Source organism: Compostimonas suwonensis (assembly GCF_002797855.1).
GTDB classification, from domain to species: domain Bacteria; phylum Actinomycetota; class Actinomycetes; order Actinomycetales; family Microbacteriaceae; genus Compostimonas; species Compostimonas suwonensis.
Map to the genome: position 1 here is coordinate 742548 of NZ_PGFB01000001.1, position 57671 is coordinate 800218.

Genomic DNA, 57671 nt, shown 5'->3' on the forward strand with positions numbered 1-57671 from the left:
CCGCCGACGGTCGACACGTAGACGTCGCGGTCGCTGAGCTTCAGGCCCACACGGCGTTCGAGCACGGCGAGGAGCATGGCGACGCGCGAGGGGTCGACGCCGTTGGTCACCCGGCGCGGATTGGGTGTGGACGAGGAGACGACGAGCGCCTGGATCTCGACGGGAAGGGCCCGGCGCCCCTCCATCGAGACGGTCGTGCAGGTGCCGGAGACCGAGTTGCGGAGCCGGCTGCGGAACAGGCCGCTCGGGTCGGGCACCTCGTGGATGCCGGCCTCGATCATCACGAAGCAGCCGACCTCGTCGGTCGGCCCGAACCGGTTCTTGAGCGCGCGCACGAAGCGCAGCGTCGACTGCCGGTCGCCCTCGAACTGGCAGACCACGTCGACGAGGTGCTCGAGCAGACGAGGGCCGGCGATCTGCCCGTCTTTGGTCACGTGCCCGACGAGGATCGTCGGCAGGTTGCGGTCTTTGGCCACGCGGATGAGCGTCGAGGCGACCTCGCGTACCTGGCTGGGCTGACCGGGCAGGCCGTCGGTGAGCGAGTTGCTCACGGTCTGCACCGAGTCGACGATGAGCAGCTGCGGCGTGACCGCGTCGATCTGCCCGAGAACGGCGGCGAGGTCGGTCTCGGCGGCCATGTAGAGCTCGGGGTGCAGCGATCCCGTGCGCTCCGCGCGCATCCGCACCTGGGACACCGACTCCTCGGCGCTCACATAGAGCACCCGGCGCCCGGATGCCGCTGCCTTCGCCGCGACGTCGAGCAGCAGTGTCGATTTGCCGACGCCCGGCTCACCGCTCAGCAGGATGGCGGCACCGGGCACGATGCCGCCGCCGAGCACGCGATCGAACTCGCCGATGCCGCTCGGCCAGAACGCGACATCCGCCGCCACGTGCTCGGTGATGGGGCGTGCCGCGCGCGACTCGGTGAGCTGCATGGCCGGTACCGAGCGCGAGATGCCGAGCTGCTCGCTCGCGTCGACGACGGTGCCCCACTCCTGGCACTCGCCGCAACGGCCGACCCACTTGATCGTGGACCAGCCGCACTCGGTGCACCGGAAGTTCGTAGGATTTCTCGCCATTCCCCGAGTGTACGGCGGGGTGCCGACACAGATCTGGCCCTACACAGAATCTGTGGGCACTGCGAGACTGTCCCCATGAACAGCAAAGAATTCGCGCTCGCATCCGAGCGCACGCTGGGGGTCACCGAGTTCGGCGAGCCCGACGGCGAGAACGTGGTCGTACTGTTCCACCCGGCTCCGGGGGCCTCGGTCTTCGACCCGGATCCGACGGTGACGGCCGAGCACGGCGTTCGCGTGATCGCGTTCGACCGGCCCGGCTACGGCACCTCCGAGCCCATGCCGCCGGATGCCTGGGCCACCGTCGCGCACGCCGCGGAGGACGCGGCCGAGTACCTCGCCTCCGAGGGGATCACCTCGGTCGGGGCGGTCGGCTGGTCGGCCGGCGGTCGGGTGGCGCTGGCGTTGGCGGCGCGTCATCCGCAGCTCGTGCGCTCGCTCGCGGTCGTCGCGACGCCCGCGCCCGACGCGGATGTCCCCTGGCACGGCGACGAGATCAACGCCATGCTCGCCGAGTTCGCCGAGCTGGGCCCGGAGGACGCGGTCGAGGCGATCGCCGCCTCGTTCTCGGCGCAGTTCGACGGCGATGAGATCCCCACGGAGGCCCTGTTCGGCATGATCGGCGCCACGGCGGTCGACGGCCCGGTGCTCGAAGACGCGGGCAGCTACGAGCGCCTCGCGATCATGCTGCGCTCCTCGGTGGCGCAGGGCCTCATCGGCATCGCGAGCGACATCGCCGGCTACGCGCTCGCCGACTGGGGTTTCGCGCTCGCCTCGGTGCGGGCCAAGGCGCTGCTGCTCTACGGCGGGGCGGATGCGGCGATCGGCGAGCCGCACGCCCGCTGGTACGAGAAGCGTGTGGCCGGGTCATCCGTCGAGATCGTGCCGGATGCCGGTCATCTCGTGCTCGTGCCGAGCTGGGGCCGGGTGCTCGCCCACGTGACCGCCTGAGCCTGCTCGGCGCCGCGCTGCCGCCCGAGCCCGCCCGGGCTCGCCCGCACTCTGCCGAGTTCTGAGCCGCCCCGCGGGTGTATTAGGATAGTCGGCGGTACCGTGTCCGAGCGGCCGAAGGTGCAACTCTCGAAAAGTTGTGTGGGTGAAAGCCCACCGTGGGTTCAAATCCCACCGGTACCGCCAGCAGTTCTCGAAACGCCCTCCTTCGGGAGGGCGTTTTGTGGTGATCGCGTCGTCGCGGCGCACTGTATTCGTCGCGGCGCATCATCGAACGTGCGCCGCGACGAAAAAGCTGCGCCGCGAGGATGTGCCGGTCACGCCGCTGCCGATAGGCTCCTGACACGACGAGGTGGTGGGGGCAGGAGCATGCGCACGACGATCGCTGCACAGGGTTCATCGGCACAGGAGTCGGCGGGGCTGAGCGCGGCAGAGGTCGCCAAGCGGGTCGCCGCCGGGCAGACCAACGAGTTCGTGGACGCCTCGAGCCGGAGTGCCTGGAGCATCATCCGCGCCAACGTGTTCACGCTCTTCAACGGGATCATCGCGGCCTGCTTCCTCGTGCTGCTGTTGCTGGGCCGCTGGCAGGACGCCCTGTTCGGCGTCAGCGCGGTGGCCAACACGATCATCGGCTCGGTGCAGGAGTTCCGCGCGAAGGCGGCGCTCGACAAGCTCGCGCTGCTGCACGCGCCGTCGGCCCGCGTCATCCGGGGCGGTGAGACGCAGGAGATCGCCGTCTCGGCGGTCGTGCTCGGCGACACGCTCTCGCTGCGGGCGGGCGACCAGGTGCCCGCCGATGCGGAGGTCGTGGCATCCGCTCGCCTGCAGCTCGACGAGTCGATGCTGACCGGGGAGTCGGATGCCGTGGACAAGACGGCGGGCGACGGCGTGCTCTCCGGGTCGATCGTCGTGAGCGGCGAGGGCACGACGATCGTGTCCCACGTGGGCGCCGACTCGTTCGCCAACCGGCTCTCGAGCGAGGCGAAGAAGTTCTCGCTCGTCGCGAGCGAGCTGCGGGCCTCCATCAACACCGTGCTGCGCTGGGTGACCTGGATCATCGGCCCCGTAGCCCTGCTCGTGCTGAACGCGCAGATGGTCGTCTTCGGCGGCTGGCCGGAGGCGATCGAGAGCGGGCAGTGGCGTCAGGCCGCAGTGAACACGATCGCCTCGGTCGTCGCGATGATCCCGCTGGGGCTCGTGCTCATGACGAGCATCGCCTTCGCCGTCGGCGCCGTGAAGCTCGCGCGCCAGCAGGTGCTCGTGCAGGAGCTTCCCGCGGTCGAGGGGCTCGCGCGCATCGACGTGATCTGCCTCGACAAGACCGGCACCCTCACCGAGGGCGACATCGTGTTCGACGCGACCCACCCCGTGGCTGCCGAGCCGCCGCGCGGCTGGCAGAACGTGCTCGCCTGGTACGGCTCCGAGCCGGACGCGAACGCCACGGCGCGCTGCCTCACGGCCGAGTTCCCCGCGAGTCCGGCGGACGGCCCGGATGCCCGGATCCCCTTCTCCTCGGCGCGCAAGTGGAGCGCCGTCTCGTTCGGCGGCGACGAGGCCGGCACCTGGGTGCTGGGCGGGCCCGAGATGGTGTTCCCCGCGCAGGCGGGCGCGGAGGCGCCGGACCCGGCGGATGCGGGAGAGCAGGCGGGCGCGGGCGGCGGCGACCCGCACGCACGGCTTCGTGCCCAGGCCGTCGAGCTCGCGGCATCCGGTCGTCGCACGCTCGTGCTCGCGCACGTGCCGGAGCGCCTGAACGCCGAGCACGTGGACGAGGAGCGGCTGCCCGGCGCGCCGTCGCCCGTCGCGCTACTGACGTTCCGCGAGAGCATCCGCCCCGATGCGCGGGAGACGCTCGCCTACTTCGCCGAGCAGGGCGTGACGGTCCGGGTGATCTCGGGCGACAACCCGCAGACCGTCGCGGCGATCGCCCGTGAGGTGGGCCTCGACGCCTCCGACGGGTTCGACGCCCGGCAGCTGCCCGCCGACCCGGCCGCGCTCGCCGAGGTCATCGAGGCCAACGTCGTGTTCGGACGGGTCACGCCGACCCAGAAGAAGGCCATCGTGGAGGCGCTCAAGGCGACCGGCCACACCGTCGCGATGACCGGCGACGGCGTCAACGACGCCCTCGCGATCAAGGAGGCCGACATCGGGATCGCGATGGAGTCGGGCTCGGCCGCGACGAAGGCGGTCGCGCGGATCGTGCTGCTCGACGGCAGGTTCTCGCACCTGCCGAGGGTCGTGGCCGAGGGGCGCCAGGTGATCGCGAACATCGAACGGGTGTCGATGCTGTTCCTCACGAAGACGGCCTACGCGACGGCGCTCGCGATCGTCTTCGGGGTCTTCCTGCTCGAGTTCCCGTTCCTGCCCCGCCAGCTGTCGGTCATCGACGGGCTGACGATCGGCATCCCCGCGTTCTTCCTGGCGCTCATGCCCAACACCCGCCGTTACATCCCCGGCTTCCTGAAGCGCTCGCTGAGCTTCGCGATCCCCGCCGGCATCGTGATCGCCGCGGCCCTCGCGCTCTACGCCTGGGCATCGACGAGCTCGGGCATCGGCGAGGACGAGCTGCGCACGGGCTCGACGCTCATCCTCACGATCGTGGGCCTCTGGGTGCTGACGGTGCTGTCGCGCCCGATCGACGGCTGGAAGATCCTCATCATCGGCGGCATGATGGTCGGCCTGATCCTGGTCTACGCGGTGCCGATCGCCAGCACCTTCCTGGTCTTCGTCGACCCCTCGCTCACCACGGCTCTGCTCGTGCTCGTGACGTCGGTGCTCACGATCGCCGCGATCGAGGTCATCCGGTTCGTGCACCGCCGCTACGTGCGAAGAAACGTGCAACGCGCCCAGTCCACAGCACGCACACGATCCCAGCCGTGATCGCCAGGTCGACGACCCGGAACCAGGCGTCGTCGGCATCCGCGAACAGCACCACGAGGCCGAGCACGAACGAGATCGAGAAGAGCACCGTGAGCAGGATGCGGGCGTCCCGCCGCCCTCGCGTGAGCCCCGAGGCGAGCGACACGACGAACAGCCCGAGCAGCACGGTCGCCGCTCCGACGATCGTGACGATCTCGCGATCCCCCGTGTCGTCGATGTCGGGCACGTACCGCACGAAGATCAGCAGGATGCCGAGCACGATCTCCGCGATCCCGGCGATGTAGCTCAGCACCGTCGCGACGAGGAGCTCGGCGGGCGGCCTCGTTCGCGTCACGTCCTCTGCGCTGCGGGTCATGAGCGCATCCTATTCCCGGGTGCCGGCGGCTCGCACGCCTCAGGCCGCGGCGAGGCGCAGCGCGACGGCGGTCAGGAGGAGGGCGAGCCGCTCCGCAGCCTAGCCTTCCGTGCTCTCCGCCTTCTCGGTCTCGGCCGCTGTGCTCCCGGCCGCCGAGCTCCGCGGCTCGTCGCCCTCGTACTGCGCGATCAGGGCGTCGGCCGCTCCCTCGCCGATCACGAGGGTGGGAACGGTCGAGTTGAGCAGCACCTCGCGGCTCACCGAGCCCGAATAGAGACGGCTCCAGCTGTGGATGCCGCGGCATCCGATCACGATCATCGCCGGTCTCGGCTTGGCGTGCAGCAGGGCGCTCGCCGCCGGCTCGTTGACGCTCAGCGTCGTGGCCTGCAGCGTCGGGAAGGCGATCTCAAGCCGTGCGCGGGCCCGACTCACGACCTCGGCGTGCTCCGCGGCGATCTGGGCGAGGTGCGGGTCGTCGTACTCGATCGGGCGGCGCCAGACCGTGGGGGCGAACCACGCGTGCACGAGCTGCAGCGGCCAGTCGTGCTGCCGGGCCTCCCGCGCGGCGAAATACGCCGCGGCGAGCGAGGCGTCGGAACGGTCGAGCCCGGCGACGATGCCCGTGCCGCCGGCATCCCAGCCTTCGGGGATCACGGCGGTCGTTCCCAGGGCCGTTGTCGCCAGCCGCGTGCCCAGCGACCAGCCCCCGATGATGTGCTGCGACTCGACCACGGGCGTGCCGACGACCAGAAGAGCGGATGTCTCGGAGAGCCGGTGGAGCTCGCGCAACGGGTCGCCCGAGAGCACCTCCGTGCGCACCCGCACCCCCGGCGCATCGTCGGAGATCCGGGCCACCTCGTCGTCGAGCTCCCGGTGCGCGCGGGAACGATGGTCGTCGTCGAAGCCCGCGCCCTGGTGCTCGGACACCTCGAGGAAGCGGATGACGCGCACCTCGTCCCCGCGGTCGCGAGCTCGTTCCGCGGCCCAGTCGAGTGCGCTTCGTGATGACGGCGAGCCGTCCCAGACCGCGACGATCGTGTCGGACATCCGTGCCTCCTCGAGACGAAGCCCGGTGACGCCGCCGTCTTTCGAGTTGTCCTCGACGATGAGGCGCTCCGGGGTCATGCCGTTCCTGACTCTCAGGGTCTACCAAGCGGGTGGCATGCGCAAGGGCCGGGCGAGCGCGGACGGCCCGGCAGGCGTATCCTCGCCGATGTGGGAAGGCGCAGTGGATGAGCGAGCTCGACGAGATCTACACGGCCATCGTCGACGATCCGCAGAACGCCTGGGCGAAGGAGGCCGGCTACCGCCCGCTGTACGCGGCGGCGGAGTCGGCGAGGGTCGCCGTCATCGGCCAGGCGCCCGGGCGCAAGGCGCAGGAGAGCGGGATTCCGTGGAACGACGCGAGCGGGGTCACCCTGCGGTCGTGGCTGGGCGTGACCGACGAGCAGTTCTACGATCCGGGCCTGTTCGCGATCCTGCCGATGGACTTCTTCTACCCAGGCAAGGGCGCCGGCGGGGATCTGCCGCCGCGCAAGGATTTCGCGCCCACCTGGCATCCGCGCATCCTGGGGCGGCTGCCGGGGCTGCGGCTCACGATCCTCATCGGGGGCTACGCGCAGAAGTTCTACCTGGCCGGGCGGGCCGGCTCGAATCTGACGGAGACGGTTCGCGCGTATCGCGACTACCTGCCGCAGACGATCCCGCTTGTGCACCCGTCGCCGCTGAACTTCCGCTGGCAGGCGAAGAACCCGTGGTTCGCGAGCGATGTGGTGCCCGAGCTGAAACGGCTGGTGGGCGAGGCGCTGGCCTCGTGAGATGTCAGTCGCGCGCGAGCGGTTCGGGCGACGGCGGCTCGAGCACGTCGATGCCGGCCGCGACGGCGGCCTCGCGATACGACGCGGCGAGGCTCTCGACCGTCTCGTGGGCGTTCAGGCCGCTCGGGTTCGGGACCACCCAGAGCTGCGCGCCGCCGATGCTCTCGGGCTGGCGGCCCACGAGGGCCTTCGGGCGCGCGAAGGCGATGCGGTAGGCGGTGATGCCGAGCATCGCGACGGCCCTCGGGCGGATGCGGGCGACGCGCTCGGTGAGCGACAGCGCGCCCGCCGTGAGCTCGCTCGTGCTGAGCTCGTCGGCCCGGGCGGTCGCCCCGGCCACGAGGCTCGTGATGCCGATGCCCCGCTGCTCGAGCCGCGCGCGGTCGTCGGGCGAGAAGCCGGCGGACGCGTCGATCAGGCGGTCGACGATGCCGGCCCGGTACAGCGCCGGGTAGAACCGGTTGCCCCGCCGGCCGAAATGCGCCTGCACGGCGATCGTCTGCAGACCAGGGTTGATGCCGACGAAGAGCAGTCGCACCTCGGGCCCGAGCAGGTCGGGCAGGGTGCCGCCGCGGAACGCGTTCAACTCGGCGCGCGTGAATCCCACCCCTGAACTGTAGCCGCAGCCGAGACCCGCGGATGTCGCGGCGCACGTTGTTCGTCGCGGCGCACCGAAGACCGTGCGCCGCGACGAAGAGGGTGCGCCGCGAGGTTCAGGGCTAGCGGAAGACGCCGCCGAGCGCGATACCCTTCGTGACCTGGCGGTTGAAGATCAGGTAGGCGATGAGCACCGGCACCGTCGCGATGGTCAGGCCCGCGAAGATGGCGCCCGTGTTCGACTGGAACTCGCCCTGGAAGGCGAAGAGCCCGATCGGCACGGTGCGCGACTGCGCCTGCACGAGCATCACGATCGCGACCTGCGTCTCACCCCAGATGTTGAAGCCGTTGAGCATCGCGACCGCCACGAGGGGCCCGCGAGAGAGCGGGCTGACCACCGTGAAGAAGGTGCGCAGGGGCCCGAGGCCGTCGAGGGCCGCGGCCTCCCTGAGCTCGGGCGGGAAGCCCAGGTAGAACGACTGCAGGATGAGCACCGTGTTGGGCAGCACGAGGGCGACGTAGATGATCGCGAGTGCGGGAGGGTTGCTGAGCAGCCCGAGCAGGTTGACGGCCTGATAGTAGGGGATGAGCAGCAGCACGACGGGCGTGATCGTCGTGACGAGCAGGATCACCACGCCGATCCTGCGCACCCGGGCGCTGGCCAGCGACAGGAAGTACGCGGTGAAGCTTCCGAGCACGAGGCTGAGGGTGATCGCGATCGCCGCGACGACGACGGTGTTGATCAGGTAGAAGCCGAAGCCGCCACCGCCGGGCGGGCCGTTCCAGGCGTCGACGAAGTTCTGCGGCTTCCAGTCCACCCCGACGAGGCCGATCGGATCGGTGTAGATGGCGGTCGTCGACTTGAAGGCGAGCAGCACGATGAAGATGAAGGGGAGGACCGAGATCAGGGTCCAGAGGATCGCCCAGCCGTGGCCGACGATCGAGAGAGGTGATCGCGTCGTTCTGGACAATTTAGTCTCCTGTTGATTTCTGGCCGCGCAGCGTGAAGAGGCCGATGGCGAGCAGCACGACGCCGCCGAGGATGCTCATCGCGGCTGCGGGTCCGAAGTTTCCGAAAACGAAGGCCTGCTTGTACACCAGCACGGGCAGCACCTCGGTCGAGTTGCCGGGCCCTCCCTGCGTGATGCCCCAGACGAAGGTGAAGCCGTTGAACGCCCAGATCACGTTGAGCAGGGCCACGATGCCCAGGACCGGCCGGATGAGGGGGAGTGTGATGCGGAAGAACCGCCCGATGGTGGATACCCCGTCGAGCGCCGCCGCCTCGTTGACCGAGACCGGGATCTCCTCCATCGCGCCGAGCAGCAGCAGGAAGGCGAAGCCGACGCCGTGCCAGATGATCACGAAGGCGATCACGTAGATCGCGGCATCCGGCGAACTGAGCCAGGCGTGCGCGTCGCCGAGGCCGATGGCCCCGAGCATCTGGTTGACGAGCCCGGTTCTCGGCTGCACCGAGAGCGCCCAGAAGACCGACACGGCCGAGGCCGGCGCGATCGCGGGAAGGAACCAGAGCACGCGGTAGAACGAGCTGCCCCGGATGCGCGACGACACGAAGGCGGCGAGGACCAGGGCCACGGCGATGGTGCCGGCGGCGCCGATCGCCGCCAGCACCACCGAATGCCACAGCGCCGCGTAGAACGGCTCGTTGGTCAGGGCCGTGACGAAGTTGTCGAAGCCGACCCAGTCCATCTCGCCGACGCCCGACCACGACGACATGGCGATGCGGATGAGCGCGACGAGAGGTACCAGGAAGAAGACGAGGAGCACGATTCCCGCAGGAACCAACGCCCACCCGACCACTCGGGAGGTGTTGCGGTTCAGGCTCCCACGACCGCCGGGTCTGCGGGCGGTGCGCGTTGTGGGTGCTGGCCGGGTGGGCGCTGTTGTCATGACGTCGTCCTCAATCGATCATCCGCTTCGTCACGGATTGGTGGTCACTACTTCGACGAGAGAAATGCTTCGTAGTTCTTCTGCTGGTTCTCCGCCGTCTGGGCCGGAGTCTGCTGTCCGTTCAACTGCTTCTGGATCTCGGGGTCGATGAACCCCTGGCCCAGGGCGCCCGGAACGACGCTCGTCCAGCCGGTGCCGGCGCCGTCGGCGTCGATGGCGGCGAGGATCGAGTTCACGATCGGGGGGAGCACCTCTTGAAGCTTGTCCTCGGGCAGTCCGTTGATCGCGGGCAGCGAGCCGTTGGCTCCCACGTAGGCGAGCGAGGCCTCGGGCGTGTAGAAGAACTCGAGGAACTCCTTCGCCAGCTCGGGGTTCTTCGCGGTCTTGGGGATCACGAAGGTGCTGCCGGCATAGCGGGTGGGGAGGGTCGCGCCGTTGGCGCTGGGGAGTGTGAACCAGTCGTAGGAGTAGTCGACGGCGTTCGCCTCGAGGGCGGTGGTCGTTGTGGCGCCGCCCAGGATCATGCCGCAGGTGCTGGCCGAGAAGTTCGCCAGGGCCGTGTCGAAGTTCTGGCCGAGCACGCCCGCCTGGAAGAGGCCGTCGTCGTACCAGTCCTGGATCTGCTGCAGAGAGTCGACGAAGGGCTTCGAGGTAAAGTCGACGCCTTCCTCGGTCGCGGCCGAGTTGAAGGCGGCGAGCTCGTCGGGCGTGGCGAGGGCGGCGAGCTGCCCGTCGAGCAGCCAGCCGAGCTGGTAGTTGCTCGATCCTCCGATGCAGAGCGCGTCGTGTCCACCTGCCTTGAGCTTGTCGGCGATCGCGAAGAGCTCGTCGTCGGACTGCACGGCGTGGTCGGTCGGCGGCGTGATGCCGAGCTCGTCGAAGAGGTCGGCGTTGTAGTAGACGGTGTTGTAGATGGTCGACTCGAAGAGCGCCGAGTACGGCTTGCCGTCCGCCGTCGTCAGGGTGCTGACGACATCGGGCGAGTAGAGCTCGTTGAGGTTCGCGGCCTCCCAGACGTCGTCGAGGGGCAACAAGGCGTCGCCCTCGAGGAGCTGCTGGTAGGAGTTCGCGTTGATCGGCGCGACCCCGAGGTCGGGTGCGTCGGCCGCCGCGAGGGTCAGGGAGTTGGTGGTCGCCTTCTGATCCGAGGTGATGGTCTCGAGGTTGACCTTTTTATCGGGGTTGGCCTTCTCGAAGAGGTCGACCACCGCCTGCAGGCCGGGCAGCTTGCTGGTCTCGACCTGCACCCGGATCGATGACGCGTCGCCTGCCGCGTCGCCGCCGCTCGCGCATCCGCTGACCGTGAGCACGAGGCCGGCGCTTGCCACGACTGCTGTGAGAGTCACGGCCCGACGACGACTGGTGCCTCCGAAAATATGGATCATCTTGTCACTCCTTCGTAACGGCTAAAAAAATGTTTATTTGGTAACTTACTCGAAACTAGTATGCATTATTCCACAAGAAAGTCGTTGACGGGCTTCTGGAGTTTGCCTAGCCTGTTCGTGAGCAAACGTTTTATCACTTGGGTCCGAGTGGCCGCACAGAAACGAGAACATCAATGGCGATCAGCCTCCCCGACCCCTCCTCGCACGGCCTGTGGTTCGAGAGCCCGGCCCGCAGCTGGACGGAGGCGCTGCCCCTCGGGAGCGGTCTCATGGGGGCGATGGTGTTCGGCGGGGTCGCGGAGGAGCGCATCCAGATCAACGACACGACGGGCTGGTCGGGCGGGCCCGCCACCGAGCTCTCGGGGCGGGTTCCCTCCGCCGAGGTCGCGCAGGCCGGCATCGCCCGCAGCCGGGAGGCCGTCGCCCGCGGCGACTGGATCGAGGCCGACGAGGCGCTCAGGGCCGTGCAGCACGGCTACCCGCAGTCGTTCCTGCCCTTCACCGACCTGATCGTGCGGTTCTCCACGGCCGGGCGCCCGCGCGGCGAGGCCCGCGAGTACCGCCGGAGCCTCGACCTCAGCACCGCGACCCACACGGTCACCTCCGTCGCCGACGACGTGACCGTGCGGATGGTCGTGCGATTGAGCCATGTGCGCAAGGTGCTGCTCGCCGTCATCGACGTCGAGGGCCCCGAGGGCGTCGACGTCGAGCTCGAGCTCGTCTGCCCGCTGCTCGTGCGGGAGCGGCGCGCGGCATCCGACGGTCAGGACGTGCTCGTGCGGCTGCCCGACGACGTCGCCCCCGACAAGCTCGTGACCGACGAGCCCGTGCGCTACGGAGACGGCGAGCAGACCGCGCTCGACGGCGCGGTGTCGCTGCGCTGGACCCATGACGGACACGGCGACGGCCTGAGCGCCGCCCGGGTGCGGCACGCCGAGATCGTGCTCTCGACCGAGACGAACTTCGTCGCGCCCGGTGCCGCCCTGAGCGGCGACGCCGAGACGGCGCTGACTCGCGCGCGCGGGCGGGTGACCGAGGCCGTCGCCGCGGGTGCCGAGGTCGTGGCCGCCGAACAGGAGGCCGACCACGGACTGCTCTACGCGCGCAGCGCCCTCGAGACGGGCGCGGCCCCGGATGCCGGGGTCCCCACCGATCGGCGCCTCGTCGCCGCCTACTCGTCACCGGCATCCGTCGCCTCCGATCCCGGGCTCGTCGGCCTGCTGTTCAACTTCGGCCGCTATCTGCTCATCTGCAGCTCGCGCGAAGGCGGACTGCCCGCGAACCTGCAGGGCATCTGGAACGACAAGATGCAGCCCCCGTGGAGCTCCGACTACACGACCAACATCAACCTCGAGATGAACTACTGGCTCGCCGAGCAGACCGATCTGCCGGAGTGCCTCCCCCCGCTCTTCGAGTTCACGAAGGCGCTCGCGATCTCGGGCACCGAGACGGCCTCGCGGGTCTTCGGGGCGCCCGGCTGGGTGGCCTTCCACTGCAGCGACGCCTGGGGCTACACGCAGTCGGTCGGCGACGGCACCCACGACCCCTCGTGGGCCTTCTCGCCGTTCACGGGGCCGTGGCTGCTGCAGCACGTGCGCGAGCGCATCCGCTTCGGCGGCGACGTCGAGCTCGCCCGCTCGATGTGGCCCGTCATCCGCTCGGCCGGGGAGTTCCACCTGCACCTCCTCGTGGAGGAGCCGGACGGCACCCTCGGCACGAGCCCGTCGACCTCGCCCGAGAACCACTTCACGGCGCCCGACGGCCGGCGCGGCGCGACAGCGGGCTCGTCGACGATGGACGTGACCCTCACCCGCGATCTGTTCCGGCTGGTCGGCGAGGTCGCCCAGCTCATCGGCGTGGCGGGCGACGACCCGGTCGTGCGCGCGGCCACGGCGGCAGCCCGGCGGCTACCCGACCCGCAGATCGGCGCCGACGGGATGATCCGGGAGTGGACCGACGACACCCTGCGAGCCGACCCTGACCACCGGCACACCGCGCACCTCTACTTCGTGCACCCGGGCGACGGGCCGACGACGCCCGAGCTCGCGGAGGCCGCCCAGCGCAGCCTCGAGGGCCGCGGCGACGAGTCGACCGGCTGGTCGCTCGTCTGGAAGATGGCCATGCAGGCGCGTCTCGGCCGCCCCGACCGGGTCAGCAGCCTGCTGCGCCTGCTCTTCCGCGATGCGACCGTCTATCGCGGCCCGTACGTCGGGGGCATCTACCCCAACCTGTTCACGGCGCACCCTCCGTTCCAGATCGACGCGAACTTCGGCTTCGTGGCGGCCATCGCCGAGGGGCTCCTCCAGAGCCACGCGGGGGTCGTCGAGATCATGAAGGGTGTTCCCGAGGAGCTGCCGAGCGGCACGGTCACGGGTCTCGTGGCCCGGCCGGGCATCGTCGTCGACCTCGAGTGGGCCCACGGCGAGCTCGTCTCGGCGACCCTGCGTGCCCGTGCGCACGGTGCGGGCACCCACCTCGTGCGCTACGCCGGCCGCCTGATCGAGGTCGAGCTCGCCGCCGACACCCCGGTGCGCCTGGATGCCGCGGCCTTCGCCGTCCCGGTGCCCGCGCTCTGAGGCGCCCCGCCCAACCGGCCCGCCCCTCCGCTCGACCGCTCGGCCTCCCGGCCTGATCGACCGCCAGACCCGCCAGACCCAAGGAGTACTCCCGTGACATCCCCCACCAACCTGCCCGACGGCACCGTGCTGTTCGGTGCGGCGTACTACCCGGAATACTTTCCGGCCGAACGGCGGGAGCGCGACCTCGGTCTCATGCGAGACGCGCACGTCACCGTCATCCGTGTCGGGGAGTCGGTGTGGTCGACCTGGGAGCCGAGCGACGGCGTCTTCGACACCGAGTGGCTGCGGCCCACCCTCGACGAGGCCCACCGTCTCGGCATCCGGGTGGTGCTCGGCACGCCGACGTACGCGATCCCGCCGTGGATGCAGGCGGCCCACCCCGAGCTGGCGGCCCAGTCGGCGACCGGGCGCCCGGTGCCCTGGGGCGGGCGGCAGGAGGTCGACTTCACGAGCCCCGTCTTCCTGCGCTACGCCGAGCGGATGATCCGCGCCGTGCTCGAGGCCTACGCCGACCACCCCGCCGTCATCGGCTTCCAGGTCGACAACGAGCCGGGCCTGTACCTCTTCCACAACGAGCCGGTCTTCCGCCGGTTCGTCGACGAGCTGCGCGCCGAGTACGGCACCGTCGATGCGCTCAACGAGGCGTGGGGGCTCGTCTACTGGTCGCATCGGCTCGCCGGCTTCGACGAGCTGTGGCGGCCGGACGGCAACACCCTCCCGCAGTACGACCTGGCCTGGAGACGCTTCCAGACCCGTCTCACGACGGAGTTCATCGCCTGGCAGGCGGACATCGTGCGCGAGTACTCGAGCGCCGCGCAGTTCGTGACCACGTGCCTCGCCTACTCCCGGCCGACCCTCGACGACGTCTCGATGATCCGCACCCTCGACGTCAACTCGGTCAACCTCTACTACGGCATGCAGGATCACCTCGACCTGAGCCTCGACCTCCCGCGCATCGCGCCCTGGACCTCCACGGGGGTCTGGGGTCTGCTGCAGGCCGCCGACCGCTCCTTCGGAACGGCGCAGAAGCGCTACCTCGTGACCGAGACGAACGCGCAGGCGATCGGGGCGAGCGACCAGAACTACCCGCCCTATCCCGGGCAGCTGCGTCAGAGCGCGCTCGCCCTCGTGTCGCGCGGCGCCGCGATGATCGAGTACTGGCACTGGAACACGATCCCCTACGGCACGGAGACGTTCTGGGGCGGCGTGCTGCCGCACAACGGCGAGCCCGGTCGCGTCTACGCGGAGGTGCAGCAGCTGGGCGCCGACCTCGACGTGCTCGGGCCGCACACGGAGGGCTACCGGCCCGACCACGACGTGACGTTCCTCTATTCGAACGCGAGCCGCTGGGCCTTCGACTTCTTCCCGCCCATCCCGGGTGCGCCGTCACGGGAGCACGGCGGCGCCTACGGCGTCATCTTCGCGGCGTTCTACCGCGGGGCGATCGCGAGCGGTGCGCAGGCGGCCATCGTGAACGACACCCAGCTGGCCGACTTCACGATCGAGCGGCTCGTCGCCGAGCACCCCGTGCTCGTCGTGCCGGCGCTGTACGTCTCGACCGATGCGACTCTCGGCATCCTGCGGGAGTACGCGCGAGCCGGCGGACACCTCGTGCTCGGGATGCGCACGGGCTACGCCGACGAGCAGGCGCGCTCGCGCACCGAGCGCCAGCCGGGCGGTCTCGCGGACGACGCCGCCGTCTGGTACGAGGAGTCGTCGAACCTCGTCGAAGCGGTGCCCCTGCTCTCCGAGGGGCTGCCCCCCGAGGGCGGGATCGCGCTGAGCGACGACGCGCGCGCGACGCTGTGGGCCGACGGCCTGCTCGTCGAGGGCGCTCAGATCGTGGCGGAGTACGACCATCACGCGCTCGGCCGCTTCGCCGCGCTCACCACGCAGCAGACCGGCTCCGGGCGCATCAGCTACGTCGGCACGATCCCGAACGTCGCGCTCGCCGCCGACCTCATCGGCTGGGCCGCGCCGTCGCGGGTCTCCGCCGGGTGGCAGACCGAGGGCGCCTCGGTGACCCTGCACTCGGGCACGAACGCGGGCGGCGATCGGCTGTGGTTCGTGCACAACTGGTCGGCTGCGGCGGCATCCGTCGTTCTTCCCCGGCGCATGGTCGAGGTCGCGCCCGAGCGGCGCGGCGAGGCCGGCTCCGTCGTCGAGCTCGCGGCCTGGGGTTGCCGGGTGTTCCGCGAGGAGGCCGTCGTCGCTCGTCGATGAGCCCGGCGTCCGGAACCTGCTGCTCTCCCCACTGCAGGAGACCCCACTGCAGGAGACCGCCACTGCAGGAGATCGTGACGGAGGGCGAAATCGCCCTCTTTTATCGGGGCTGACCTCGGTGGCTCCTGCATGCGGGTTACCGGGCGGGCGGTGGCTCCTGCATGTGGGTCGCCGGACGGGGCACGGCGCGCCGAGGTCGTGAGGCGCGGGCCGGCTACGGGGCCGAGGGGGCGTTGCGCACGATGATCTCGCGCGACACCGCCCAGGCCGAGTCGCCCTGACGCCTCTGGATGTGGTTGGCGAGGTCGACGTGCAGCTGCACGTCCTCGTCGTTGACCGGCTGCTCGAGCAGCTGGTGCAGGGCGCGCTCGCGGAGCGCCTCCTGGATGACGTTCGAGAGCCGCGCGAACATCGGGTTGCCGGATGCCAGCAGGATCAGGTCGTGGAACTCCGAGTCGTGCACCAGGAACTCGCGCTGGTCGCCGTGCACGCCGCTCGACCACAGTGCTCCGGCCGAGCTCATGATCTTGCCCGCGAGCTCGGCGGACGCCCGCTCGGCGGCGAGCCGGGCCGCCTCGGGCTCGATCGCGATGCGCACCTCGAGCAGCGCGCGCACCTGCTCCTGGCGGTCGGGCGACATCAGCCGCCAGCGGATCACCTGCGGGTCGAAGAAGTTCCACTCGGTCTGCGGGAGCACTTGGAAGCCGACCCGTTGACGGGCGCGGAACAGCCCCATCGAGGCCAGCACCCGGGTGGACTCGCGGATGATGCTGCGCGAGGCGCCCGTGGCCGTCTCGAGGTCGTCGATCGTCAGCACGGTGCCGGGTTCGAGCAGCCCGCCGCAGATCGCGATGCCGAGCTGGTCTTGAACCTGGGAGTAGGTGCTGCGCCCCCCTGCTCCGCCGTCGCCGGTCTTGCCTCTCGACACCAGCGTCAGGCCGGGAACCTGTTTCATTCGGCCTATCCTAAGGGCTTGAACTCGCGCAGAACGAGGTCTTCGCCCGGCGCCGTCGGAATCGTCACGATACCCGCAGAGAGGGTCTCCCGACGGGTGTCGCCGGTGAGCACGGCACCCGACTCCCAGGGGATGAGGATGCGCAGCTGCTCGCCGGCCTCGCTGTGGATCCGGATGTCGGAGACCACGCCCTCGGCGAGCTCGGCGGAGAGCAGGAACGCGCCGGGAGCGCGCAACGTGCTGAATCTCGCATGCGAGAGCCCCTCGCAGTTGGGGAAGAGCCGCACGGTGCCCGAGTAGCTCTGCAGCAGCAGCTCGTTGATCACGGCCGTGAGGGCGAAGTTCTCGACCCAGACGCCCTTCTTCTCCATGAACTCGAAGTCGGTCGCGTCGTTGTAGCGGCCGTGCACCTGCAGAGCCATGTCGGTGAAGGTGCCGTTGCCCAGCTCGCAGTACCGCAGCTGCCGCGTGAACCTCTCGAGGTCGAGGATGCCGAGACGCGCCGCCTGCAGGTTCGCGAAGACGAGCTCGTTGCCGCCTTCGAGCCGCTGCCGGCGGATCGAGCGGGTGAGCGTGTCGATGGTCTGCGGGTCGGACTCCCAGCTGTGCTGCTCGCCGGGGAAGACGGTCATGCCGGGGATGGGCACGTTGTAGACGGTGTCGGCGGGCTCGCCCGGGATCGAGACGAACACCGGGCCGTCGGGGGTCTGCGCGGTCGGATAGTCGGGAAGCGCCGCGAGGATCCTCTCGGCCTCCGTGCGCAGCTGCGCGTCCGCGCCGTCCAGGCCGAGCTCGTCGCAGCTGCGCGCGAAGGCGTCGAAGACGAAGCGGATGAGCGCGATGTCGAGCAGGCAGTCGGAGTTGCGGCTGAGCCCGGGGGCGAGCCCGTAGAGCTCCGGCGCGACGGTGGGGAAGATGTGGATGAGCCCGTCGGCTCGGCGTGTGGTCTGCGGACGGGAGAGGTAGTCGACGAGGAAGAGCACGACGTCGCGGATGAGCGGCAGCGCCCGATCGCGCAGGTAGTCGAGGTCGCGGGTGTACTGGAAGTGCCACCACAGCGACTGCACGGTCCACGGGCTCTCGCTCAACTCCCACGCCCACACGGGGTTCGGGTAGGGGTTGACCGTCATGGGCGCGTTGTAGGCCGAGTGCGGGTAGGCGGCGCCGCGCATGCCGTAGTAGTCGCCGGCCCAGCCGCGGGCGACGGGGGCGAGGCGTTCGACGAGGTCGACATAGGGGAGGTGCTGCTCGACGCGGTTGCTCGCGAAGCTGCCCCAGTAGGTCTGCTGGGCGTTGTAGTTCATGTGGTAGTCGCCGTGCCAGGCGGCGCCGATGTCGCGGAAGATCCAGTTGCCGAAGAGCCCGGGGGCCGACGAGCCCTCCCGCACGGCGCAGTGCGCGAAGTAGGTGTTGCGGTACCAGACGCTCTCGAGGTAGTCGTCGGAGAGCTCGATGTGCGAGCGCCCCCAATAGGCGTCCCATTCGCGCTCGCTGCGCTGTCGCGCGTCGCTCCACAGCTCGGGCCCGGGAGCCGGCCGGGCGGAGGGGGCCGAGGCGCCGGGCACGACCGCGCCGTGGCCATAGGAGTGGCGGAACTCGAGCACGGCCCAGAACGGCTCGCCCGGCTCGATCCGCTCGAGGTACCGCTCGCCGAAAGCCGGCTCCACCTCGTTGCCGTACCAGTCGCGGCGCGGCGAGCGGGCCAGCCGGGTGCTCGCGGCGAGGCGCGCGTCGATGGCGCCGTCGGCCTCGGCGCCGGGTCCGAGCGCCGGCAGGGTCTCGGTGAATCCCAGCGCGTTCGCGCCCAGCTCGAGCTCGGTGACGGAGTCCCGCATCGGCACGTCGCCCGGGCGGGGCAGGATGAACGTGGTCGGCCCTCCGGCGGCATCCGACTGCTCGGGCGCGGGGCCGTCGGGGTCGGCCATCATCCGCACACGCGTGAACGGCGCGGCGGCGGGCTCGCCCTCGGGGGTCGTGCAGCGCAGGTGCACGTCGTCGTCGTCCTGGTCGACGAAGACCTCGACGGTCACGGCGGTGCCGCGGTCGACGAGATCGACACGGCACAGGCCGGTCAGCACGTCGAGCCGCGTGCCGACGACCTGCACGTCGCGCGGCTCGAAGCCCAGGATGAGGCTGCCGCAGGCGAGCGGCCGGGGGTACGGCTTGGCGTAGGCGGCGACCATCCGGGCGCGGTAGCCGGCGAACCAGGGGTCGTCCTCGATCGCGGCGATGTTCGGGTCGATGGCCTCGACGCGGGCGAAGACCTCGTCGAACGACAGGATCTCGTCGCGATGCGACTCGTCGATCCGCCTGTCCCAGACGTCGTTGTGCGCGAGGTGCAGCACGATCGCGTCGGGCCGGGTCGACAGCGCGACACCGAGGCCCCCGTTGCCGAGCAGGGCGGAGTCGAGGAAGCGGGGCGAAGGCCCCGACCAGGTGATCTCGCGCGAGCGTGGGCTCGGGTTCACCGGGTCGCCGCTTTGCCGGTCGGGGTGATCACGAGCTCGTCGATGCGCACATGAGGCGGGCTGTCGAGCACGAACTGCACCGAACGCGCGATGTCGTCGGGTGTGAGCATCACGGTGCGGGCCTGTGCGTCCGGAACGTTCGGTCGCATGGAGAGGAAGTCGGTGTCGACGTCGCCCGGGCAGACATGGGTCGTGCGGATGCCGTTGACCCCCTCTTGAGCGTTGAGGGACTCGCACAGCGAGCCGAGGGCCGTCTTGCTCGCGCTGTAGGCGACGCCGGCGTCGGGCGAGAAGCGCCATCCCGCGTGCGAGGAGACCACGACGACCACACCGTCGCGCCGCTCGCGCATGCCGGGCAGCACGGCGTCGACGAGACGGGCGGCGGCGATGAGGTTGGTCTGCACGATCTCGGTGAACTCGGTGATCGACTGGTCGCGCCAGTACCGCCGGGGTGTGTTCAGCCCGGCCGCGTAGACGAGATCGGAGACCGGGCTCCAGGTGGATTCGATCGCGGCCCTCGCGGCGGCCACGGCATCCGGATCGCTCACGTCGAGGGGCAGAACCAGGCTCGTGCCGCCGTTCTGCTCGATCAGCCGGGCGGTCTCGGCGAGGGCGTCGGCGCGGCGGCCGCTCACGGCGACCCGGTGGCCCTTCGCCGCCGCGGAGATCGCGACCGCTCGGCCCATGCCGCTGCCGGCTCCCACGACCCAGACGACCCGGGTGCCGATCACGCCGACTTCTCGTGCGTCGCTCTTCTCGGCGCCGGTCTCGCCGGTCTCGTTCCTGTCGCTGGCACCGGTCGGCACGGTATCTCCCTTGATTCGCATAAGTATTCTTTCAAATCCACTATATCGAAGATGATGCGCATGATTAGAAGAAAGAAGCACTTAGAGTATGCTTTTTATGTTTGACGGCGACATCTCTCCGGGTGGGCCTGAATAACCTCTGAGCCCATCGGGAAAGGATGCGGATGCTGTTAGATCTGAGCGACAAAGTCGTCGTCGTCACGGGAGCGGGGCGGGGGATCGGGCGGGTCATCGCCGAGACGTTCGTGCGCGAGGGATCCACGGTCGTCGCGCTCGACCTCCCCGGGTCCGAGCTCGAGTCGTTCGGCGCCTTCCTGCGCGAGTCGGGCGCCGAGGGCGCGAACCTGCGGTGCGATGTGAGCGACACCGCGGCGGTCACGAGCGCCGTCGACGAGGTCGTGCGGCGCTTCGGCCGCATCGACGTGCTCGTCAACAACGCGGGGATCAACGCGGAGGGCCTCGTCGAAGACCTCGACGACGATCTCTGGGCGCGCAGCTTCGACATCAACGTCGCCGGCACCTTCCGCACCTGCCGGGCCGTCATCCCCATCATGAAGCGGCAGGGCAGCGGCCGCATCATCAACGCGGCCTCCTTCGCCGCGATCGTGCCGAGTGTCGGGAACGCGGCCTACGCCGCGGCCAAGGCGGCCGTCGTGCAGCTGACGCGCACGCTCGCCGGCGAGCTGGGCCCCTGGAACATCACCGCGAACTCCTATGCGCCCGGCATGATCCCCACGAGCATCAACGGCTTCGCCGAGATGCCGGAAGGCGCCCAGTCCCGTCTGCTCGACACGCTCTCGCTGCGCCGCTGGGGCACCCCCGACGAGGTCGCGCAGCTGCTGTGCTTCCTCGCGAGCGACGCCGCCGGCTACATCACGGGCGCGCTCATCGACGTGAGCGGCGGCAAGCTCGCCACCCAGATCCCGGGCAAGGCCTACGAGTCGGCGGCGCACGTAAGCGCCTGACCTCCTCCCCCCTCCTTCCCTCCCCGCGAGTAGACGCGAATCGGGGGTGTCGGAGGCATCCGACCCCCGATTCGCGTCTACTCACGGAGGGGGAGAGACGGGGGGCTCGGGTTCGGTGTCGGAAAGACTGCTATTCGGTGTTGCTACTTACCGGTAGTCGGCGTTACTATCTAGTGGTAGTCAGCATCACTGAGTAGTTGCGAGGGGTCCGTGGCCAAACAGATGACCGAGATGCTCAAGGGCACGCTCGAGGGGATCGTCCTGGCGATCCTGGCCGTGCGGCCGGCATACGGCTATGAGATCACGGCGCGGCTGCGCGAGCAGGGCTTCTCCGACATCGTCGAGGGCACCGTCTACGCGCTCCTGGTCAGGATCGAGCAGCGCGGCTTCGTCGACGTGTCGAAGGTCCCGTCTGAGAAGGGGCCGCCGCGCAAGGTCTACGCGCTGAACGCGCAGGGCGCCGAACACCTCGACGAGTTCTGGAGGAGCTGGAGCTTTCTCGTGGAACGGATCGAGAAGCTCCACCACACCACCGAGCGCACGCAGGAAGAAGGAGAGTAGTCATGGCCGCGAAATGGATCGAGGCCCTCACCGGGTCGCTCGAGCAGAAGAAGCAGTACCGGCAGGACAAGGCCCGTATCGACGCCCTGCCCGAGCCCCACGGGAGCGCGGCGAAGGCCATGCACCGCTACCTCATGTACTCCGGCGATGTCACCGACGGCGACACCCTCACGACCATGTTCACCGACCTCGCCGACCTCTGGGAGCGGGCCGCCCTCGACGGAACGCCCGTGCGCGAGATCGTCGGCGACGACCCCGTGGAGTTCACCGAGACCTTCGCGCAGGCCTACGGCGGCAAGCGCTGGATCGACAAGGAGCGCGCTCGCCTGAACAAGGCGATCGAGGACGGCGAGAAGGCGGGCGGCGCATGACCACCGCACCGGCCATCACCGTGCAGGGCATCGAGAAATCGTTCAAGGATCTGCCCGTGCTGCGCGGCGTCGGCTTCGACGTCGCGGCCGGCAGTATCTTCGCGCTGCTCGGCTCGAACGGCGCGGGCAAGACCACGCTCGTGCGCATCCTGTCGACACTGCTGAAGGCCGACGCGGGCACCGCGACGGTGCACGGCTTCGACGTCGCCTCGAACGCAGGGGATGTGCGCGAGTCGATCAGCCTGACCGGCCAGTTCGCCGCGGTCGACGAGGTGCTCACCGGCCGGGAGAACCTCGTGCTGGTCGCCCGGCTGCGCCACCTGAAGAACCCGGGTGCGGTCGCCGACGAGCTGCTCGCCCGCTTCTCGCTCACCGACGCGGGCGACCGCCGGGCGGCGACCTATTCGGGCGGCATGCGACGCCGGCTCGACATCGCGATGAGCCTGATCGGCGACCCGCCGATCATCTTCCTCGACGAGCCGACGACGGGGCTCGACCCCCAGGCGCGCATCGAGGTGTGGCAGACCGTCAAGCAGCTCGCCGGGCAGGGCACGACGGTCCTGCTCACGACGCAGTACCTCGACGAGGCCGAGCAGCTCGCCGACCGTATCGCGATCCTGCACCAGGGCACGATCATCCAGAACGGAACGCTCGCCGAGCTCAAGCGGCTCCTCCCGGCCGCGAAGGTCGAGTACATCGAGAAGCAGCCCTCCCTCGAAGACGTCTTCCTCGCCCTCGTCGGCGACACCGGCGAGACCGGCGAGACCGGCGACGAGGGCCGCGTCGACGGGGCGGCCGCAGCAGGAAAGGAGCACCGATGACCAGCCACGTCCTCAGCGACACCGGCGCCCTGACCGGCCGCTCGCTGCGCCACATCCTCCGCAGCCCCGACACGATCATCACGACCGCGGTCACCCCGATCGCGCTCATGCTGCTGTTCGTCTACGTGCTCGGCGGCGCGATCAGCACCGGGTCCGACGAGTCGTACATCGACTACATGCTGCCCGGCATCCTGCTCATCACGATCGCCTCGGGCATCGCGTATACCGCGTACCGGCTGTTCCTCGACATGCAGGGCGGAATCTTCGAGCGCTTCCAGTCGATGCCGATCGCGAGGTCGAGCGTGCTCTGGGGCCACGTGCTCACCTCACTGGCCGCGAACATCGTCTCGGTCGCGATCGTCATCGGCGTCGCGCTCATCATGGGCTTCCGCACCGGGGCGTCGGTGGGGGCGTGGCTCGCGGTCGCCGGCATCCTGATCCTGTTCACCCTCGCCCTGACCTGGCTCGCCGTGATCGCGGGCCTCTCGGCGAAGACCGTCGACGGCGCGAGCGCCTTCAGCTACCCGCTGATCTTCCTGCCGTTCATCAGCTCGGCGTTCGTGCCCACCGACTCGATGCCCGGCCCGGTCGCCTGGTTCGCCGAGTACCAGCCGGTGACCTCGATCGTGAACACGATCCGGGCGCTGTTCTCCCAGGAATCCGTGGGCACTGACATCTGGGTCGCCCTCGCCTGGCTCGTCGGCATCCTCGTCGTCGCCTACGTCTTCGCGATCGCCGCCTACCGTCGCAAGGTCAGCTGACCTCGCCCCCCGCCCGCGGCAGGGCCCTCCGCGCCGAACGCCTCCGCCCGCCTCCCCCGCACCGGGGTGGCGGGCGTTGTCGTTCGTCCCTCTCGTTTCGCGCGCGTTCCCTCCGCGCGATCGCCGGATGACGGATGCCGCGAGCCGGGCCGCGAACGTAGGCTTCCTGATACGCGGCATCCGCTCACCACCCCGGCGGCGGGCCGCCCGAGCGAGGGAGCGTTATGAGCGCCGTCACCATCAGCGTCACCGGCACCGCGGAGCGCCGGGCGCCCGCCGAGCGCGGAACCGTGTCCGTCGCGATCGCCGTCGAGGTTCCCGACGACGGCTCGAAGGCCACCGAGGCGGCCGTGCTGCTCAGTGAGGAGCTCGCGGAGCAGGCGCGGGGCTTCGTGTCGTCGGGGGAGGCGACCTGGTGGTCGTCGGAGCAGCTCAGCACCCGCACCTTCGACAAGTACGAGAACAGCGACGAGCCCGCCAAGGAGACGAGGATCACGCGCTATCACGGCGCCTACGCCGGGGTGCAGGTGAGGTTCCAGGACTTCGCGGCCCTCGGCCGCTGGGTGACGCGCATCGCCGACATCGACGACGTCTCCCTCGCGGGCGTCTCCTGGGCGATCACGGATGCGACGACGACCGAGCTCGCCGGCCGGGTGCGGGCCGAGGCGGTCGCCGATGCACGAGCCCGTGCCGAGGCGTATGCCGCGGCATCCGGTCTCGGCGAGGTCGCCCTCGTGCAGCTGTGGGAGGCCGGGCTGCGCCCCGACTCCTCGAGCCCGGGCGAGATGCTCATGGCCCGAGCCGCGTTCTCGTCGACGCAGCCGGGCGGCTTCCCGTTCAAGCCCGAGGATGTCGTGGTGAGCGCGACGATCACCGCTGACTACCGCGCGCAGTAGCCCGCCCTCGCGGGGCCCGAGGTCCTCCGCGGCGCACGTTCTTCGTCGGGGCGCTTCGAAGACCGTGCGCCGTGACGAGGACCGTGCGCCGTGACGAGGACGGTGCGCCGCGAGGTGCCGGAGGGGGCGCGGTGGGCGAGAGTATTGACAGTCGGGATTTTATCGATAACATTGCTCTCAAGCGAGGTGCGCAATCGTTTGATCTGTTTGCGTATGACCGGAACGGAACGTCGAGTCGATCGTCTCGACGGTGCTCAGCGAGCGTCGCTGGAGCGTCTGTGCACCGTGCCCTCATCACATTCAATGGCGAACCGTCCGGTGAGCCCGATCCAAGGAGACACAATGAAGTTCTCGAGAAGAACAGGTCTGATCGCCGCAACGGCCGGCCTGGCACTCGTTCTGAGCGGTTGCGCCGGCGCAGACTCCGATTCGAGCGGCGACGGCGTCACCACCATCAACTACTGGAGCTGGGACGGCGCGCCGGGCCAGGACCTCGTCGAACCCATCATCGAGTCGTTCGAGGCCGAGAACCCCGACATCGAGGTCAACTACACCGAGATCCCCCAGACCGACTACAAGGCGAAGGCCGCGCAGTCGCTCGGGGCGGGCGAGGACATCGATGTGCTCACCGTGCAGCCGGGTGCCTGGTCCGGCGAGGTCGAGGACTATCTGCTGCCGGTCTCGGATTGGCCGGTGGATGACGACCTCGAGAGCGAGTTCACCGCCCAGTCGGTCGAACAGGCCAAGCGTCTCTTCAGCGACGGGGAGCTCTACGCCGTGCCGGTCTACTCGACAGGCTCCGTCGTGGGCGTCTACAACGCCGACATCCTGAGCGGTCTCGGTGTGACCCCGCCGAGCACCTGGGCGGAGTTCGCAGCTCTGTCCGACGCCCTCGCAGCACAGGGCGAGGGCATCCTCCCCGTCACCATGCCCTCCGAGGACTGGTTCCAAGACGAGGTCGCGCTCACCGCGGTGGGCCAGGTCGACCCCGACTTCTTCAACGCCGTGCGCTACGACGAGGGCGCATGGAACACCCCGGAGTACGTGCAGGGGCTCGAAGACTACAAGGCCCTCTACGACACGGGCGCCTTCGACAGCTCCACGCTCGACATGGATTACGCGACGGCCATGACGACCTTCGACGAGGGAAAATCCGCCGTCGTGTTCAACGGCTCGTGGGAGGCCGGTCGCATCCTGACCGGCAACTACGGCATCGTCCCCTTCCCGGCCGAGAACGCGGACGATGCGTCCCTTCGCGCCTTCCTCGACGTGATGCTCGGGATCCCCGCCGAATCGACCAAGCAGGATGCCGCTGCCAAGTTCATCGAGTACATGTCGGTCGGCGCGGGCGTGGACGAATGGGCCAGCGCCCTCAAGGGGGTCCCGGCCCTCGACGGCTACGAACTGCCCGACGGCGTCCTGACGACCGATCTGCAGAAGCAGAGCTACGAGCTCCTCGTCGACCTCATCAACAATCCGCACGGCGACCGCAACAACCTGGGCGCCTTCGCCGACTTCGTCGGCGCCAATGTCAAGCAGGTGCTGCACGGCGCGATGACCGCCGAGGAGGCTGCGGACAGCGATCAGGCCGAGCTGGAGAAGGGCAACTTCTGAGCCCGAGCGCCGTCGCAGCGAACACTGCGAGCGGGCCGTCCGATGCCGTCGGACGGCCCGTCCTCGCCGAGACCCGGATCAGGAGAGCACACATGAGCAGCCGGACACGCACCCCACGAAAGAAGCGCCGCAGCGACTGGCTGCTCGGGCTGGTCTTCCTCAGCCCGCTGCTCGTCATCTACGCGGTCTACTACCTCTACAGCATCGTCTTCCTGGGCCAGACCAGCCTGCAGAAGGTCGGGATCTCGCTGCTGCGACCGGTGGAGGTGGGCTTCGACAACTTCGTGCTCCTGTTCACCGACCCGGTATTCGGGCAGTCGATCCTCAACAACCTCGTCTTCGCGGCCATCAGCATCGCCGTCGCCCTGACGATCGGCTTCTTCATCGCGGTGTCGCTGTCAACGGGCGTGCGCGGCCGCAAGCTCTTCTACCTCGTCTTCCTCCTGCCCGCGCTGATGCCGCTGTCACTGGTCGCCACCATCTTCGGCTCGATGCTCCAGGAGCGCTTCGGCATCCTCAACGAGACCCTCCGGGCCGTCGGCCTCGGCGACCTCGCGCAGTCGTGGCTGACCACCCCGGGCCTCGCCTACGGCGCCGTGATCCTCATCTTCTGCTACCTCATCGGCCTGCCGATCATGTACTACACGGCCGATCTCTCCGCTTTGCCGACCTCGTCGCTGGAGGCCGCACTGCTCGACGGGGCGGGAACCTTCCGGATCATGCGCTCGATCATCTACCCGATGATGAAGACGACCCACATCACGGTCATCCTCGCCCTGCTGCTCGGCTCGTTCCGCGCCCTCGAGCAGGTGCTGTTCTCGACCGACGGCGGCCCGGGCTCGACCACGGAGATCGTCGGCACCTATCTCTACGGCTACACGAACTCGGGCGGCAAGACGATCGGATTCGCGGCCGCCGCCTCCGTTGTCGTCCTCCTCATCGCCCTCGTCATCTCGCTGATCCAGATGTACGCCACGCGCACGCCTCGTAAGGAGAAGGCATGACCACCACAGATACGCTGCCGCCCGTCGATCGGACGGTGGGAGAGGGCTCGGACGACGGGCGGAGACGTCGTCGCAGGAGCGTCGACGACAATCCCCTGAGGATGATCATCACCGCGGGTCCCGACCGCTGGGTCATCTACGGGCTGCTGATCGTCATGGGAGTCGTCTTCGCCTTCCCGCTCTATGCGGCCGTCGCGAAGTCCCTGCAGGGGTTCGGGATCGAGAACTACATCAGCCTCATCGCCGAGCCCGTCGGCGGTGTGCCGATCCTGCTGACCTACGTCAACTCCTTCGCCATCGGCGCCCTGCACGCCGTCCTCGTCGTGGCGATCAGCGCGACGGCCGGCTACGCGCTCTCGAAGATCGCCTTCCGCGGACGAGAGCTGGCCTTCGCGCTCATCCTCCTCTTCCTCGCCGTGCCGGGGACGGCCCTGCTCATCCCGGTGTTCCACATCACCGATCAGCTCGGGCTCTTCAACAGCTATCTCGGTGTGGCCCTGCCCGAAGCCGTGCTCACGATCCCCTTCGGCGTGCTGCTGATGAGGAACTACGGGCGCACCATCGACGACGCCCTCATCGAGGCGGCGGAGCTCGACGGCGCGGGCCATCTCCGGATCTTCTGGAACGTCTTCGTGCCCCTGTCGCGACCGGTCATCGCGAACCTCGTGGTGCTCTGCTTCATCTGGTCGTTGCAGGACTTCCTCTGGCCGTCGATGCTCTTCACCGATCCGAGCATCACGACCGCCGCCCAGTCGGTGGCGTCGTTCGCGAACGCGCTCGGCCGTTCGCCGGAGGACTTCGGCCGCTACAACGCGAGCCTCGTCCTCCTCGCGATCCCCGCCGTGCTCTTCGTGCTCTTCGGCCTGCGGTTCATCGTCAACGGCCTCACCAGCGGAAGCACCAAGGACTGAGCCCGTGACACAGCATGAGATCTGGTTCGACCGACCGGCCGAATCGTGGACGGAGGCGCTGCCGCTCGGCAACGGCGTCCTGGGCGCGATGGTCTTCGGAGGCCCCCACCGGGAGCGCCTGCAGATCAACGACGGCACCGCGTGGTCCGGAAGCCCCGCCAACGAGTTCGCCGAGCCCCGCATCGAACCGGCGGTGGCGGCCGAGGCGCTCCGCGAGGCGCGGGAGGCCATCGCCGCGCAGGACTACACCCGGGCGGATGACGCACTCCGTCGTATCCAGCACCGCCACAGTCAGACCTTCCTGCCCTTCGTCGACCTCGAGTTGCGCATCGGCTCCGAGGGCGGAGCGGTCAGCGACTACCGCCGCCGGCTCGAGCTGCGCACGGCGACCCATACGACCGACTACCGGGTGGACGGCCGAGCGATCCGGCAGCGCACCTTCGTCAGCCATCACGACGGCGTGCTCGTGCACGAGATCACGACCGAGGCGCCGGGATCGCTCGAGCTGGTCGCGGGGCTCACGAGCCTGCTGCGGGTGCGCTCGAGCCGGGTCTCGGTCGAGGGGGCCGAGCTGTCCCTGCTGCTCGCGATGCCCGCGGACGTGAGTCCCCTCCACGACGAGGTCGACGAGCCGGTGCGCTATGACGACGACGACACCCTGTCGATGCAGGCCGCCGCCGTCGTCCGTTTCCGGCACGACGGACGCCTCGAGCGCGACGGCCGGTTCGTGCGCATCGTGGGCGCGACATCCGTCACCGTGTTCGTCGCGACCCAGACGACCTTCGCGGGCATCGGCCGCTACCCGGAGGGCACCGCGGCCGATGCCTACGATCGCGCTCGTGAGCGGGCCGAGGCCGCATCGCGTCTCGAGACCGGCGTCCTGCACGCGCGTCACGTCGTCGACCACGCCGCGCTCTACTCGGCCGCCGAGATGACCATCGGCGTCGATCCGGAGCTGCCGATCGACGAGCGTCTGCGGCGTGGGAACGCCCACCCCGGCGGCACCATCGCGGCGGATCCGGCGCTCGCCGCGCTCCTGTTCAACTACGGCCGTTACCTGCTCATCAGCAGCTCGCGGGCCGGCGGCACGCCCGCCAACCTCCAGGGCATCTGGAACGACTCACTGCAGCCGCCGTGGAGCTCGAACTACACCACCAACATCAATGTGCAGATGAACTACTGGATGGCGGAGGTCGGCAACCTCGAAGACTGTCTGCCCCCGCTCTTCGACCTCATCGACGGCTTGAGCCGCACCGGCCGTCGCACGGCGCGCGAGCTCTACGACGCCCCGGGCTGGGTTGCGCACCACAACACGGATGTCTGGGCCTACTCGATGCCCGTCGGCATGGGGGAGCACGACCCGAAGTGGGCCTTCTGGCCCCTGGCCGGCCCCTGGCTCGTCCGCCACCTGTGGGAGCGGGTGCTCTACGGCGCGGATGACGACTTCGTGCGCGCACGTGCGTGGGCGCCCATCCGCTCGGCGGCCGAGTTCGCGCTGTCGTGGCTCGTCGAACAGGAGGACGGATCGCTGGGCACCGTGCCGTCAACCTCGCCCGAGAACCAGTTCTTCACGCCCGACGGTGCGATCGCCTCCTCGGCGCGCTCCTCGGCGTACGACCTGGTGGTCATCGCGGATCTGCTCGACATCCTCGTCGCCGTGGCGAGCCGTCTGGGCATCGACGACGACGAGGTCGTGGCGGCGGCAGCTCGGGCCCGGCCGCGCATCCCCGCACCGCGCATCGGTCGCGACGGCACCGTCCAGGAGTGGGCGGACGACTTCGACTTCCCCGATCCGACGCACCGGCACATCGCCCACCTCTATTTCCTGCATCCGAGCGACGGGGAGCTGACGCCCGAGCGGGCTCGGGCGGCCTCGCTCAGCCTCGACGGGCGGGGCGACGAGTCGACGGGCTGGTCGTTGACCTGGAAGCTCATCATGCGGGCCCGGCTCGGGCAGCCGCACAAGGTCAGCGATCTGATGCGGCTCGTCTTCCGCGACATGGAAGTCGACCGCGGTCCGTGGATCGGCGGGCTCTACCCGAATCTGTTCGTGGCCCATCCGCCTTTCCAGATCGACGGCAACTTCGGCTATGTGACGGGCCTCGCGGAATGCCTGATGCAGAGCCATGCCGGGGGGATCGATCTTCTGAAGGCGGTTCCGGCCGAGCTGCCCTCGGGGCGGGTGCGGGGGCTGAGGGCACGACCCGGCATCGAGGTGGATGTCGAATGGAGCCCGGATGACCGGGGTCGTCCGTCTCTCACCGCGGTGAGCCTGCGCGCAGTGGTCCCTGCCGCACGGGGCGAGCACGCGGTGCGATACGCGGGTGCCGAGATCCGGGTGATGGTGGGAAGCGAGGTGGTGCGGATAGCGGCCTCCGCGTTCGCCGCCGGTTCGCGCGTCTCGTGACAGCTCCGTGACCTCTCTCCGTCACGCCACCTCGTGCCGGGGTTCGTTATCGATAAAATCGACGCTGCTCCGGAAGGTAGCATGATGCGGGGCGCCGAGCCGTATCTCATCCGAAGGGGGATGCTCCGTGACGAGCAGCAGACGCTCTGCAGAGAAGCCGGCGACGATCTACGACGTCGCGCGAGAGGCCGGGGTCTCTCATCAGACGGTCTCACGATTCCTTCTCGGCTACCAGGGCATCCGCCCGGCCACCAGGCGGAAGGTCGAGGAGGCGCTCGAGACGCTCGACTACCGAACCAACATCACAGCCCGTAATCTCCGCAACGGGCGCACGGGGATGGTCTCGCTCGCGATTCCGAGCCTCAACCAGCCCTATTTCGCCGAGCTCGCGCAATCGGTCATCCACGCCGCCCGCGAGGTCGGGCTCACCGTCTTCGTCGAGACGATGGAGAACGACAAGGAGCGCGAACTCGCCGTGCTCTCGGGCACGCGGGGCAATCTCGTCGACGGTGTGCTCTTCGCTCCGACCGCGATGTCGGTCGACGACCTCTCGCGGCTCAAGATCGGCTTTCCGATCGTGCTGCTCGGAGATCGTATCTTCGACAGCGGCTTCGACCACGTGGCGATGGCCAACTCCGAAGGAGCCCGGGCGGCGGTCGAGCACCTCATCGGATTGGGGCGTCGCCGCATCGCCGTCGTCGGCGTCGAGCCCCCGCGCAACCTCGGTGCGGCCCATCTGCGCTTCACGGGCTATCGCGATGCCCTGGATGCCGCGGGGATCGAGTTCGACGAGCGGCTCGCCCTCGGCGGCGGGGGCTGGATCAAAGACGACGGCGTGCACGCCATCGAGCGGTTGATCGCTTCGGGAACTCCCTTCGACGCCGTGTTCGGCTTCAACGACGCGCTCGCGCTCGGCGCATTGCGCGGGCTCCTGCGGGCGGGGTTGCGGGTGCCCGACGACGTGGCGGTCGTGGGCTTCGACGACACCCAGGACGCGCTGTATTCGACTCCGACCCTCACAAGCGTCGCCCCCGGTCGTGAGGAGATCGCCCGTATCGCCGTCGGTCTGATGGACCGGCGGTTGAAAGGTCAGTCCTCGGCGGGCGGTCCCCAGGAGTTCCAGGCCGACTTCCATCTCGTCGCGCGCGAGAGCAGCCTCGGCTGACACGGGCCGCACGGCGAGGCGGTCAGGATGCCGCTTCCCCGCCGTCTTCGTCGTGGTCCTCGTCGAGCAGCATGCCGATCGGGGTGGCGCACGTGTCGCCCTTCCACGCCTCGATGCCTTCGCGCACGGCGAAGCCGGCGATGACGAGGGCGGCGATCGGGTCGGCCCAGGCCCAGCCGAGGAGGGTGTTGAGCGCGAGGCCCAGCAGCACGGCCGCCGAGAGATAGGTGCACAGCAGGGTCTGCTTCGAGTCGGCCACGGCCGTCGCCGAGCCGAGCTCGCGGCCGGTGCGACGCTCGATCCACGAGAGCAGGGGCATGACGACCACGCTGATCGCCGTGATGACGATGCCGACGGTGCTGTGCTGCGCATCCAGCACGCCGGTGAGCGAGAGCACGGCATTGACCGTCACGTAGGCGGCCAGTGCGAAGAAGGCGAGTGCGATCACCCGCAGGGTGCCCTTCTCGTAGCGCTCCGGGTCGGCGCGCGAGAACTGCCAGGCGACCGCTGCGGCCGAGAGCACCTCGACGAGGGAGTCGAGCCCGAAGCCGATCAGCGCGCCCGACGACGCCGCCGTGCCCGCGGCGATCGAGACGACCGCCTCGATGAGGTTGTAGCCGATCGTGATGCCCACGATCCAGCGGATGCGCCCGTGCAGCACCGCCTTCCGCTCGGGGGAGGGGGCCTGGGTCGCGGTGGTGGTGCTCATCGGGCCGGCTCGCAGCACCCGGGAACGGAGCACGCGGCATCCATGCACTCGGCCGACTCGTCGACGGCGAGCACGACGCTCACGAGGTCGTCGAGGGCGCGGGTGAGATGCGGGTCGGAGATCTCGTAGCGCGCCTGCCTGCCCTGCGGCTCGACGACGACGATGCCGCAGTCGCGCAGGCAGGCCAGGTGGTTGGAGACGTTCTGCCGGGTCAGCCCGAGCTGCTCGGCGAGCGCGGCCGGGTAGGCCGGGCCGTCGAGCAGGGTCATGAGGATGCGCGAGCGGCTCGGATCGGCCATCGCGCGGCCGAGGCGGTTCATCACATCCAGGCGAGTCGTCAGCGTGAGCATGAGAAAACAGTACAGCAGGCGCTGTACAGATGTCAGCTGGCACCGCCATGGATGGGGTGCTGATACGGGCGAGCGGCGTCGGGAAGCGGCTCAGCGGGCCCAGTGCGCGGGGCGGGTGAGCGATGCGGGGAGAACCGTCGTGGCGTCCCCCTGGGCCGAGTTGAGCTGCACCTGGGTGAGGAAGAGGGCCTGTGAGACATCCGCCCCGCCCAGCTGCGCGTCGCGCAGGTCGGCGCCGATGAGGTCGGCTCCGCGCAGATCCGCACCGCGCAGGTCGGCGGCGATGAGGTAGGCGCCCCGCAGGTTCGCGCCGCGCAGGTCGTGACCGGCCAGCGTCGCGCCCATCAGATCGGCGCCCGGGCGGAGCGTGCGCCGTGGCTTCGTCGGCGGCGAGGCGGGCTGCGCCCCGGCCCGCACGAGCTCGCTCGCCCGCGCCAGGATCGTGTTCACGGCGTCCCGGTGCGCCCCCACGTCGACCGCCAGGATCTGCCGGGGGCCCAGCTCGGTGAGACGCTCGGTCTCGACGAAAGCCGCTTCGAGCTCGGAGCGGAGGGGCCGGGCCTGCGGCATCGCCATCGCCTCGTTCAGATACCAGAGCAGCTCCTGCAACCGGCGCACGATCGGGAAGACCGCGAACATCTGCTGCCGCGAGTCGGGGTCGTCGCGCCAGCTGCGCCCCTCGAAGCTGTTCTGCGAGACCTTCTGGCCCGCGCCGAAGCAGTCGAAGACCGTGCAGCCCTTGAAGCCCCGGTCGCGCAGCTGGGGATGGATGCCGCAGCGGAAGTCGTCGGCGAGGTTCACGCACGGCTCGCCCGCGCCCTTGTCGAACGCGAAGTCCGCCGACCGGGCGAAGGCCAGGGCGACGCAGCACAGGGCGAAGCAGTTCGCGCAGTCGGCCGTGAGCAGGTTGCGGCGCTCCCTCTCGGAGGTCTCAGGCATCGGCTCCTCCGCTCGTGATCGTGTCGTCGAGCTCGCGGGCGTCGGTGTCGATCTCGCGGACGAGGGCTCGCGCGCGCAGCTCCCGCAGAAAGGCCTCGACATCCGCTCGCACCGCCGCGGGCTCGACCGCGTAGGAGCCGGCGACGTGCGCGACGATCGCCTCGGTGTCGCGGCCGCCGGTGCCGTCGGCGTCGGTGCCGATCGCCCTCCAGATCGCGGCCGCGCTGCCGGCGAGGGCCTGCGGCGTCGCGCTCGCGGGATCGGCGAGATCGAGCACGACGACCCGGTCTCCGCTGTCGACGGCGGCGACGTGCTCGGCGCGACGCCATCGGGATGCCGGGGCATCCGTCGACCCGTCCGCCGGCCCGAGCGCTTCGAGAAGCCCCACCGCGAGCAATCGCGCGATCGCCTCGGAGACCGCCTCGGCGGCGTCCCCGTGCGGCGGGAGGCCGTGGAGCTCGACGACGGAGGCGAGCAGTCGCGTCTCGCTCGCACCGCTGCCGGCCCGCAGCCAGAGCTGCGGCCCGATGCCGCTCAGCACGTGCACGACGCCGTCGCTGAGCACGAGGAGCTCGGGCCCGACGGCAATCGCGTCGAGCGCGGCGCCACGGCGGTAGCCCTCCGCCGCCTCGAGGTCTGTGCGTGCGTCGAGACCCGTGCGCGCGTCGAGGTCCACGGGCTCCCAGCCCTCGGGCTCCGAGTGCGCGGTGAGCAGCTCGGGCACCGCGGCCGCGAGGTGGTCCGCCTCGCCGTAGACCACCCGCCGCACCCCGCCGCTGCGTTCGATGAGGGTCGCGAGATACCGCAGCGGACGGGGGAGCTCGGCGAAGTAGCTCGCCTCCGGCACGATCGCGGCGATCGCCTCGGCGAGCGGAACCTCCTCGACGCGAGGGTCACCGGCGCCCGGGCGGCGGTCGAGCAGGATGATGCCGCCGAGGCGGAGCGATGCGTCGGGGAGAGGCAGCAGGCCGAGCGCGGACGGCGCGAGCTGGCGCTTGGGGCGTACCGCGGCATCCGCGCTGGTCATCGTGCCGGTCGCTGGGTCGGTCGCCGCGGCGCTCGCGGGCTCGATCACCGAGAGGGGCTTGCGGTAGGGCAGCACGGTGCCGCTCGCATCGACGGCGATCGTCTCGTCGGAGACGTAGCCGTAGCGGCTGCCGAGCGCGCGCGCCGCCGTCGTCTTGCCGCGGCCCGACGGCCCGACGAAGGCGAGCACCGCGCCGTCCGCCGTCACGAGTCCGCAGGCGTGCAGCATGAGCAGGCGGCCGCGCTGCCGCTCGATCGCTGCGAGCGTGACACGGGCGGAGAGCGCCGAGGCCAGGGTCGCCGTGTCCGCTGCCGCGACATCCGCTCTCTCGGTCGAGGCCGGGCTCGTCGCCGTGGCCGGGCCGTCGGCGATCCCGGCCGAGATCACGAGCTCGGCCGCGTCGTCGCCGGTGCTCGTCTGTGCCTTTGTGCTCGTCTGTGCCCTTGCGCTCGCCCCGGCCCAGGCTGCGCGGAGCGACTCCCGCTGCGAGCGATCCAGCGAGGCGGCGAAGTCGATGCGGATGCGGCTGCCGAGCGCATCCACGATCATCCCGGGCTCCATGGCTGTCGAGTCTAGCCAGGGTGCCGAGCGCGGGCTTGTTCGCGGGCGACGAGCCTCGGCGGAGCGCGCTCGCGAACAGGCCCGCGCTCGACGGCGCCACGAAGCCCGGGGTGAAATCCGGCGTTACGTTTGGCTCCTCGTCGACCCCGTCGATAGGATCAACCCCGAACAGGTCACAAATCGGTTGCACAAACGTTTGGGGGGCGTGCGCTTATGCGTTCACGCAAGAATTCGACGACATCTCCGGCTGCTCGAGAGGAACGGGGCGGCGAGCCTCGCCGATTCGCGCGGATGCCGCGGCTGCTCTTCGCGGGAGTGCTGACGGCCGCGCTCGCGCTCTCCCCGCTCGCGGCGCAGGCGGCGAACCCGCAGCCGACGGATCCCGCATCGTCCACGTCGACGCCCGCGACGGAGTCGACGGCGACCGAGACGCCCACCTCGACCGCGGTGCCCACCGAGGCCTCCACGGCCGACCCGACCCCCGCCCCCGGCGAGACCCCCGCCCCGAGCGAGACCCCCGCCCCCGGCGAGCTGCCCGCACCTCCGCCGCCGCCCCAGCCCACGACCGGCGCACCGGCTCCGGGCGAGCAGACCGGCACCGGCACGCCGACCGAGCAGAACGGTCTCACGGCTCCCGCCCCTGCCCCCGGTTCCGCGCAGCGCGCCGCTGTGGGCCCGCACTCCATCTCGGGCACCGTCACGCGCGCCGGCGGCGCCCCCGTGACGGCGGCCGACTCCGTGTGGGTCTCGCTCATCGATCAGAGCAGCAGCAGCCTGATCGCATCCACCACCACCGCCATTGACGGCAGCTACACACTGAGCGACATCCCCTCGGGCGACGACATGGTCGTGCAGTTCGGCTCGGGCTCGGGAACCCTGCTCGGCGAGTACTACGACGACGCGCCCAGCGCGTTCTTCGCGCAGGCCTTCACCTTCACCGACGAGGAGCCGCAGACGCTCACCGGCATCGACGCCGAGCTCGCTCTCGGCTCGGTGATCTCCGGTCATGTCTCGGGCAGCGACGGCAGCTCGGTCGACGGCGTGTACGTGAACATTCAGCGTGTGCCGAGCGGATCGGGCAACAGCTTCTTCGGCGGCCAGGTGGAGGCCGACGGCGACTACTCGATCACGGGCGTTGCTCCCGGCGACTACCGGGTGACCTTCTCGGGGACCCCGGGCGGGCTGATGGGCCAGTACTACGACGGCGTCTACGATCAGGGCTCCGCGACCCTCGTGACGGTCGCGGGCAACGGGCAGACCGTGACCGGCATCGACGCGATCCTCGACCCGGGAAGCTCGGTCTCCGGGACCGTCACGCGCAACGACGGCGGGTCGTTCGAGACGAGCCCCGTCACCGTATCGGTGCAGCCGGTCGACAACCAGGGCTTCTCCGTCGACGCGACGGTGGCCGCCGACGGCAGCTACACGGTCGACGGCCTGGCCCCCGGCGTCTACACGGTGCAGTTCAGGCCGCAGGAGGAGGGCAGCAACCTCATCCTCGGCTACTACGGCGGCACCGACTGGTCGACGGCCGCGCGGATCACCATCGGCGCGGGCGAGGCGCAGGACCTCGTCGGCTACGACTTCGGGATGCTGCTGGGAAACGAGATCTCGGGCCAGATCACCCGGGCCGACGGTGAGCCCTGGGAGGAGTTCCGCACACCGCAGGTGATCGTCGAGGAGTGGGACGGCTCGAGCACGAGCGTCACCTCCACCTCGATGGAGGCCGACGGGAGCTACGCCGTCCACGGCATCGCCCCCGGAAGCTACCGTGTGAAGTTCGAGGGCAGCTACAGCGACGACGCCTTCGGCTTCGTCTGGTACGACGACGTGATCGATCCGAGCGCGGCGCATCAGTTCGTCTTCGGGTCCGACCCCCAGGTCGTCACGGGAATCGACGGCCAGCTCTCGCAGGCGTCGAGCGTCTCGGGCACGGTCACGCGCTCCGACGGCAAGCCGATCGAGGAGAACACCTTCGTCTCCCTCGAGCTGCCGGGCTCCGGCTACATCGCGGCCTCCACGCAGGTGCGGGCCGACGGCAGCTACCGCTTCGACAAGGTCACGCCGCGCGACTACGTCGTGCGGTTCGGCGGCACCGACCACGTACGGGAGCAGTACTACCCCGACGTGCAGTACTCCTACGAGGCCACGATCCTCACCGTCACCGAGGAGCCGCTCACGGGGATCGACGCGACCCTGACGGCGGGCGCCCCCGTCACCGGAACCGTGACGCGCTCGGACGGCGCCCCCATCGACTACACGAGCATCGCGGTCTACGCCTACGACGCCGACTACCGCCAGGCCGGATCGACCTGGGTGAACACCGACGGAAGCTACAAGATCCCCGCGCTCGCCGCCGGCAACTACCGGTTCCAGTTCACCCCGCTGGGCACGGGCAACCCGGTCGTCCCCTCCTGGTGGGACGGCAAGGCATCCTTCGAGCAGGCCGACGCCGTCACGATGCCGAGCACGCTCGAGGCCGTGACGGGCATCGACACCGAGCTCATCGTGGGCACGACGGCGAGCGGTCACGTCGTCGATCCGAACGGCGACCCGGTCGCCAACACCTCGGTCTCGTTCGCCGGCGCCGATGGGCGCTACGGCTACGGCACCACGAACGCCGACGGCGACTACACCGTCTACGGCCTCGCCGACGGCGACTACACCGTGCAGTTCAGCACCTGGGACACGGGCCTGATCGGCGAGTACTACGACGACGCCCGCACCGTGGATGACGCGACCCTCGTGACTGTCGAGAACGCCGAGCCCGTCACGGGCATCGACGCCGCCCTCGAGCAGGGCAGCACGATCTCGGGCACCGTGACCCGTGCCGACGGCGGGAGCCTCGCCGACTGCGCCGTGCGGGTCTCCCTCGTGCGCGACGCACCGCCCAGCCAGAGCGGCGACGGCGGGGAGTGCGTGGACGCCGACGGCGGCTACGCGATCGACGGCATCGCGCCCGACCGCTACTTCGTGGCCTTCGGCGGCGAGGGGCTCGCGACCCAGTGGTTCGACGACGTGTCGGTGCGTGCGGATGCCACGGTCCTCGAGTTCGTCGAGGGCGAGCCGCGCGACGAGACCGGTGTCGACGCCGAGCTGCAGCCCGGCGGCTCCATCACCGCGAGCGCGACCCGCAGCGACGGCGGCTCTCTCGACGCCGTGACCGTCGAGGCCGTGCTGGCCGACGGCGGCACGGTCGTCTACAGCCGCGCGGTCGGCAGCTACGAGCCCCAGTTCACACTGAGCGGCCTCCCGCTCGACCGCTACCTGCTTCGCTTCAGCGCTCCCGGCCTGCCGACCCAGTACTACGGCGGCGCCGATGCCGGCAGCGCCACGGTCGTCGACCTCACGACGGAGCCCGACGCGACGGGCATCGCGGTCGCTCTGGCGGCGGCATCCACGGCGGCGCTCGAGGTGACGCGCGGCGGCGGCGAGACGGTGACCGCCGGTCAGACGCTTGCGGCCCTCGCGGTCACGGTCGTCGACGGCGCGGGCGAGCCGGTCTACGGCAAGCGCGTGGTGTTCACGGTCTCGGGCGCGGCGACCTTCGCCGGCGGCGCGACCACGGCGACCGCGCCCTCGAACTCGGCCGGTCTCGCGGTCTCGCCCGCGCTCCTCTCCGGCGAGACGGCGGGCACGGTCACGGCGAGCGCACGCATCTCGGGTGTGTCCGGCAGCTCCGTGGCCTTCGACCCCTCGACGGTGCGCGATGCACAAGACGGCGCGGGCGACCTCAGTGTGACCACGACGGCCACCACGAGCCTCGAGAACGGCCTCGCGGTGCTCACCGTGACGGTGCTCAACAGCGGCCCGGCGGCCGCCGATCTGCGCATCACGACTCCGTTCGGCGCCAAGACCTACACGAACGTCGCCCCGGGCGCCGAGGCGACGCGTGTCTTCCGCAGCTACCGGGCATCCGTCGACGACGGCACCGTGACGGTGCGCGTGACGGATCCCGTGGGCGGGCACAGCATCGACATCTCGACCGACTATGAAGGCGTGGAACTATGAGCAAGAAGATCAACGACGTGACGGCGGACGACTCGTCCCGAAGCATCGCGCGCAGTGTGCTCAGCCGGCGCACGGTCATCAAGGGCTCCGCATGGGCGGCTCCCGTGATCGCCGTCGCCGTGGCGTCACCCGCCGCTGCGGCATCCCAGGGCGACGTCGCGAGCATCCGCTACCTGTCGACCACGATCGGCGGCGGCGACCTGCTCGTCGGGCAGGCGCTCGACTCGATGCAGCAGCCGGTCGCCGGGGTGACGGTCTCGTTCGACATCCAGTCGGGTTCGCTCGCCTTCACGGGCGACCAGTCGGTTCCGACCGACACGACCGGCACCTTCTTCGCGCCGATCGAGTCGACCCTGCAGCCGGGGGCGGGCCCGGAGACGGGCATCATCCTGGTCACCGTCGGCAGCCTTGCCACCGAGCCCATCACGGTGACAGTGTTGCCGGAGGACTGATCCCCGGATCGCCCCGACCTCGTCGATGACCCGCCCGACGACCCTCGTCGACGGGCCGCACCGCTAACAGACCGACCGCACGCTCGAAGGGGCACACGCTGGACCTTCAGGGGTATCTCCGCATCTTCCGCGCCCACTGGCTGGGGATCGTGCTGCTGACCGTGCTCGGGGTCGCGACCGCGGCGGGATGGACCCTGCTGCAGCCGAAGGTCTACACCGCCGATGCGAGCGGCTACGTGAGCTCGGCGTCGAACGGCGACACCAGCTCGGCGCTCATCGGCGACAACCTCGCGCGCGCGAAGGTCACCTCGTATCTCGACATCGGCTCCTGGCGGTCCGTCGCCGAGCACGCCATCGACGAGCTCGGACTGCGGACCACTCCCGAGGCGCTCGTGCAGCGGGTCGAGGTGAGCAACCCGCTCGACACCGTCGTCATCAAGGTCGTGGCATCCGCGAGCTCGCCGGAGGACGCGCGCGATCTCGCCGAGGCCTGGATCCGAGGCATGGTGGTCGAGATCAACACCCTCGAGGGCAGCTCGGACGGCTCGGGCGTCGTGACCCTCTCGGTCGGCGACTCCGCTCGCCTGCCGAGCTCGCCGAGCTCGCCCAACACGCGTCTCGCCCTCGCGCTCGGCGGCCTGATCGGCCTCGTGATCGGGGTGGGCTACGCGCTGCTGCGGCACACGCTCGACCGGCGCATCCGCTCCGCGGAGGGCGTCGAGAAGGAGACGGGTGTGCCGGTCGTGGGCACCATCCCGCTCGAGCGGAGCTTCACCGACGAGAGCCGGCTCATCCCCTTCGACGACGGCAACGCGCAGGCCGGGGGCCGTGCGCCGGACGTCTTCGCGATCGCCGAGGCGATGCGCGAGCTGCGCACCAACCTGCAGTTCATGGATGTCGACAACCCGCCCCGGGTGATCGTCGTGACGAGCCCGCTGCCGGGCGACGGCAAGTCGACCACGAGCGCCAACCTCGCGATCACGCTCGCGGCCAACGACCAGCGGGTCGTGCTCATCGACGGCGACCTGCGCAGGCCCACGATCGCATCCATCTTCCACCTCGTCACGGGCGCGGGCCTCACCGACGTGCTGGCCGGGCGGGCCGAGCTCGCCGAGGTGCTGCAGCCGGCCGGGCCGTCGGGCAACCTGCTCGTGCTGGAGGCCGGGCAGGTTCCGCCCAACCCGAGCGAGGTGCTCGGCTCCGAGCGGATGCGCGTGCTTCTCGAGACCCTCTCGGAGCAGGCGATCGTCATCATCGACGCTCCCCCGCTGATCCCGGTGACGGATGCGACGGTGCTGGCCACGCGGGCCGACGGCGCCTTCGTCGTCGCGAGCGCGGGCAAGACCACCTACGAGGTGCTCGACAAGGCGCTGCAGAACCTGCGGAGGGCCAACGCCCGCACCCTCGGCGTCGTTCTCAACCGCGTGCCGCGCTCCGGCTCGGCGGCCGCCTCTTACGGCTACCAGTACCGGGGCGACTACTACCGCAGCGCCTCGGCGAAGGCAGCCGCCGGAGTGCCTGTCGCCGGAGTGCCTGTCGCCGGAGCGCCGGCGGCTGCGGGGATGCCGGCGTCGATCCCTCTGGATGACGACGACCAGCCGCGCGGCCGCCGAGCCCGACGGGTCTGAGGCGGGGCCGTTCGATGACCGATCTCTTCGCCGCGGGCAGGGACGAGGGCCGGGTGGGGGTGCTGTTCGTCTGCACGGGCAACATCTGCCGCTCGCCGCTCGCCGAGGCGGTGTTCCGGGCGCGCTCGGGCGGGGGTGTGGACGGCGCCGGCCTACCGGTGGGCAGCGCGGGGCTGCACGCCGTCGTCGGCGCGCCCATGGACGGCATCCCCGCGCAGCTCGCCCGCGATGCGGGTGCGGACTCGCAGCACCGGGCGCGGCAGATCGACCGCGACTCCGTCTCCCGTGCGGCGCTCGTGCTCACGATGACGCGCGAGCAGCGCACGCAGCTCGTGCGGGAGTTCCCCTCGGCCCTTCGCCGCGCCTTCACGCTCGCCGAGTTCCTGCGGCTCCTCGGCGACCCGGCCGCGCCCGTCCGTCCGGAGGCCCCCGCTGCTCCCGTCGGGCTCGCCGCCTCGCAGAGGCTCGGGGAGCTCGTCGCCGGGGCGGGCAGCGCACGCGGCTCCCTCGGCTCGCACGACGATGACGACATCGCCGACCCCTACGGGCGCTCCCGGGAGACGCACGAACGGGTCGGCGGCCGGATCGTCGCGCTCGTGGACGAGCTCGCCCGGCGACTCGGCACGCTCTGATGGCCGGCGCTGCTGTGACCGGCAGGGACGGGGCGCCCGAGCCCGCGGTGCTGCTGCAGCGCGGCGAGGCGGTGGAGCTCGCGCACGCGCTCATCGACCGCGTGGCGCGGGCTCGCGGCATCCGTGCCCTGTTCATCAAAGGCCCCTCGCTCGCGCTGCACGGCCTGCGCCCGCCACGCGTCTCAGCCGACGTCGACGTGCTCGTCGACCCCCTCCGCTTCGACGAGCTGTTCGACGCCCTCGTGTCGCTCGGCTGGTCGGAGCGGCCCTCCACCTTTGCGAGCCGCGCCTTCACCACGCACTCCCGCACGCTCGTCGCCGACGGATGGCCGTGCGATATCGACGCGCATCACCGGTTCCCGGGGTTCCTGGCCGACCCGGCCGTCGTCTTCGAGGCGCTGTGGCGGCGGCGCACGACGATGCGGCTGGCGGGGGTGCGCTGCGAGGTGCCGGACCGGGCGGGCAGCATCCTCATCCTCGCCCTGCACTCACTGCGCAGCAGCACCGCCGTGCCCCGGCATCGTGGTGAGCTCGACCACCTGATCGGGGCGGTCGGCCCGGCCCTGAGCGAGACGGAGCGCGCCGACCTCGCCGAGCTCGCGCTCGAGACGGGCTCGGTCGCGACCCTGGACTCGGTGCTGCCCGCCCTCGGTGTCGACGCACGGGCGACGCCCGAGGAGCTGGCCGCGCCCGAGGCGCTCGAGTGGCGCCGCCGGGTCGCCGCGGGTGCGCCGATCACCCACCACTGGCTGAGCGCCGTGATGGACGCCCCGTGGCGGGGCAGGCCGCGTCTGCTGCTGCACGCGCTGTGGCCGAGCGCCCACGATCTGCGGCTCGACCACCCCGACATCGCTCCGGGATCGCTCGCGCTCCTGCGGGCGCGCTGGCAGCGTCTGGGGCGCGGTCTCGACGCGCTCCCGGCCGTGCTGCGTGCCCGCCGACGTGCGTGAGGCGAGCCGGCGGCCCACGTACTGGGGTGCCGTGCTTTCCGATTACGCACGGCCCGGCATCCGCTCCCGCTCATAGGATTCCCCAGTTGCCACGATTTGGGCGTGGTGGCGTTTCGAGCAAGTACCGGGGAGTTCCGTGCCGATTTCTATCAACAATCCTGGATCGATGCGGCGGACCGGGCTGCTGGCCGCCACGGCCGTGCTGGTCGCCTCGGCCTTCGCGGTGATCCCGGCGCTGCCGGCGCGGGCGGCGACGACGGTGGTGACGACCGCCGCCTCGCTCGTCTCCACCTACGCCGCCGCGCGCACGGGCGACGTCATCGTGCTCGGCGCCGACCTCACCTCGTCCGCGGCGCTCGTGCCCCGCTCGTCGATCGACCTCACGCTCGATCTCAACGGGAAGAGGCTCACGGTCGCGCCGACGTCGACCGGTGACCGTGGCGCCGTGGCCGTGCCGATCGAGGGCTCGCTGACGATCCGCGACAGCGGCACAGGCGGCCGCCTGACCGCGACCGGATCCAAGGGCAACGCCGGGATCTACGTCGCCATCGCGGATCTCTTCATCGAAGGCGGTCAGATCACCGCCACCGGAGGCGTCGGCTGGTTCGACGGGCCCTTCACCCGCGGCGGCGGCGCCGGAATCGGCCGTCAGGGCGGCGGCGGCGCCGGTGGAGAGCACATCACGATCACGGGCGGCTCGGTCACCGCGACCGGCGGGAACTCCGTCGACAGCGCCCAGGGGTCGGCTGCCGCGGGGATCGGCGGCGGCGGTGGAGGAACCGCCACCGGAAACGACGTCTCGATCAGCAACGCGACCGTGGTGGCCACGGGCGGCTCCGCTCCCGCGAGCGGCTTCGCGGGAGCCGGCATCGGCGGCGGCGGAGCGGGCAACGGGGGCAACCCCGCGGGCGGAACCGTCGTCATCGGCGCGGGGGCGAACGTCACGGCCTCCGCCTCGACCGGCGCCAATCCCGTCGGCCAGGGCGGCAACGGCCCCGCGGCAGACGCCTCGAGCGGCGACCTCACGATCGAGCAGGGCGCGACCCTCACGATCGCCAACGCGTCGACGGCGCTGAACGTGACCCCCGACGCCCTGGTCAAGAACCGCGGCCGGATCGTGTCGCGCACGGCCTCCGGCGGAGTCAAGGTCATCCAGAACACCGGCGTCTTCGTGAACTTCAACGGCCTCGGGGCGGACTTCGGCCAGATCTCGGCCAGCACGCGGTATCCCGTCACCTTCCCGGGCGCGCCCACGGCCGACTTCACGGTGACGACACCGGTCGCAGGGGTCACCTTCGCCGATCTCGGCGTGAAGCTGCCCGTGCCCGTGCTCGCAGCCGACGTGCTGCTCACGAGCTGGGGCTCGGGCTCGACGACCGTCACGCGGACGTCGGTCCTCTCGCAGCTCGTCAACGGCCCCGGGAACGCGATCGGGCTGACCTCCCGTACCTCGGCCGTGACCGTGACCGGCGACGCCGTTCCGGGCGGCACCCTGACGGCTGCGCTCTCCGCCGTTCCCGGCCTCGGCTACCAGTGGCTCGACGCCGAGGGCGACCCGATCGTCGGAGCGACGGGGCAGACCTTCTCACCGACGGCTGCGCAGTCCGGCGGCGTCGTGTCGGTGCGCGTGACCGCTCCCGACCCCGACTCCTTCTACGCCGCGCCGCGCACCGCGATCGCGTCGAGCCGGCCGATCGTGCCGGGCTTCGACACGGCATCCGTCACGGTCTCCGGCGAGCCCGTCGTGGGCCGCACCCTCACCGCCGACATCGATTTCTCTCCCGAGCCGGACGACGTCGTGTACGAGTGGTCCGCCGGTGGCACGACGCTCGGCACCGGCAGCAGCTACGTGATCCAGGAGTCCGACCTCGGCGAGGAGCTCACCGTCTCGGCGACAGCCACGAAGGAGGGCTACGCCACCACGATCGTGGAATCCGAGCCCACCGAGGCGGTCTCGGCCGAGTTCGGCTCGGCGCCCGTCGTCTCGATCGGGGGGACTCCCGCGGTGGGCGGAACGCTCTCCGCGCACATCGACTCCGAGGCGGTGCCCGTTCCCTCGGGCTACGACTACGCCTGGTTCGCCGGCGGAGAGCCCATCGACGGGGCGGACGACGACGAGCTCGTACTCACGGCGGCGCAGGAGCACCTGACCATCACCGTGCAGGTCACCCCGGTGAAGAAGGGCTACGTCGGAGGCACCGGCAGTTCGGCGGCGACCGCGGCGGTCGCTCCCGGAGCATTCACCTCGCTGCCCGAGGTGGTGGTCGTCGGCGATCTCGTGGTGGGAGGCACCCTGACCATCGGGATCCGCTCCGACGCCGTGCCCCAGCCCACGAGCTATCGGGGCCTGTGGCTCGCCGACGGCGTGCCGATCACCGGCGACGCCGCCGACAGCCTCACGCTCACGGCCGCGCAGGAGGGCGCCGTGATCACGGTCGCCGTCGCCCCCGTGCTGGCCGGTTATGAGGGCGGCGGCGTGGTGTCGCCGCCGACGGCCGCCGTGGGCAAGGGAGGCTTCAGCCAGACGCCCGAGATCTCGATCGTCGGCGACGCCGTGGTCGGTGGAACGCTCACCGCGCACATCGACGTCGACGCGGTGCCCGCCCCGAGCGGGCACACCGTCGCGTGGTTCGCCGACGGCGCGCCGCTCGACGCGAGCGGGGACACCCTCGTGCTCACGGCCGAGGAGCTGGGCGCGCGGATCACCGCGGTCGTGACCCCGGTGCTCGCCGGCTACGCGGGCGGTGCGGGCAGCTCCGAACCGTCCGCTCCCGTCGCCGTGGGCTCCTTCTCCTCGACCCCCGCCGTGTCGATCGCGGGTGACGCCGTCGTCGGCGCGACCCTCACGGCCGTCATCGACTCCGCGGCCGTCCCCGCCCCGATCGGCTACACCTACCAGTGGTCGGCGAACGGCGAGGCGATCGACGCCGCGATCGGCGGCACCTTCGTGCCGACGGCCCAGCAGCTGGGTGCGGCGATCGGCGTCACCGCGACACCCGTGCTCGGCGGCTACGCGGGCGGCTCGGCGGCATCCGCCCGCACGCCCGCGATCGCGCCGGGATCGTTCAGCTCGCCCGCGGACGCCTCGATCACGGGGACGGCCGCTGTCGGCGAGACCCTCGGCGTGGACATCGAGCAGGACTCCGTGCCGGCGCCCGACGGATACCACTACCAGTGGCTCGCGAACGGCGAGCCGCTCGACGGCAAGACGAAGAAGACCCTGCTGCTCGCCGCCGCCCAGCGGAACGCGGTCATCACCGTGCGGCTCACTCCGGTGCTCGACGGCTATGAGGGCGGCACGCTCACGACCGAGCCCACCGCTTCCGTCGCAGCCGGCTCATTCGGCCGCACCGCCGAGGTGTCGATCGCGGGCGACGCCGCTGTGGGGCAGACCCTGAGCGCGCACGTCGACGCCGACGCGGCACCCGCTCCGAGCGGCTACACCTTCCAGTGGTTCGCCGGCGCCCGGCTCCTCGGCGCGGGCGACGACTACACACTCGCCGCCGCGGACCGCGGCGCGGCGATCACGGTCATCGCGACGCCGGTGCTCGACGGCTACGAGGGCGGCGCCTCCGTCTCGCCGGCGACGGCGGCCGTCGGATCGGGCTCCTTCTCGGTGCTGCCCCAGGCGGCCGTCTCGGGCACGGCGCAGGTCGGGCGGACGCTCACGGCGACGGTGTCCGCACACGCCGTTCCCGCCCCGCAGGCCTACGCCTTCCAGTGGCTCGCCGACGGCGAGCCCGTCGAGGGTGCCGTCGAGAGCACGTTCGTGCTGGGCGCGGCTCAGCTCGGCGCCTCGATCACGGTCGAGATCACGCCGCTGCTCGACGGCTACGCGGGTGGCGCAGCCGCTTCGGAGGCGACCGCGGATGTCGCCGTCGGCGCGTTCGGCTCCTCGCCCACGGTCGCGATCAGCGGCGAGCCGAAGGTCGGCACGACCCTCGCCGCCGAGATCACGACGGACTCCGTTCCGGCGCCGAGCGGCTACTCCTACCAGTGGCTGGTCGACGGCGAGCCGCTCCTCGGCGCCGACGACGGCACCTTCCCGGTGACCGCGGCCCAGCTGGGCGCGACGATCGGAGTGATCGCGACGCCCGTGCTCGCCGGCTATGCGGGCGGCTCGGGTGAGACGGCGCTCACGGGCGAGATCGCACCGGGTGACTTCGACGCGGTGGCGGCGGCCTCCATCGTGGGCGCCGTTGTGGTCGGCGGCACGCTCACAGCCGTCGTCGACGCGGACGCGAGCCCCGTCCCGGCCGGCTACGGCTACCAGTGGTCGGCCGACGGCGCGCCCCTCGACGGGCAGACCGCCAACAGCCTGCACCTCATCGCCGAGCTCCTGGGATCGACGATCACGGTCACGCTCACCCCTCTCCTCGGCGGCTACGCGGGCGGTCAGACGACGACGGATGCCACGGCGGCGGTCGGCACCGGCTCCTTCTCGAGCGTTCCGACCGTGACCATCGCCGGCGACGCGGCCGTGGGCACGACCCTCGTCGCGCACGCCGACGGCGCCGTCCCCGCGCCGAGCGGCTACATCTTCCAGTGGTTCGCCGACGGAGCGGCCATCGACGGCGCGACCACCGAGTCCTTCCTCGTGACGGCGGCGCAGCAGGGCGCGGCGGTCACGGTCGCCGCGACTCCCGTGCTCGTGGGCTACACCGGCGGATCCTCGACCTCGTCGGCGACGGCGGAGATCGCGGCCGGCTCCTTCGCCCGCCCCGCGACCCTCTCGGTCTCGGGCGACGCGGCGGTCGGCGGCACGCTGACCGCGACCGTCGACACGGATGCCGCCCCCGTGCCGAGCGGCTACGCCTTCCAGTGGTTCGCCGACGGCGAGCCGATCGAGGGCGCGACGAGCGCCTCGTTCGGCCTCGTCGCCGCCCAGGAGGGGGCGATCGTCACGGTTGTGGCCACGCCCGTGCTCGACGGCTACGAGGGAGGCGCGGCGACATCCCCGGCGACCCCCGCTGTCGCCGTCGGCTCGTTCACCGGACTGCCCGCCGTCTCGATCACCGGCGGCGCGGCGGTCGGCGAGACCCTCACGGTCGTCGTCGACGGCGGTTCCTCCCCGGCGGCACAGAGCTACGACTACCGGTGGTTCGCCGACGGCGAGCCGATCGAGGGCGCCCGGGGCGGCTCGTTCACCCTCACAGCCGCCCAGCTGGGCGCGATCGTCACGGTGACCGTCATCCCGCTCGTCGACGGCTACACGAGCGACGGCGTCGCGAGCGCGGGAACCGAGCCGATCGAGGTCGGCGCGTTCACGGGCGCCCTGACCGTGACGGTCGAGGGCCGGGCACAGCTCGGCGGCACGCTCACCGCGGTCGTCTCGGGCGAGCTCGTCCCCGCTCCGGGCGCGGTCGTCTACACCTGGTACGCGGGTGGCGAGGTCATCGAGGGGCAGTCGGGAGAGACCCTCACGCTCACCGAGGCCCAGCTCGGCGAGCCCATCAGCGTGCGGGTGACGGCGACCGTCGACGGCTACGAGGCGCAGACGACCGGCTCGCCGCAGACCGCGCCCGTCGCCGACGTGCCGGGCGCCGCCCTCTCGACGGGCACCGTGATCGTCGGCCGCACGGTGACGGTGACGGGCACACGCTTCCTCGGCTCGCCCCGCTGCACGCTCGAGCTGCACTCGACGCCCGTGACGCTGGCCACGGTCGCTCCGGATGCCGAGGGCTCGTTCAGCGCGACGGTCACCGTCCCCGCCGACACGGCTCCCGGCGCGCACGAGATCGTCGTCGTCGCACCGGACGGCACCGCGGTCGTGAGCATGCCGCTCACGGTCGAGGCGCTCGCAATCCCGACCGCAACCCCGGTGGGCGCGGATCTCGCGAACACGGGCGTCGAGGTCTCCCCGCTCGTGCTGCTCGGCTCCCTCGGCGCTCTGCTGCTCGGAGCGTTTCTGCTGCTCGGCGCCGTACGGCGGCGTCGGGCCTGATCGCGGAGCCAGGACCCTGAGGCACATTCCCCGTGCCCCCTCAGGGTCCTGGCTGCCGCTCTCGCAGGCGCGCTCATGTGCGCGCTGACATGTGCGCTTAATCTGGCGGCAGTAAGCTTCGTCACGTCGCACGGCGTCGGCCGCAGGCGTCAGCAGAGCAGAAAGCCCAGAACCGTGACCAACCCCTCACCGAAGGTCGTCGTCGTCGTACCGACGTACAACGAGCGAGACAATCTGCCCAAACTCGTACAGGCCCTCGAGGCATTGCGGATGCCGGCACTGCATCTGCTCGTGGTCGACGACAACTCCCCCGACGGCACCGGTGACGTCGCGGACCAGCTCGTGAACGACTCCGCCATCCCCATCTCGGTGCTGCACCGCCTCGAGAAGGACGGCCTCGGGCGCGCCTACGTCGCGGGCATCTCCCGCGCCCTCGCCGACGGCGCCGACATCGTCGTGCAGATGGACGCCGACCTCTCGCATCCGGCCGACGTCATCCCCGCCTTCATCCACACCCTCACGACGACCGACGCCGCCGTCGTGCTCGGCTCGCGCTACGTCGCGGGCGGCTCGGTCGCCGACGACTGGGCCTGGCACCGCAAAGCCCTCTCGGCGGGCGCCAACTTCTACGTCAACGCCATCCTCCGCCTGCGGGTGAAAGACGCGACGGCCGGCTTCAAGGCCTGGCACGCGGCGACGCTCACGGAGATCGACGTGCTCTCGATCCAGAGCAACGGCTACGCCTTCCAGGTCGAGATGAACTACCGCACGGTGCGGCGGGGCATGCGCATCGTCGAGGTTCCGATCCGTTTCGAGGAGCGCACCGAGGGCGCCTCGAAGATGAGCCTGGGCGTGCAGCTCGAGTCGGCTCTGATGCCGTGGAAGCTGCTGCTCAAACGCGCCGAGCTGGGCGGTGCGTCACAGAACGCCGCTCGCGGCGTGAGAATGGAACGGTGACGACCACCACGAGCGAGGAGGGGGCCGCGAGGCTCCACGAGTTCCAGGCGCAACGCCCCCGGATGTTCGGGATCGCCTACCGCATGCTCGGCTCGGCCACCGACGCCGACGACGTGCTGCAGGATGCCTGGCTGCGCTGGCAGGGCGTCGACCGGTCGACGGTGCTCGACCCGGCCGCCTATCTCGCGCGCACGGTCACGAACCTGTGCCTCAACGTGCTGGACTCCGCGCACGCCCGGCGCGAGGTGTACGTGGGGCCGTGGCTGCCCGAGCCGGTGGTCACTCGCGGCACGGCGGAGGAGCTGCCGCTCGGCCCGCTCGACGACGCGGCCCAGCGCGACACGGTCTCGTTCGCCCTGCTGCAGCTGCTCGAACGGCTGACCCCGCAGGAGCGGGCCGCCTACGTGCTGCACGAGGCCTTCGACTACGGCTACCGCGAGATCGCCGAGCTCATCGGCACGAGCGAGGCGAACGCCCGGCAGCTGGGTGCGCGCGCCCGGCAGCACATCGGCTCGGAGCGGGAGCAACGCGTCGACCCGGGCCGGTGGCGCGAGCTCGTCGGCGCCTTCCTGGCCGCCGCCCGCGACGGCGACATCGCCGCGCTCGAGTCCCTGCTCGCCGACGACGTCGTCACGCGCTCCGACGGCGGCGGAGTCGTCAGTGCGGCGCGCAAACCCGTCGTGGGGCGCGATCGGGTGGCGCGCTTCCTCGCGGGTGTCGTCGAGCGGTTCGCCCCGAACATGGCGGCGCGGTTCGAGGAGGTCAACGGCGAGGAGGCGGTCGTGGCGATGCTCGGCGACGAGCTCGGCGGCATCCTGTTCGTCGAGATCCGCGACGGTCTCATCGTGACGATCGACATCGTGGCCAACCCGCAGAAGCTCGCGTTCGCCGAGGCGCAGCTGTCGGGAGCCGAGCCGAGCCGCCCCGAGCCTCAGTAGGAGGCCGCACCCGATGCGGTCGCGAGCTCCCGGCGTCGACGGTCGCGCCTGTCTCTGAGCACGGTCAGCAGGATCACGCCGAGGCCGAGCAGTGCGACGACCGCGTTGCCGCTCGTGAGCAGCACGGCCTCGCCGGCCGTCGCGTGCTCGAGGTGGGCGAGGTGGAAGAAGAAGTGCGGGATCGAGAACATCGAGTAGGCGACCGCGGCGGGGATGACGAAGACCGCCCGCGGAACGATGAGCGCGAAGCCGAGCAGCAGGGCGATGCCGAGGGTCGCGCCCCCGAAGTCCCTCGCGTAGTGCTCGCTGAACGGCGGGGTCAGGTCGACGGTGGGGAAGTCGTCGTAGAAGCTCTGCGGGAACGCCAGGTTCCAGAAGCCCACCGTGAACTCGGTGATGAACAGGAGCGCGAGGCCGATGCGGATGCTGAGGGTCACGGGGTGTCTTCTTTCGTCGAGTGCGGCGCGAGACGCCGGCGGGCCGGGTGGTTCCGGTCGTCAGCTACGACCGGATGCCGCGGCCGAACGTGACAGCGCCGCCGGCCGATCGGCACGGAAGGTGCCGTAGCGTGGGCAGATGAAGATCGGATTCCTCGGCGTCGGCCGGATGGGAGCGCCGCTCGCCGTGGCGCTCGCGGAGCGGCAGACCGTGACGGCGTACGACCCGGTGCCGAGCCGGGCGGGGGCGCTCGAGTCATCCGGTGTGTCGGCCGCCCCCTCGGCACGCGCCGTCGTCGCGGGGGCCGAGACGCTGATCACCGTGCTGCCCGGAGCGCCCGAGTTCGAGGCGGCGGCGGACGAGGTGCTCGAGACCCTCGCCCCCGGCTCGCTCTGGATCGACCTGACGAGCAACGACCCGCGCGTCGCCGATGCCGTCGCCCCGGCCGCCGCCGCTCGGGGCCTGCTCTTCGTGGCGGCCCCGATGGCCGGCGGGCCGGAGGGCGCCGGCTCCCGCCGCCTGCGATTCCTGCTGGGCGGGGACGAGGAGGGCGTTCGCCGGGCGCGGGAGGTGCTCGCGCCCCTCGCGGCGGGCAACGACCGCGGCGCCGATGATGACGGGATCACGGTCGCCGGCTCGCGCGCCGGAGACGCCCACCTCGTGAAGCTGCTGTCGAACCTGCTGTGGTTCGGCCAGGTCGTGGCCGTCTCCGAGGCGATGCTGCTCGGGCGGTCGTTGGGCGTCGATCCTGACCGGCTGCTGGCGCTGCTCGCCGCCGGCCCGGGCACGGGCACCGTGGTCGAGCAGCATTTCGGCGCCGTGCTGCGCGGTGACTACCTCGCCGACTTCGGCCTCGACCGGGTGGTCGAGGAGCTCGACATCGTCTCCTCCCTCGCCGCCGAGCGGGGGATGCCGTTCGAGCTGTCGGAGCTCGTGACCCGCACCCATCGCGAGGCGCTGCTGCGTTTCGGCGCCGTCGACGGGGAGCTGCTCGCGGCCCGGCTCCTCGAGGAGCGCGCCGGAGACCCGCTGTGCTCGGGCGGCTCGAGCTAGAGGCGGGCCGTTCGGGCTGTTCGCGCTGTTCGGGCTATTCGGCCTGAGAGAGCGTCACCTCGACGAGGGGGCTGTCGGCGATCCACGCCTCGACCTCGTTGCCCGGTGTGCTGGTGAGGTCGGCGAGCGGGGCGAGGATGCCCTCGAAGACCGTGGTGCGCTCGGCCGGGTCGGTGACGGGCCGGGCGATGGCGGCGAGGTCGGCCGTGGCGGACTGCTTGAGGTGGAAGGTGAACGAGGGGTTCGCGACCAGGTTCGCGTACCAGCTGCGCGGCCGGCCCGGTGTTCCGGTGATGTAGAGGGCGCCGTCGAGCCGGTGGAACCAGATCTCGATCCGGCGTGGCTCGCCGGACTGCCGCCCGGTCGTGGTGATGTCGATGATCCGGTCGGTGTCGAGGGCCTGCGCCGCGGCGTCGTTCATGTCTGTAGTCGTGCTCTCTGTCGTGGTGGGTGAGCTGTTGTGGTGGGTGAGCCCGATAGTTGACGGACTACAACCAAGAATCTCACGCTCGGCGGGCGTTCAGCGTGCGGGAGCAGCATTGTCTCAGCGTGACTGTCACATCGCAGGCGTCCGCCCGGTCTGAGCTAGTGGACGAAAGGACACGACGATGGCAACAGTTCTGGTGACGGGCGCGACCGGCGACCTCGGCACGCCCACGGCCGCTCTTCTGCGCGAGGCCGGGCACGAGGTGCGGGCGCTCAGCAGGCGCACCGGGGCGGGGCTCGTGACAGGCGACCTCGTGACGGGCGCCGGCATCCCCGAGGCGGTGCGAGGAGTCGACACGATCGTGCATCTCGCCTCCGGCAACGACGAGAGCGACGTGCCCGCGACGGCCCGGCTGCTCGAGATCGCCCGCGCGGAGGGGTCGCCGCGGTTCGTGGTCATCTCGATCGTCGGCATCGAGAAGATCCCGCTCGGCTACTACCGCGGCAAGCTCGCGATCGAGAAGCTCGTGACGGAGTCCGGCCTCGACCACGTGATCCTGCGGGCGACCCAGTTCCACCAGTTCGTCGACATGATCTTCACCGCCCAGCGGTATCTGCCGGTGACCTTCGCGCCCCGCCTCTCGGTGCAGCCGATCGCCGTCGACGACGTCGCCGCACGCCTCGTCGAGCTCGTCGGCACGGATGCCGCCGGCCGGGTGCCCGACATCGGCGGCCCGCAGGTCTTCACCGCCCGTGAGCTCGCGCAGATCTGGAAGCGGGCCGTCGGCTCCCACAAGGCCGTCTGGCCGCTCAGACTGCCGGGCGCGACCTTCGCCGCCTTCGCGGCCGGCGGCAACCTCGTGTCCGGCTCGGGGCCCGCCTACGGGCAGGGGACCTTCGACGACTACCTCGCGGCCCGCTATCCGGCCACGACCCTCTAGCAGCCACGACCCTCCCGAGACCCCACGACCCCGTACCCCGCCCCCCCCAACCGGAAAGAGCTCATGAGCACCATCGAACGCCGCCTGTCCACCTCCGTGCTGGTCATCGGAACCGGGGGCTCCGGCCTCCGCGCCTCCATCGAGCTGGCCGAAGCCGGAGTCGACGTGCTGGCCGTCGGCAAACGCCCCAAATCAGACGCGCACACCTCCCTCGCCGCGGGCGGCATCAACGCCGCGCTCGCGACGATGGACGCCGAGGACAGCTGGCAGCAGCACGCCGCCGACACCCTCAAGGAGAGCTACCTCCTCGCCAACCCGCACACCGTGCAGATCGTGACGGAGGGCGCGGCCCGCGGCATCGCCGACCTCGAGCGCTACGGCATGCCGTTCGCCCGCGAAGACGACGGCCGCATATCCCAGCGCTTCTTCGGCGCCCACACGTACCGCCGCACGGCCTTCGCGGGCGACTACACGGGCCTCGAGATCCAGCGCACGCTCATCAACCGGGCCGCGCAGCTCGACATCCCGATCCTCGACAGCGTCTACATCACGCGGATCCTCGTGCGCGACAACGTCGTGTTCGGGGCGTACGGCTTCGACCTCGATGACGGCACGCGGTACCTCATCCACGCGGACGCCGTCATCCTCGCCGCGGGCGGGCACAACCGCATCTGGCGCCGCACCTCGTCGCGGCGCGACGAGAACACGGGCGACTCGTTCCGCCTCGCCGTCGAGGCCGGCGCGCGGCTGCGCGACCCGGAGCTCGTGCAGTTCCACCCGAGCGGCATCATCGAGCCGGAGAACGCGGCGGGCACGCTCATCTCGGAGGCGGCACGCGGGGAGGGCGGCATCCTGCGCAACGCCCTCGGCGAGCGGTTTATGGCGAAGTACGACCCCGAGCGTATGGAGCTCTCGACCCGCGACCGGGTCGCCCTCGCCTGCTACACCGAGATCAAGGAGGGCCGCGGAACGCCCAACGGAGGAGTGTGGCTGGATGTCTCGCACCTGCCCCGCGAGACGATCATGACCCGGCTGCCCCGCGTCTACCAGACCATGCTCGAGCTGCAGATGCTCGACATCACGAAGGATCCCATCGAGATCGCGCCGACCGCGCACTATTCGATGGGCGGGGTCTGGGTGCGGTCCGACGACCACGGCACCGACGTCGACGGCCTCTACGCGATCGGCGAGGCGTCGAGCGGCCTGCACGGCGCCAACCGTCTGGGCGGCAACTCCCTCATCGAGCTGCTCGTGTTCGGCCGTATCGTGGGGCAGGCCGCCGCCGCGTACTCGGCCGGCCTCGACGCGCAGCGGCGCTCGCCGGAGGCCGTCGCCCGGGCCCGTGCCGAGATCGACGCCCTGCTCGCAGCCGACGGCGAGGAGAACGTGCGAGCCCTGCAACGCGCCATCCGCGACACCATGACCGAGCACGCGGGCGTCGTGCGCGACGAGGAGGGCCTGCTCGCCGGCCTCGCCGAGCTCGACGCGATCGAGGCCCGGATGGCAGACATCGGCGTGCACCCGGACGTCGCGGGCTACCAGGATCTCGCCCACGCCTTCGACCTGAGGTCGGCCGCCCTCGCCGCCCGGGCGACCCTTCAGGCCGCGCTCGAGCGCCGCGAGACCCGCGGGGCCCACAACCGCAGCGACTACCCCGAGCTCGATCCCGCCCTGCAGGTCAACCTCGTCTGGTCGTCCGGCTCCGACGCCCCGGCCGGCGTGGACGTCTCGACCCGCGGCGGAACGGTCAGCCGGGAGGCGATCCCCGAGATCCCCGCTGAGATCGCGGCCCTCATCCGGGAGGTCTCGGTCGCGGGCAAGCTCGTCGAGTAGCGCGCCGGCCGCAAACGCGCTTAGCTGAGTGGTGCAGGAACGCCTCGCCCGACGCATCCCGCCGGCATCGAAGCGGTCGTGACCGGAGAGACATGAGCGGGCGCACGGCATCACCGGCCGAGCTGGACGTACGGGTGAGCGGCGGTGTCGTGCGCGGGGTGCGCGAGGGCGCCGTGCGCGCCTGGCGGGGCATCCCGTACGCCGCGCCGCCGATCGGGCCGCTGCGGTTCCGCTCGCCCCGCGCCGTCGAGGCCTGGACGGGCATCCGCGACGGCGCGCACTTCGGCACGATCGCGACGCAGACGTACCGGGGCCAGCTGCGGCGGGTGGGCCCCGGCGCGGCCTCCGGCGAGGACTGCCTGACGGTCAACGTGCTCACGGCGGCGGAGCACGGCTGCGAGCGGGGGGCCCGGCACCGCCGGCCGCACCGCGGGCTGCCGGTCATGGTCTTCATCCACGGCGGCGGCTACAGCAACGGCTCGTCGCAGGACTTCTCCGGGCAGGGCGAGGGCTTCGCCCGCAGCGGCGAGGTCGTCTATGTGAGCTTCAACTACCGGCTCGGCGCCCTCGGCTACCTCGACTTCACGCGGTACTCGACAGCCGATCGCCCGATCGAGAGCAACCTCGGGCTGCGCGATCAGCTCGCCGCCCTGCGCTGGGTGCGTCGCAACATCCGGGCCTTCGGGGGCGACCCGCACAGCGTGACGGTCTTCGGCGAGTCCGCGGGCGGCAACGCCGTCACGACCCTCATGGCGATGCCCTCGGCCCGCGGGCTGTTCTCCCGCGCGATCGCGCAGAGCTCACCGGCCGACGCGGTCTACTCGCCCGAGCTCGCGGCACGCTGGGCCGAGGAGTTCGTCGAGATCCTGCGGCCGGGCGCCTCCCACACCGCGGATGCCGCGGCATCCGCCATCACGAGCGCCGACGCCGCGCAACTGGTCACCGCCTCGCTCGCCCTGCAGGCACGCACCCCCGACTCCTACCCCGGAACCTTCTGCCTCGCCCCCGTCGTCGACGGCGTGCTGCTGCCCGAGCGGCCGATGGACGCCTTCCGCGCGGGCCGTGCCCACCGGGTGCCGCTCATCATCGGCACGAACGACCGCGAGGGCTCGATCTTCCGCGGGCGCATCGACATCATCCCGCGGTCGTCCGGCCGCATCCGCGCCCTCTTCCAGCGGGCGCCGGCGCCGTCGCGTGCGCCGATGCGCGACGCTTACCCGGGCCTGCCCGCACGGCACGCGGCGGCCGACTTCGGCGGCGACTACGCGTTCTGGTACCCGAGCGTCAAGGTGGCCGAGTTCCACGCCCGGTTCGCGCCCGTGCACGCCTATCGCTTCGACATCGCGCCGCGCCTGATGCACATCGTGGGCCTCGACGCGACCCACGGCATCGAGATGTTCGCCCTCTCCGATCGCACCGACGAGCCCATCGTGCGCGCGATGGGCGTGCTCGGCGGCCGGGAGCCGTTCAGCCAGGCGGGCGAGCGGATGCGGCAGCACTGGCTGCGGTTCGCGCGAAGCGGTGCGCCGGATGCGGGCTGGCCGGGCTACACGGGCGCCGAGCGGGCGACCCTCATCATCGACGAGCTCGACCGGGTCGAGACCGATCCGCGCATGCAGCGGCGCCTCGCCTGGGAGAGCTTCCTGCCCCTCGACCTCCCCGCCGCCCCTTCCCTTTCCCACATGCAGGAGTTCCCCCGGTCGGCGCGGTGATCCACCCGCCGGGAACACCGGATGACCGGGGGAACTCCTGCATGTGGGATGCGGATACTGACGAGAGCTCACAGCAACGGCAGACGGGTGCCCGGCCTCCTCGGCCGGACACCCGTCTCCCGTGCAGCTGCCGAGCTGGGAGCGCTAGGAGCGCTGCTGCCGACGTGCGGTGCGCACGTTCAGCATCACTCCGGCGCCGATGGCGAGCGCGATGAGCGCGAGCACGCCGAGGGGCAGCGGGTCGACACCCGTCGACGCGAGAGCGCCGTTCGAGGTTCCGCCCGCGGAGCCGCCGCCCGCGGTGCCCGTCGACGACGAGGGCGCCGGCGTGGAGCTCGACGAGGGCTCGTCGCTCGGGGTTCCGGGGCCGTCGCTCGGCTCGTCGCCGGGGTCGTCGGAGGGCGCGGGGGCCTCCTGCACGGCGATCCGCACGACCGAGACCTCCTGCGTGGTCTGGCCGATGAAGACCAGGTGGTGTCCGCCGGCCTCGAGCGCGCTCACGTCGAGCCCGGTCACGACGACGGCGCCGTCGACGACGGGGAAGGTCCCGAGGAAGAGCGGCTCGGAGTAGGCGTAGAGGTCGACGAAGTCGTCGCCGACGGGAGCCCAGGGCAGCGAGGCGTCCAGGGGCGCGGTCGGGTCGAGCTCGACATCCTCGCCCGGCGCGGCGTCGCCCACCGAGAACGTCTCGGTC

45 protein-coding genes and 1 tRNA gene (2 of these 46 cut by a window edge) are annotated in these 57671 nt (G+C 70.9%); 29 read left to right on the top strand and 17 right to left on the bottom strand.

What is annotated here, in order from left to right; translation table 11 throughout:
- Positions 1-1079, bottom strand: partial view of a DNA repair protein RadA gene (gene radA / locus CLV54_RS03235; RefSeq protein ID WP_100343485.1) — the 5' portion only. Its footprint begins 274 nt before the window's first position; only the first 1079 of its 1353 coding nucleotides appear in the window; its start codon is at positions 1077-1079; its stop codon lies off the left edge, out of view.
- Positions 1080-1154: 75 nt separating this feature from the next.
- Here radA and CLV54_RS03240 point away from each other — a divergent pair, with 75 nt between their 5' ends.
- The 3 genes from CLV54_RS03240 (at position 1155) to CLV54_RS03250 (ending at position 4907) form a co-directional block, all read left to right on the top strand.
- Positions 1155-2027: an alpha/beta fold hydrolase gene (locus CLV54_RS03240; protein WP_100343486.1), complete on the top strand. Its 873-nt coding sequence runs from the start codon at positions 1155-1157 to the stop codon at positions 2025-2027.
- A gap of 96 nt (positions 2028-2123) precedes the next feature.
- A tRNA-Ser gene (locus CLV54_RS03245) sits at positions 2124-2213 on the top strand.
- Between the two features lie 183 nt (positions 2214-2396).
- Positions 2397-4907 carry an HAD-IC family P-type ATPase gene (locus CLV54_RS03250; protein ID WP_100343487.1) on the top strand — a complete coding sequence of 837 codons (2511 nt, stop codon included), beginning with the start codon at positions 2397-2399 and terminating at the stop codon, positions 4905-4907.
- On the opposite strand, the gene CLV54_RS03255 is transcribed toward CLV54_RS03250, so the two are convergent.
- Together CLV54_RS03255 and CLV54_RS03260 are read right to left on the bottom strand one after the other, a co-directional pair.
- Positions 4825-5262 carry a hypothetical protein gene (locus CLV54_RS03255; RefSeq protein ID WP_100343488.1) on the bottom strand — a complete coding sequence of 146 codons (438 nt, stop codon included), beginning with the start codon at positions 5260-5262 and terminating at the stop codon, positions 4825-4827. The genes CLV54_RS03250 and CLV54_RS03255 overlap by 83 nt on opposite strands.
- Before the next feature lie 99 nt (positions 5263-5361).
- Positions 5362-6387: a universal stress protein gene (locus CLV54_RS03260; protein WP_100343489.1), complete on the bottom strand. Its 1026-nt coding sequence runs from the start codon at positions 6385-6387 to the stop codon at positions 5362-5364.
- 107 nt (positions 6388-6494) lie between these two features.
- Between CLV54_RS03260 and CLV54_RS03265 the strand changes: the two genes are divergently transcribed.
- Positions 6495-7079 (top strand): uracil-DNA glycosylase family protein, encoded by a 585-nt coding sequence (locus tag CLV54_RS03265; RefSeq protein ID WP_100343490.1) that lies wholly within the window; start codon positions 6495-6497, stop codon positions 7077-7079.
- 4 nt (positions 7080-7083) lie between these two features.
- Here the strand turns inward: CLV54_RS03265 and CLV54_RS03270 are convergent, their stop codons facing one another.
- The 4 genes from CLV54_RS03270 to CLV54_RS03285 all read right to left on the bottom strand — a co-directional run bounded on the left by CLV54_RS03270 (position 7084) and on the right by CLV54_RS03285 (position 10930).
- On the bottom strand, positions 7084-7686 hold the full coding sequence (locus CLV54_RS03270) for a mismatch-specific DNA-glycosylase (RefSeq protein WP_100343491.1): 603 nt from the start codon (positions 7684-7686) through the stop codon (positions 7084-7086).
- 112 nt (positions 7687-7798) lie between these two features.
- Positions 7799-8647: a carbohydrate ABC transporter permease gene (locus CLV54_RS03275; protein WP_100343492.1), complete on the bottom strand. Its 849-nt coding sequence runs from the start codon at positions 8645-8647 to the stop codon at positions 7799-7801.
- A gap of 1 nt (position 8648) precedes the next feature.
- Positions 8649-9584, bottom strand: coding sequence for a carbohydrate ABC transporter permease (locus CLV54_RS03280; protein ID WP_211294422.1), 936 nt, complete (start codon positions 9582-9584; stop codon positions 8649-8651).
- A 47-nt stretch (positions 9585-9631) separates the two neighbouring features.
- Positions 9632-10930 carry an ABC transporter substrate-binding protein gene (locus CLV54_RS03285; RefSeq protein ID WP_157802782.1) on the bottom strand — a complete coding sequence of 433 codons (1299 nt, stop codon included), beginning with the start codon at positions 10928-10930 and terminating at the stop codon, positions 9632-9634.
- A 212-nt stretch (positions 10931-11142) separates the two neighbouring features.
- On the opposite strand from CLV54_RS03285, the gene CLV54_RS03290 reads away from it, so the two are divergent.
- Both CLV54_RS03290 and CLV54_RS03295 read left to right on the top strand, forming a co-directional pair.
- Positions 11143-13545 carry a glycoside hydrolase family 95 protein gene (locus CLV54_RS03290; protein WP_100343495.1) on the top strand — a complete coding sequence of 801 codons (2403 nt, stop codon included), beginning with the start codon at positions 11143-11145 and terminating at the stop codon, positions 13543-13545.
- A 93-nt stretch (positions 13546-13638) separates the two neighbouring features.
- Positions 13639-15771 carry a beta-galactosidase gene (locus tag CLV54_RS03295; protein WP_245861275.1) on the top strand — a complete coding sequence of 711 codons (2133 nt, stop codon included), beginning with the start codon at positions 13639-13641 and terminating at the stop codon, positions 15769-15771.
- Positions 15772-15985: 214 nt separating this feature from the next.
- On the opposite strand, the gene CLV54_RS03300 is transcribed toward CLV54_RS03295, so the two are convergent.
- The 3 genes from CLV54_RS03300 to CLV54_RS03310 are packed head-to-tail and all read right to left on the bottom strand — an operon-like array spanning position 15986 to position 20000.
- A complete protein-coding gene (locus CLV54_RS03300) occupies positions 15986-16726 on the bottom strand; it encodes a FadR/GntR family transcriptional regulator (protein WP_170061945.1) in 741 nt (246 codons plus the stop codon).
- Positions 16727-16731: 5 nt separating this feature from the next.
- Positions 16732-19194, bottom strand: a complete 2463-nt coding sequence (locus CLV54_RS03305; protein ID WP_100343496.1) for a glycosyl hydrolase family 95 catalytic domain-containing protein — start codon at positions 19192-19194, stop codon at positions 16732-16734.
- Complete coding sequence (locus CLV54_RS03310) at positions 19191-20000, bottom strand: SDR family oxidoreductase (RefSeq protein ID WP_245861277.1); 810 nt, start codon at positions 19998-20000, stop codon at positions 19191-19193. Before CLV54_RS03310 ends, CLV54_RS03305 begins: the two co-directional genes overlap by 4 nt.
- 164 nt (positions 20001-20164) lie before the next feature.
- Between CLV54_RS03310 and CLV54_RS03315 the strand changes: the two genes are divergently transcribed.
- From CLV54_RS03315 to CLV54_RS03365, 11 genes are all read left to right on the top strand, one after another.
- A complete protein-coding gene (locus CLV54_RS03315) occupies positions 20165-20965 on the top strand; it encodes an SDR family NAD(P)-dependent oxidoreductase (protein WP_100343498.1) in 801 nt (266 codons plus the stop codon).
- A 210-nt stretch (positions 20966-21175) separates the two neighbouring features.
- Positions 21176-21526, top strand: coding sequence for a PadR family transcriptional regulator (locus CLV54_RS03320; protein WP_100343499.1), 351 nt, complete (start codon positions 21176-21178; stop codon positions 21524-21526).
- 2 nt (positions 21527-21528) lie between these two features.
- Positions 21529-21897: a DUF1048 domain-containing protein gene (locus CLV54_RS03325; protein WP_100343500.1), complete on the top strand. Its 369-nt coding sequence runs from the start codon at positions 21529-21531 to the stop codon at positions 21895-21897.
- Entirely contained in the window at positions 21894-22718 is an 825-nt protein-coding gene (locus CLV54_RS03330; RefSeq protein WP_100343501.1) for an ABC transporter ATP-binding protein, read from the top strand. Before CLV54_RS03325 ends, CLV54_RS03330 begins: the two co-directional genes overlap by 4 nt.
- A complete protein-coding gene (locus tag CLV54_RS03335) occupies positions 22715-23479 on the top strand; it encodes an ABC transporter permease (RefSeq protein ID WP_100343502.1) in 765 nt (254 codons plus the stop codon). The genes CLV54_RS03330 and CLV54_RS03335 overlap by 4 nt, the downstream gene beginning before the upstream one ends.
- Before the next feature lie 224 nt (positions 23480-23703).
- Complete coding sequence (locus CLV54_RS03340; RefSeq protein ID WP_100343503.1) at positions 23704-24375, top strand: SIMPL domain-containing protein; 672 nt, start codon at positions 23704-23706, stop codon at positions 24373-24375.
- 342 nt (positions 24376-24717) lie between these two features.
- Positions 24718-25989 carry an ABC transporter substrate-binding protein gene (locus tag CLV54_RS03345; RefSeq protein WP_157802783.1) on the top strand — a complete coding sequence of 424 codons (1272 nt, stop codon included), beginning with the start codon at positions 24718-24720 and terminating at the stop codon, positions 25987-25989.
- 92 nt (positions 25990-26081) lie between these two features.
- Positions 26082-26993 (top strand): carbohydrate ABC transporter permease, encoded by a 912-nt coding sequence (locus CLV54_RS03350; RefSeq protein WP_100343505.1) that lies wholly within the window; start codon positions 26082-26084, stop codon positions 26991-26993.
- A complete protein-coding gene (locus CLV54_RS03355) occupies positions 26990-27904 on the top strand; it encodes a carbohydrate ABC transporter permease (protein ID WP_211294423.1) in 915 nt (304 codons plus the stop codon). The genes CLV54_RS03350 and CLV54_RS03355 overlap by 4 nt, the downstream gene beginning before the upstream one ends.
- Positions 27905-27908: 4 nt before the next feature.
- Entirely contained in the window at positions 27909-30311 is a 2403-nt protein-coding gene (locus CLV54_RS03360; protein WP_100343507.1) for a glycoside hydrolase family 95 protein, read from the top strand.
- 127 nt (positions 30312-30438) lie between these two features.
- Positions 30439-31476, top strand: coding sequence for a LacI family DNA-binding transcriptional regulator (locus CLV54_RS03365; protein WP_100343508.1), 1038 nt, complete (start codon positions 30439-30441; stop codon positions 31474-31476).
- 22 nt (positions 31477-31498) lie between these two features.
- Here CLV54_RS03365 and CLV54_RS03370 read toward each other — a convergent pair whose 3' ends face one another.
- The 4 genes from CLV54_RS03370 to CLV54_RS03385 form a co-directional block, all read right to left on the bottom strand.
- Positions 31499-32185 (bottom strand): cation efflux transmembrane domain-containing protein, encoded by a 687-nt coding sequence (locus CLV54_RS03370; RefSeq protein ID WP_100343651.1) that lies wholly within the window; start codon positions 32183-32185, stop codon positions 31499-31501.
- On the bottom strand, positions 32182-32535 hold the full coding sequence (gene cmtR / locus CLV54_RS03375; protein WP_100343509.1) for a Cd(II)/Pb(II)-sensing metalloregulatory transcriptional regulator CmtR: 354 nt from the start codon (positions 32533-32535) through the stop codon (positions 32182-32184). Before cmtR ends, CLV54_RS03370 begins: the two co-directional genes overlap by 4 nt.
- A gap of 90 nt (positions 32536-32625) precedes the next feature.
- Positions 32626-33474, bottom strand: a complete 849-nt coding sequence (locus CLV54_RS03380) for a pentapeptide repeat-containing protein (RefSeq protein ID WP_100343510.1) — start codon at positions 33472-33474, stop codon at positions 32626-32628.
- A complete protein-coding gene (locus CLV54_RS03385) occupies positions 33467-35062 on the bottom strand; it encodes a PqqD family peptide modification chaperone (protein ID WP_100343511.1) in 1596 nt (531 codons plus the stop codon). Before CLV54_RS03385 ends, CLV54_RS03380 begins: the two co-directional genes overlap by 8 nt.
- A 291-nt stretch (positions 35063-35353) precedes the next feature.
- Between CLV54_RS03385 and CLV54_RS03390 the strand changes: the two genes are divergently transcribed.
- From CLV54_RS03390 to CLV54_RS03425, 8 genes are all read left to right on the top strand, one after another.
- Entirely contained in the window at positions 35354-39073 is a 3720-nt protein-coding gene (locus tag CLV54_RS03390; RefSeq protein WP_100343512.1) for a carboxypeptidase regulatory-like domain-containing protein, read from the top strand.
- Complete coding sequence (locus CLV54_RS03395; protein WP_100343513.1) at positions 39070-39525, top strand: hypothetical protein; 456 nt, start codon at positions 39070-39072, stop codon at positions 39523-39525. The genes CLV54_RS03390 and CLV54_RS03395 overlap by 4 nt, the downstream gene beginning before the upstream one ends.
- Before the next feature lie 98 nt (positions 39526-39623).
- Positions 39624-41153 carry a tyrosine-protein kinase domain-containing protein gene (locus tag CLV54_RS03400; protein WP_281258145.1) on the top strand — a complete coding sequence of 510 codons (1530 nt, stop codon included), beginning with the start codon at positions 39624-39626 and terminating at the stop codon, positions 41151-41153.
- A 14-nt stretch (positions 41154-41167) separates the two neighbouring features.
- Positions 41168-41785 carry an arsenate reductase/protein-tyrosine-phosphatase family protein gene (locus CLV54_RS03405; RefSeq protein ID WP_100343515.1) on the top strand — a complete coding sequence of 206 codons (618 nt, stop codon included), beginning with the start codon at positions 41168-41170 and terminating at the stop codon, positions 41783-41785.
- Complete coding sequence (locus tag CLV54_RS03410; protein ID WP_100343516.1) at positions 41785-42735, top strand: nucleotidyltransferase family protein; 951 nt, start codon at positions 41785-41787, stop codon at positions 42733-42735. The genes CLV54_RS03405 and CLV54_RS03410 overlap by 1 nt, the downstream gene beginning before the upstream one ends.
- A 166-nt stretch (positions 42736-42901) precedes the next feature.
- Positions 42902-48679 (top strand): hypothetical protein, encoded by a 5778-nt coding sequence (locus CLV54_RS03415; protein WP_100343517.1) that lies wholly within the window; start codon positions 42902-42904, stop codon positions 48677-48679.
- A gap of 174 nt (positions 48680-48853) precedes the next feature.
- Positions 48854-49636, top strand: coding sequence for a polyprenol monophosphomannose synthase (locus CLV54_RS03420; RefSeq protein ID WP_100343518.1), 783 nt, complete (start codon positions 48854-48856; stop codon positions 49634-49636).
- Positions 49633-50574 carry an RNA polymerase sigma-70 factor gene (locus tag CLV54_RS03425; RefSeq protein WP_211294425.1) on the top strand — a complete coding sequence of 314 codons (942 nt, stop codon included), beginning with the start codon at positions 49633-49635 and terminating at the stop codon, positions 50572-50574. Before CLV54_RS03420 ends, CLV54_RS03425 begins: the two co-directional genes overlap by 4 nt.
- Here CLV54_RS03425 and CLV54_RS03430 read toward each other — a convergent pair.
- Entirely contained in the window at positions 50568-51011 is a 444-nt protein-coding gene (locus tag CLV54_RS03430; protein ID WP_100343519.1) for a hypothetical protein, read from the bottom strand. The genes CLV54_RS03425 and CLV54_RS03430 overlap by 7 nt on opposite strands.
- Before the next feature lie 139 nt (positions 51012-51150).
- On the opposite strand from CLV54_RS03430, the gene CLV54_RS03435 reads away from it, so the two are divergent.
- Positions 51151-52065, top strand: coding sequence for an NAD(P)-dependent oxidoreductase (locus tag CLV54_RS03435; RefSeq protein WP_100343520.1), 915 nt, complete (start codon positions 51151-51153; stop codon positions 52063-52065).
- Between the two features lie 34 nt (positions 52066-52099).
- Here the strand turns inward: CLV54_RS03435 and CLV54_RS03440 are convergent, their stop codons facing one another.
- The gene (locus CLV54_RS03440; protein WP_100343521.1) at positions 52100-52486 is read right to left on the bottom strand and encodes a nitroreductase/quinone reductase family protein; all 387 of its coding nucleotides are present in this window, start codon (positions 52484-52486) and stop codon (positions 52100-52102) included.
- 187 nt (positions 52487-52673) lie between these two features.
- On the opposite strand from CLV54_RS03440, the gene CLV54_RS03445 reads away from it, so the two are divergent.
- From CLV54_RS03445 to CLV54_RS03455, 3 genes are all read left to right on the top strand, one after another.
- The gene (locus CLV54_RS03445) at positions 52674-53432 is read left to right on the top strand and encodes an SDR family oxidoreductase (RefSeq protein WP_100343522.1); all 759 of its coding nucleotides are present in this window, start codon (positions 52674-52676) and stop codon (positions 53430-53432) included.
- 63 nt (positions 53433-53495) lie between these two features.
- The gene (locus CLV54_RS03450) at positions 53496-55265 is read left to right on the top strand and encodes an L-aspartate oxidase (protein WP_100343523.1); all 1770 of its coding nucleotides are present in this window, start codon (positions 53496-53498) and stop codon (positions 55263-55265) included.
- A 92-nt stretch (positions 55266-55357) separates the two neighbouring features.
- Positions 55358-56977: a carboxylesterase/lipase family protein gene (locus CLV54_RS03455; protein ID WP_100343524.1), complete on the top strand. Its 1620-nt coding sequence runs from the start codon at positions 55358-55360 to the stop codon at positions 56975-56977.
- 144 nt (positions 56978-57121) lie between these two features.
- On the opposite strand, the gene CLV54_RS03460 is transcribed toward CLV54_RS03455, so the two are convergent.
- On the bottom strand, positions 57122-57671 hold the final stretch of the coding sequence (locus tag CLV54_RS03460) for a hypothetical protein (protein ID WP_100343525.1). 893 nt of this gene lie beyond the right edge of the window; 550 of the gene's 1443 nt are visible here — the last part of the coding sequence; the start codon falls outside the window, past its right edge; it ends in the stop codon at positions 57122-57124.

Excerpts from the sequence above, each read along its gene's own strand:
- CLV54_RS03255 (WP_100343488.1), bottom strand. The coding sequence starts at position 5,262 with ATGACCCGCAGCGCAGAGGACGTGACGCGAACGAGGCCGCCCGCCGAG.
- CLV54_RS03395 (WP_100343513.1), top strand. The coding sequence starts at position 39,070 with ATGAGCAAGAAGATCAACGACGTGACGGCGGACGACTCGTCCCGAAGC.
- CLV54_RS03300 (WP_170061945.1), bottom strand. The coding sequence starts at position 16,726 with ATGAAACAGGTTCCCGGCCTGACGCTGGTGTCGAGAGGCAAGACCGGC.
- CLV54_RS03330 (WP_100343501.1), top strand. The coding sequence starts at position 21,894 with ATGACCACCGCACCGGCCATCACCGTGCAGGGCATCGAGAAATCGTTC.
- CLV54_RS03410 (WP_100343516.1), top strand. The coding sequence starts at position 41,785 with ATGGCCGGCGCTGCTGTGACCGGCAGGGACGGGGCGCCCGAGCCCGCG.
- CLV54_RS03260 (WP_100343489.1), bottom strand. The coding sequence starts at position 6,387 with ATGACCCCGGAGCGCCTCATCGTCGAGGACAACTCGAAAGACGGCGGC.
- CLV54_RS03350 (WP_100343505.1), top strand. The coding sequence starts at position 26,082 with ATGAGCAGCCGGACACGCACCCCACGAAAGAAGCGCCGCAGCGACTGG.
- CLV54_RS03340 (WP_100343503.1), top strand. The coding sequence starts at position 23,704 with ATGAGCGCCGTCACCATCAGCGTCACCGGCACCGCGGAGCGCCGGGCG.
- CLV54_RS03290 (WP_100343495.1), top strand. The coding sequence starts at position 11,143 with ATGGCGATCAGCCTCCCCGACCCCTCCTCGCACGGCCTGTGGTTCGAG.
- CLV54_RS03445 (WP_100343522.1), top strand. The coding sequence starts at position 52,674 with ATGGCAACAGTTCTGGTGACGGGCGCGACCGGCGACCTCGGCACGCCC.
- CLV54_RS03405 (WP_100343515.1), top strand. The coding sequence starts at position 41,168 with ATGACCGATCTCTTCGCCGCGGGCAGGGACGAGGGCCGGGTGGGGGTG.
- CLV54_RS03335 (WP_100343502.1), top strand. The coding sequence starts at position 22,715 with ATGACCAGCCACGTCCTCAGCGACACCGGCGCCCTGACCGGCCGCTCG.
- CLV54_RS03435 (WP_100343520.1), top strand. The coding sequence starts at position 51,151 with ATGAAGATCGGATTCCTCGGCGTCGGCCGGATGGGAGCGCCGCTCGCC.
- CLV54_RS03355 (WP_211294423.1), top strand. The coding sequence starts at position 26,990 with ATGACCACCACAGATACGCTGCCGCCCGTCGATCGGACGGTGGGAGAG.
- CLV54_RS03440 (WP_100343521.1), bottom strand. The coding sequence starts at position 52,486 with ATGAACGACGCCGCGGCGCAGGCCCTCGACACCGACCGGATCATCGAC.
- CLV54_RS03415 (WP_100343517.1), top strand. The coding sequence starts at position 42,902 with ATGCGGCGGACCGGGCTGCTGGCCGCCACGGCCGTGCTGGTCGCCTCG.
- CLV54_RS03345 (WP_157802783.1), top strand. The coding sequence starts at position 24,718 with ATGAAGTTCTCGAGAAGAACAGGTCTGATCGCCGCAACGGCCGGCCTG.
- CLV54_RS03455 (WP_100343524.1), top strand. The coding sequence starts at position 55,358 with ATGAGCGGGCGCACGGCATCACCGGCCGAGCTGGACGTACGGGTGAGC.
- CLV54_RS03370 (WP_100343651.1), bottom strand. The coding sequence starts at position 32,185 with ATGAGCACCACCACCGCGACCCAGGCCCCCTCCCCCGAGCGGAAGGCG.
- CLV54_RS03250 (WP_100343487.1), top strand. The coding sequence starts at position 2,397 with ATGCGCACGACGATCGCTGCACAGGGTTCATCGGCACAGGAGTCGGCG.
- CLV54_RS03380 (WP_100343510.1), bottom strand. The coding sequence starts at position 33,474 with ATGCCTGAGACCTCCGAGAGGGAGCGCCGCAACCTGCTCACGGCCGAC.
- CLV54_RS03385 (WP_100343511.1), bottom strand. The coding sequence starts at position 35,062 with ATGGAGCCCGGGATGATCGTGGATGCGCTCGGCAGCCGCATCCGCATC.
- CLV54_RS03240 (WP_100343486.1), top strand. The coding sequence starts at position 1,155 with ATGAACAGCAAAGAATTCGCGCTCGCATCCGAGCGCACGCTGGGGGTC.
- CLV54_RS03390 (WP_100343512.1), top strand. The coding sequence starts at position 35,354 with ATGCCGCGGCTGCTCTTCGCGGGAGTGCTGACGGCCGCGCTCGCGCTC.
- CLV54_RS03315 (WP_100343498.1), top strand. The coding sequence starts at position 20,165 with ATGCTGTTAGATCTGAGCGACAAAGTCGTCGTCGTCACGGGAGCGGGG.
- CLV54_RS03265 (WP_100343490.1), top strand. The coding sequence starts at position 6,495 with ATGAGCGAGCTCGACGAGATCTACACGGCCATCGTCGACGATCCGCAG.
- CLV54_RS03280 (WP_211294422.1), bottom strand. The coding sequence starts at position 9,584 with ATGACAACAGCGCCCACCCGGCCAGCACCCACAACGCGCACCGCCCGC.
- CLV54_RS03325 (WP_100343500.1), top strand. The coding sequence starts at position 21,529 with ATGGCCGCGAAATGGATCGAGGCCCTCACCGGGTCGCTCGAGCAGAAG.
- cmtR (WP_100343509.1), bottom strand. The coding sequence starts at position 32,535 with ATGCTCACGCTGACGACTCGCCTGGATGTGATGAACCGCCTCGGCCGC.
- CLV54_RS03450 (WP_100343523.1), top strand. The coding sequence starts at position 53,496 with ATGAGCACCATCGAACGCCGCCTGTCCACCTCCGTGCTGGTCATCGGA.